The organism is Tardiphaga sp. P4_G1 (genome assembly GCF_056401215.1).
The window spans coordinates 682,404-726,968 of the sequence record NZ_JBFUJU010000002.1 but is presented as its reverse complement, the minus strand read 5'-3'; the positions used below and the strand labels follow the sequence as shown (position 1 = coordinate 726,968).

The 44,565-nt window shown below is 61.0% G+C and carries 45 protein-coding genes, 1 tRNA gene, 1 rRNA gene and 1 pseudogene (1 of these 48 cut by a window edge); 27 read left to right on the top strand and 21 right to left on the bottom strand.

Annotated elements, in window-relative coordinates; translation table 11 throughout:
* Window positions 1-71: 71 nt before the first annotated feature.
* The 5 genes from rrf to AC1DUY_RS07545 all read left to right on the top strand — a co-directional run bounded on the left by rrf (window position 72) and on the right by AC1DUY_RS07545 (window position 2,882).
* Window positions 72-186: ribosomal RNA gene (rrf, locus tag AC1DUY_RS07565) — 5S ribosomal RNA — on the top strand.
* A 295-nt stretch (window positions 187-481) separates the two neighbouring features.
* Entirely contained in the window at window positions 482-1,021 is a 540-nt protein-coding gene (locus AC1DUY_RS07560) for a hypothetical protein (protein ID WP_478113354.1), read from the top strand.
* 223 nt (window positions 1,022-1,244) lie between these two features.
* Window positions 1,245-1,853, top strand: coding sequence for a hypothetical protein (locus AC1DUY_RS07555; RefSeq protein ID WP_120288019.1), 609 nt, complete (start codon window positions 1,245-1,247; stop codon window positions 1,851-1,853).
* Window positions 1,854-2,030: 177 nt separating this feature from the next.
* Window positions 2,031-2,234, top strand: coding sequence for a hypothetical protein (locus AC1DUY_RS07550; protein WP_068729147.1), 204 nt, complete (start codon window positions 2,031-2,033; stop codon window positions 2,232-2,234).
* Window positions 2,235-2,339: 105 nt separating this feature from the next.
* Window positions 2,340-2,882 (top strand): methylated-DNA--[protein]-cysteine S-methyltransferase, encoded by a 543-nt coding sequence (locus tag AC1DUY_RS07545; protein ID WP_478113351.1) that lies wholly within the window; start codon window positions 2,340-2,342, stop codon window positions 2,880-2,882.
* Window positions 2,883-2,961: 79 nt separating this feature from the next.
* Here the strand turns inward: AC1DUY_RS07545 and AC1DUY_RS07540 are convergent, their stop codons facing one another.
* The 3 genes from AC1DUY_RS07540 to AC1DUY_RS07530 form a co-directional block, all read right to left on the bottom strand.
* Entirely contained in the window at window positions 2,962-3,579 is a 618-nt protein-coding gene (locus AC1DUY_RS07540; protein WP_478113349.1) for a glutathione S-transferase family protein, read from the bottom strand.
* A gap of 129 nt (window positions 3,580-3,708) precedes the next feature.
* Window positions 3,709-4,551 (bottom strand): fumarylacetoacetate hydrolase family protein, encoded by an 843-nt coding sequence (locus AC1DUY_RS07535; RefSeq protein WP_175367643.1) that lies wholly within the window; start codon window positions 4,549-4,551, stop codon window positions 3,709-3,711.
* A gap of 89 nt (window positions 4,552-4,640) precedes the next feature.
* Window positions 4,641-5,492 carry an MBL fold metallo-hydrolase gene (locus AC1DUY_RS07530; RefSeq protein ID WP_478113347.1) on the bottom strand — a complete coding sequence of 284 codons (852 nt, stop codon included), beginning with the start codon at window positions 5,490-5,492 and terminating at the stop codon, window positions 4,641-4,643.
* Between the two features lie 130 nt (window positions 5,493-5,622).
* On the opposite strand from AC1DUY_RS07530, the gene AC1DUY_RS07525 reads away from it, so the two are divergent.
* Entirely contained in the window at window positions 5,623-6,036 is a 414-nt protein-coding gene (locus AC1DUY_RS07525) for a DUF3775 domain-containing protein (protein WP_478113345.1), read from the top strand.
* An 86-nt stretch (window positions 6,037-6,122) separates the two neighbouring features.
* On the opposite strand, the gene AC1DUY_RS07520 is transcribed toward AC1DUY_RS07525, so the two are convergent.
* Window positions 6,123-6,905, bottom strand: a complete 783-nt coding sequence (locus AC1DUY_RS07520) for an SDR family oxidoreductase (protein ID WP_478113343.1) — start codon at window positions 6,903-6,905, stop codon at window positions 6,123-6,125.
* Window positions 6,906-6,991: 86 nt separating this feature from the next.
* Complete coding sequence (locus AC1DUY_RS07515) at window positions 6,992-7,531, bottom strand: CvpA family protein (protein WP_478113392.1); 540 nt, start codon at window positions 7,529-7,531, stop codon at window positions 6,992-6,994.
* An 86-nt stretch (window positions 7,532-7,617) separates the two neighbouring features.
* On the opposite strand from AC1DUY_RS07515, the gene AC1DUY_RS07510 reads away from it, so the two are divergent.
* Both AC1DUY_RS07510 and AC1DUY_RS07505 read left to right on the top strand, forming a co-directional pair.
* The gene (locus AC1DUY_RS07510; protein WP_441230767.1) at window positions 7,618-8,379 is read left to right on the top strand and encodes an SDR family oxidoreductase; all 762 of its coding nucleotides are present in this window, start codon (window positions 7,618-7,620) and stop codon (window positions 8,377-8,379) included.
* A gap of 285 nt (window positions 8,380-8,664) precedes the next feature.
* Window positions 8,665-8,741, top strand: a tRNA-Met gene (locus AC1DUY_RS07505).
* Between the two features lie 347 nt (window positions 8,742-9,088).
* On the opposite strand, the gene AC1DUY_RS07500 is transcribed toward AC1DUY_RS07505, so the two are convergent.
* On the bottom strand, window positions 9,089-9,361 hold the full coding sequence (locus AC1DUY_RS07500; protein ID WP_478113341.1) for a hypothetical protein: 273 nt from the start codon (window positions 9,359-9,361) through the stop codon (window positions 9,089-9,091).
* 429 nt (window positions 9,362-9,790) lie between these two features.
* Here AC1DUY_RS07500 and AC1DUY_RS07495 point away from each other — a divergent pair, with 429 nt between their 5' ends.
* From AC1DUY_RS07495 to AC1DUY_RS07460, 8 genes and pseudogenes are all read left to right on the top strand, one after another.
* Window positions 9,791-10,828 (top strand): class 1 fructose-bisphosphatase, encoded by a 1,038-nt coding sequence (locus AC1DUY_RS07495; RefSeq protein ID WP_478113339.1) that lies wholly within the window; start codon window positions 9,791-9,793, stop codon window positions 10,826-10,828.
* A gap of 17 nt (window positions 10,829-10,845) precedes the next feature.
* Entirely contained in the window at window positions 10,846-11,721 is an 876-nt protein-coding gene (locus AC1DUY_RS07490) for a phosphoribulokinase (RefSeq protein ID WP_089266048.1), read from the top strand.
* Entirely contained in the window at window positions 11,718-13,754 is a 2,037-nt protein-coding gene (tkt, locus tag AC1DUY_RS07485; protein WP_478113337.1) for a transketolase, read from the top strand. Before AC1DUY_RS07490 ends, tkt begins: the two co-directional genes overlap by 4 nt.
* A 34-nt stretch (window positions 13,755-13,788) precedes the next feature.
* A complete protein-coding gene (gene fba, locus AC1DUY_RS07480) occupies window positions 13,789-14,874 on the top strand; it encodes a class II fructose-bisphosphate aldolase (protein WP_478113335.1) in 1,086 nt (361 codons plus the stop codon).
* A gap of 49 nt (window positions 14,875-14,923) precedes the next feature.
* On the top strand, window positions 14,924-16,387 hold the full coding sequence (locus AC1DUY_RS07475) for a form I ribulose bisphosphate carboxylase large subunit (protein WP_478113333.1): 1,464 nt from the start codon (window positions 14,924-14,926) through the stop codon (window positions 16,385-16,387).
* An 11-nt stretch (window positions 16,388-16,398) separates the two neighbouring features.
* Window positions 16,399-16,824, top strand: coding sequence for a ribulose bisphosphate carboxylase small subunit (locus AC1DUY_RS07470; protein WP_115033522.1), 426 nt, complete (start codon window positions 16,399-16,401; stop codon window positions 16,822-16,824).
* Between the two features lie 5 nt (window positions 16,825-16,829).
* On the top strand, window positions 16,830-17,744 hold the full coding sequence (cbbX, locus tag AC1DUY_RS07465; protein ID WP_184519908.1) for a CbbX protein: 915 nt from the start codon (window positions 16,830-16,832) through the stop codon (window positions 17,742-17,744).
* Between the two features lie 29 nt (window positions 17,745-17,773).
* A pseudogene (locus AC1DUY_RS07460) lies at window positions 17,774-17,946 on the top strand (IS30 family transposase); the annotation flags it as partial.
* A gap of 447 nt (window positions 17,947-18,393) precedes the next feature.
* Here AC1DUY_RS07460 and AC1DUY_RS07455 read toward each other — a convergent pair.
* The 10 genes from AC1DUY_RS07455 to AC1DUY_RS07410 all read right to left on the bottom strand — a co-directional run bounded on the left by AC1DUY_RS07455 (window position 18,394) and on the right by AC1DUY_RS07410 (window position 27,372).
* Window positions 18,394-19,179: an amino acid ABC transporter ATP-binding protein gene (locus tag AC1DUY_RS07455; protein WP_199712029.1), complete on the bottom strand. Its 786-nt coding sequence runs from the start codon at window positions 19,177-19,179 to the stop codon at window positions 18,394-18,396.
* Window positions 19,176-19,952: an SDR family NAD(P)-dependent oxidoreductase gene (locus tag AC1DUY_RS07450; protein WP_478113330.1), complete on the bottom strand. Its 777-nt coding sequence runs from the start codon at window positions 19,950-19,952 to the stop codon at window positions 19,176-19,178. Before AC1DUY_RS07450 ends, AC1DUY_RS07455 begins: the two co-directional genes overlap by 4 nt.
* Window positions 19,949-20,932, bottom strand: coding sequence for an NAD-dependent epimerase/dehydratase family protein (locus AC1DUY_RS07445; protein ID WP_478113328.1), 984 nt, complete (start codon window positions 20,930-20,932; stop codon window positions 19,949-19,951). The genes AC1DUY_RS07450 and AC1DUY_RS07445 overlap by 4 nt, the downstream gene beginning before the upstream one ends.
* 1 nt (window position 20,933) lies before the next feature.
* Entirely contained in the window at window positions 20,934-21,605 is a 672-nt protein-coding gene (locus tag AC1DUY_RS07440) for an amino acid ABC transporter permease (RefSeq protein WP_439057468.1), read from the bottom strand.
* A 9-nt stretch (window positions 21,606-21,614) separates the two neighbouring features.
* Entirely contained in the window at window positions 21,615-22,286 is a 672-nt protein-coding gene (locus AC1DUY_RS07435; RefSeq protein WP_439057469.1) for an amino acid ABC transporter permease, read from the bottom strand.
* 75 nt (window positions 22,287-22,361) lie between these two features.
* Window positions 22,362-23,225, bottom strand: coding sequence for a substrate-binding periplasmic protein (locus AC1DUY_RS07430; RefSeq protein WP_478113325.1), 864 nt, complete (start codon window positions 23,223-23,225; stop codon window positions 22,362-22,364).
* A gap of 34 nt (window positions 23,226-23,259) precedes the next feature.
* On the bottom strand, window positions 23,260-24,174 hold the full coding sequence (locus AC1DUY_RS07425) for an allantoinase PuuE (protein ID WP_478113323.1): 915 nt from the start codon (window positions 24,172-24,174) through the stop codon (window positions 23,260-23,262).
* A gap of 8 nt (window positions 24,175-24,182) precedes the next feature.
* Window positions 24,183-24,692 (bottom strand): ureidoglycolate lyase, encoded by a 510-nt coding sequence (locus tag AC1DUY_RS07420; RefSeq protein WP_478113321.1) that lies wholly within the window; start codon window positions 24,690-24,692, stop codon window positions 24,183-24,185.
* Window positions 24,693-24,891: 199 nt separating this feature from the next.
* Window positions 24,892-25,512: a GntR family transcriptional regulator gene (locus tag AC1DUY_RS07415; protein WP_439062523.1), complete on the bottom strand. Its 621-nt coding sequence runs from the start codon at window positions 25,510-25,512 to the stop codon at window positions 24,892-24,894.
* A 468-nt stretch (window positions 25,513-25,980) separates the two neighbouring features.
* The gene (locus AC1DUY_RS07410; RefSeq protein WP_478113319.1) at window positions 25,981-27,372 is read right to left on the bottom strand and encodes a hypothetical protein; all 1,392 of its coding nucleotides are present in this window, start codon (window positions 27,370-27,372) and stop codon (window positions 25,981-25,983) included.
* Between the two features lie 658 nt (window positions 27,373-28,030).
* On the opposite strand from AC1DUY_RS07410, the gene AC1DUY_RS07405 reads away from it, so the two are divergent.
* The 11 genes from AC1DUY_RS07405 to AC1DUY_RS07355 all read left to right on the top strand — a co-directional run bounded on the left by AC1DUY_RS07405 (window position 28,031) and on the right by AC1DUY_RS07355 (window position 38,026).
* On the top strand, window positions 28,031-28,693 hold the full coding sequence (locus AC1DUY_RS07405; RefSeq protein WP_231078494.1) for an RNA polymerase sigma factor: 663 nt from the start codon (window positions 28,031-28,033) through the stop codon (window positions 28,691-28,693).
* Window positions 28,694-28,829: 136 nt separating this feature from the next.
* Window positions 28,830-29,654 carry a flagellin gene (locus AC1DUY_RS07400; protein ID WP_184512770.1) on the top strand — a complete coding sequence of 275 codons (825 nt, stop codon included), beginning with the start codon at window positions 28,830-28,832 and terminating at the stop codon, window positions 29,652-29,654.
* A gap of 63 nt (window positions 29,655-29,717) precedes the next feature.
* Entirely contained in the window at window positions 29,718-31,403 is a 1,686-nt protein-coding gene (gene fliD / locus AC1DUY_RS07395) for a flagellar filament capping protein FliD (protein WP_478113316.1), read from the top strand.
* 2 nt (window positions 31,404-31,405) lie between these two features.
* Window positions 31,406-31,801 carry a flagellar export chaperone FliS gene (locus tag AC1DUY_RS07390; RefSeq protein WP_478113314.1) on the top strand — a complete coding sequence of 132 codons (396 nt, stop codon included), beginning with the start codon at window positions 31,406-31,408 and terminating at the stop codon, window positions 31,799-31,801.
* A 193-nt stretch (window positions 31,802-31,994) separates the two neighbouring features.
* On the top strand, window positions 31,995-32,261 hold the full coding sequence (locus AC1DUY_RS07385; protein WP_184512774.1) for a hypothetical protein: 267 nt from the start codon (window positions 31,995-31,997) through the stop codon (window positions 32,259-32,261).
* Window positions 32,262-32,606: 345 nt separating this feature from the next.
* The gene (locus tag AC1DUY_RS07380; RefSeq protein WP_184512776.1) at window positions 32,607-33,269 is read left to right on the top strand and encodes a flagellar hook assembly protein FlgD; all 663 of its coding nucleotides are present in this window, start codon (window positions 32,607-32,609) and stop codon (window positions 33,267-33,269) included.
* A gap of 21 nt (window positions 33,270-33,290) precedes the next feature.
* Complete coding sequence (gene flgE / locus AC1DUY_RS07375) at window positions 33,291-34,559, top strand: flagellar hook protein FlgE (protein WP_439065554.1); 1,269 nt, start codon at window positions 33,291-33,293, stop codon at window positions 34,557-34,559.
* Complete coding sequence (locus AC1DUY_RS07370) at window positions 34,556-34,840, top strand: hypothetical protein (RefSeq protein WP_478113311.1); 285 nt, start codon at window positions 34,556-34,558, stop codon at window positions 34,838-34,840. Before flgE ends, AC1DUY_RS07370 begins: the two co-directional genes overlap by 4 nt.
* 4 nt (window positions 34,841-34,844) lie before the next feature.
* The gene (locus tag AC1DUY_RS07365) at window positions 34,845-35,303 is read left to right on the top strand and encodes a flagellar protein FlgN (RefSeq protein WP_441228354.1); all 459 of its coding nucleotides are present in this window, start codon (window positions 34,845-34,847) and stop codon (window positions 35,301-35,303) included.
* 27 nt (window positions 35,304-35,330) lie between these two features.
* Window positions 35,331-37,100, top strand: coding sequence for a flagellar hook-associated protein FlgK (flgK, locus tag AC1DUY_RS07360; RefSeq protein ID WP_478113309.1), 1,770 nt, complete (start codon window positions 35,331-35,333; stop codon window positions 37,098-37,100).
* Window positions 37,101-37,114: 14 nt separating this feature from the next.
* Window positions 37,115-38,026, top strand: a complete 912-nt coding sequence (locus tag AC1DUY_RS07355) for a flagellin (protein ID WP_478113307.1) — start codon at window positions 37,115-37,117, stop codon at window positions 38,024-38,026.
* Between the two features lie 202 nt (window positions 38,027-38,228).
* Here AC1DUY_RS07355 and AC1DUY_RS07350 read toward each other — a convergent pair whose 3' ends face one another.
* The 5 genes from AC1DUY_RS07350 to AC1DUY_RS07330 all read right to left on the bottom strand — a co-directional run.
* Window positions 38,229-39,947, bottom strand: coding sequence for a bifunctional protein-serine/threonine kinase/phosphatase (locus tag AC1DUY_RS07350; protein ID WP_478113305.1), 1,719 nt, complete (start codon window positions 39,945-39,947; stop codon window positions 38,229-38,231).
* Between the two features lie 68 nt (window positions 39,948-40,015).
* Window positions 40,016-40,837: a formate/nitrite transporter family protein gene (locus AC1DUY_RS07345; protein WP_175367737.1), complete on the bottom strand. Its 822-nt coding sequence runs from the start codon at window positions 40,835-40,837 to the stop codon at window positions 40,016-40,018.
* Between the two features lie 46 nt (window positions 40,838-40,883).
* A complete protein-coding gene (gene nirD, locus AC1DUY_RS07340; protein WP_478113302.1) occupies window positions 40,884-41,228 on the bottom strand; it encodes a nitrite reductase small subunit NirD in 345 nt (114 codons plus the stop codon).
* A 2-nt stretch (window positions 41,229-41,230) separates the two neighbouring features.
* Complete coding sequence (nirB, locus tag AC1DUY_RS07335; RefSeq protein WP_478113300.1) at window positions 41,231-43,708, bottom strand: nitrite reductase large subunit NirB; 2,478 nt, start codon at window positions 43,706-43,708, stop codon at window positions 41,231-41,233.
* A gap of 412 nt (window positions 43,709-44,120) precedes the next feature.
* A protein-coding gene (locus AC1DUY_RS07330) for a methyltransferase domain-containing protein (protein ID WP_478113298.1) crosses the window boundary here: on the bottom strand, window positions 44,121-44,565 show its 3' end. The gene runs 1,106 nt beyond the window's last position; the window shows 445 of its 1,551 coding nt (coding positions 1,107-1,551); its start codon lies beyond the right edge, outside the window; it ends in the stop codon at window positions 44,121-44,123.

Here is a 44,565-nt window from a genome sequence, read left to right as displayed (position 1 = left end):
ACTCAGGGACGCCCAAGCGCGTCCTACAGAAAGACCAAAACAGTTTGCTTCGTATCTTTGTCCTTCGCCGGCCTGGTGGTTCTAGCGAGGAGCTTCAACCCGATCCCATCCCGAACTCGGCCGTTAAACTCCTCAGCGCCAATGGTACTATGGCTTAAGCCCTGGGAGAGTAGGTCGCTGCCAGGCCTGCAAAGGACAAAGACTCCTCATCTACGATATCAATACAAAAACGCCGCTTCCTTCGGGAGACGGCGTTTTTTGTTGTCTGGTCCGCTGGCCAATCGGCGCAAACTCATCATCACGGATCATCGTAACCGCGGCTCCAACGCAGGTGCTCATCGCAAGAGCCGAGCGCCGAGAGAGCGCATGCGCGCGCAACTCAGAGGGGCGATAGAGGCTTCTGCAGAATATTACCGTTACCGCTGAACCTTTCTTTTCCAATGCGAGACTTAGTCGGGATATCTACCGATAGGAACTCGGCATGCATTTCGTTTTTCGTCCCGTTGTCGCGCTGACCCTGGTTGGTGCGACTTTTTGTTTTGCTATACCGGCCAGCCAGATCGCCTTGGCGCAGGCATCGAAACCAGAAGCGTCCGCCGCCAAGCAGCTAGCTCTCAGTGAAAAGCAGGTGGTGGCGTTGCTCGCAGCGCAGAAAGATCTCGACGGCTTTGTCGCCACTCCCGGAACGAACGCAGCGGTCCTTGCCCAGATCGATGGCGTCGCCAAGAAGCATGGTTTTGCAAATTACGCCGAGTATACGATCCTGTTCGACAATATCGGTCTCGCAATGGCGGGCATCGATCCGAAGACGAAGACCTATGTGGGGCCGGTTGCCGTGATCAAGCAGAAGATTGCCACCGTTCAGGCGGACAAGAGCCTCTCAGCCGAAGACAGGAAGGAGGCGATCGACGATCTCAATGCCAAGATGGCGTCGCCACCGCTAGCTGTCGAAAACAAGGGCAATATCGATCTCGCGATCAAGTATTACGACAAGCTCGCCGTCGCGCTGAAGGACGACTGATCGTCGGAATGGCGGCCTGCGTTGTTGGTCGTACATGCACCATAAGCGGGTAATGGGCGGAAGATCGGCAACCGAGCAGCCGGGGTAAGGGACGACCGGCCGCTGCGATCATTCAGCCACGATTCAGCTGCAGCGTTCCATCCTCTACCAACCGGGCTCGTTGAACCGGTTTCGCTCCGCGATCGACTTTCCCTGGTCGCTCCAATTTGCCGAGGAGATCTTCATGCGTTCCATCCTTCGCCCCGCCATCGCCGCCCTGACCATCGCAGGCCTTGCGACGATTCCCGTCACTGGCGCTGCATATGCGCAGGCGCAGAAACAGCCCGCCGCAAAACAGACGCCGCCCACGCCGGCACCCACCGCAGCTCCCGCACAAAATGCGCCGGCGCCAAAGCAGATTGCGCTGACTGACAAGCAGATCGAGCAGGTGCTGGCCGCACAGAAGGATCTTGATGCGGTGACCGCAAAGCTGCCGCAGCAGGCGCCAGACAAGCCGGATCCCAAAGTGGTCGCGCAGCTCGATGACGTCGCCAAGAAAAACGGCTTTGCGAACTACGGCGACTACAACGACGTCGTCGAAAACATCATGCTGGTGCTGGGCGGCTTCGATCCGCAGACCAAGAAATATGTCGGCCCCGAAGTGGTCTTCAAGCAGCAGATCGCGGCCGTGCAGGCCGACAAGAAGATGCCGGCCAAGGACAAGAAGGCCGCGCTCGCCGATCTCAACGCCGCGCTTAAATCGCCGCCGCCAGCAGTCGAGAACAAGGGCAATATCGACCTCGTCGGCAAATATTACGACAAGCTGGCCGCAGCGATGCAGAACGACGAGTAAGTCCGCCATTGCCATCGCACGGCTTGGACTTCTGAAGATCGGGGCCGCAGTGCGGTCCCGATTGTCGTTGGAAGGCAGGCCAACGCTACGAAATAACGCCTTGGCGTGCTCCGAATTGTTGTCTAAGCCCTCTTTATTCCGGCTTTCACGAGCCTTTCACTGACGCGGGAGACCGACATGTCGAATCCGAAAGAAGTGCCCGCCCTCCCGCTGAAGGGCTACAGCCTGTTGGACTTCCAGCCCGATCCGACCGTGGTCGGCATCTCCTTCGACACCGAGGCGGGTGTGTTCATGTTCGTGGCCACCAAGGAAATCCTCGACATGCTCGGCCAGGCTTTTATCCACAAGGCCGCCTCAATGCCGTCGCGCGAGCAGAGCTGAGACAAAGCTGTTTGCCACTCCGGAATCGGGTGGCGAATGGCTGAAGATCGTCGCAAACTCCGGACCTCACCACATCGGATGCTGATGCGATCGATGGAGGCTCATATGACCGACGTTCAGTTCACTCTCTTCGACACCGCCATCGGCCGTTGCGGCATCGCATGGGCCGATCACGGTATCGTTGCTGTGCAATTGCCGCAGCCGGACGAAAAACAGACCCGCGTGCGCATCAAGCAGCGCCATGCGGATATCGTCGAAGCTGCACCGCCGCCGGCGGTACAGGCAGCCATCGACGGTATCGTCGAACTGATGACCGGCAAGCCGGTCGATCTTCTCGATATCGATCTCGATCTCACCGACGTCCCCGAATTTAATCGCAACGTCTATGCGATTGCCCGCCAGATCCCGCCGGGCGCAACGCTGACTTATGGCGATATCGCCAAGAAGCTCGGCGGTGTCGAACTGTCACGCAATGTCGGGCAGGCGATGGGGCAAAATCCGTGTCCGGTGATCGTGCCGTGTCATCGGGTGCTGGCTGCCGGCGGTAAGCCGGGCGGATTTTCGGCCAATGGCGGCGTCGAGACCAAGCTCAAGATGCTCGCCATCGAGGGCGCGTATGTGAATCACACGCCCTCGCTGTTCGACTAGATCTGCCGCAAGATCGCCGCAGGCCTGACGCAGGATTTTCGCAAGCTGACGTGAAATTGCGTCAGGTCGCTTTTCGGTTCTAACCCTTTGGCGGAACGGAGATCTTCACCGATTCCCGTTGCAACATCTTGTTGTGGAAAGCGTCGAGTTTCGGAAACGCCTTGCGCCATCCGCAATCCGGGAAGCGGAAGTCGGCATAACCGAGCACGCAGACGAGCGCGATCTGCGCCGCATCCATCGGACGCGTCAGAATGTCCGGATGATTTTCGAAACGTGTGAGCCCCTGCCATGCGCGATCCCACTGATCGTCATACCAGGCCTGCCACAACAGCTCTTTCGGGCGCACGCCGACTTCGTAGCGGCACAGCAGCATCGCATCCGTCATGCCCTGCAGCATCGAATGCTCGCTCTTCACTTTCCAGCGCGCCGGACCCGCGGCCGGGATCAGCTTGTTGCCGCCGGCGAGCTCGTCGAGATATTCGGTGATGACATATGAATCCACGATGACATTGCCGTCATCGAGGATCAGCGCCGGCAATTTCCTGACCGGGCTGATGTCATGCGAATAGGTCTCATTCTTCTGCGTCGGTGCGACCGAGGCGGGCGTGAGTTCGATCTTGTCGATCAGTCCGAGTTCGATCGCCGCGATGCGCACCTTGCGCGCAAAGGGCGAACCCGGAGAAAAAGTCAGCTTCATTTTTGGTCCTTTACTCAGTTCTATTGGTCGTCATTGCGAGCGCAGCGAAGCAATCCAGTCCTTGCTTTGTGGCCTTCTGGATTGCTTCGTCGCTTTCGCTCCTCGCAATGACGAGGAGAGTGATGCGCCTTAAGCCGCAACCACTTTCTGCTTCTGCTCGCCGAGCTTCTCGATGCCGAGCGTCATGACGTCGCCGACTTCGAGGAATTTCGGCGGCTTCATGCCGAGGCCGACGCCGGGTGGCGTGCCCGTGGTGATGATGTCGCCGGGCATCAGCGTCATCATGCCGGACAGATACGACACGATCTGCGGCACATTGAAGATCATGGTCGCGGTCGAGCCGGTCTGGCAGCGCTTGCCATTGACGTCGAGATACATGCTGAGCTTGTGCACGTCGCCGACTTCATCTGATGTCACCAGCCACGGGCCGAGCGGGCCGAACGTGTCGTGCGACTTGCCCTTGGTCCACTGGCCGCCGCGCTCGATCTGGAAGAAGCGCTCGGAAACGTCATTGCAGACGCTGTAGCCGGCGACATGCTTCAGCGCATCGGCTTCGGTCACATATTTGGCTTTGGTGCCGATGACGATGGCGAGTTCGACTTCCCAGTCGAGCTTGGTCGAGCCGCGGGGCTTTTCCACATCGTCATTGGGGCCGCACAGGCTGTTGAGCGCCTTCATGAAGACAATGGGCTCTGACGGAATCGGCATGCCGGATTCCGCCGCATGATCTGCATAGTTCAGGCCGATGGCGATGAATTTCGGCTTGCCGCCAACGGGCGAGCCAATGCGCGGCGAGCCGCTTACGGCAGGCAGCGACGCCGGGTCGAGCGCAGCGAGCTTGGCAAGATTGGCAGGCGCAAATGCATCGTCAGCCAGATCCTTCACCTGGCCGGAGAGGTCACGCAGCTTGCCGTCCTTGTCGATCAGTCCCGGCTTTTCGCTGCCGAACGCGCCGTATCTTACGAGCTTCATTGTCGTCTCCCTTGGGGCTTGCCTGAAAGGTTGTGGAACAGGGCGCGGGGAAATTCAACCGCGCGACTGAGAGGTCAGAGCCGCAAAAATCAGTGCTGCAGCGCGGCAAATCTGAAAGCATCGCCCTCGCGCATGATGCGGCCGGCACCGAAGTGACCGCCGATCACCAGTGTCGGCGTATCCGCAAAACGCGAGAACAATGCGCGCCGCGATACGGCGGATTGCAGGGGATCGGCATCCGCCGTGGACGACCAGTCGAGATGCGCCATCTGCACCGGATGATGTGCGGCGTCGCCGGTCAGCAGCGCTTCCCCGCCTGCGGATTTGATATGCACGCTCATATGGCCGGGGCTGTGGCCCGGTGTCGGGATCAGCGTGATCTCATCCGAGAGTTGCGCATCGCTGGCAACGAGATCCATCAGCCCGGCATCGGCGATTGGCTTTACGGAATCGTTGAACACGGCGAGATGCGACGCCGTATCGCTATGCGCCGCCCAGTAGTTGTATTCGTGCTGTCCGAACACATAGCGTGCATTCGGGAATGTCGGCGTCCATTGGCCAGCGACCAGTTTCGTATTCCAGCCGACATGATCGACATGCAGATGGGTGCACAGCACCGTGTCGATGCTGTCAGGCGCGAAGCCGGCTGCTGTCATGTTCTCAAGGAACGGCGTGTGCAGGTCATTCCACGTCGGAACTGAACGGCCCTGCTTATTGTTGCCGAGACACGTATCGACGACGATGCGCTGCGTCGGTGTTTCCACGACCAGCGCATGGATCGACATTTTCAGCCGGCCTTCAGGAGTTGCAAATTCCGGCATCAGCCACGGCAGCGCATGGACCTCATCGGGGCCGACCTGCGGGAGAATGAAGCGCGTGCTGCCAATCGTCTCGCCTTCGATGATCTGCGTGATCCTGACCTTGCCGACCGTCCATTGCATCAGGCGTTCACCCCATTGTTCTTTTTAGGGCTGGAAAGATGCGGGTTTCCGGCGTGGCGCGCAATGGATCATCTCGCGGGGATGCGCGTTGTCAGAGTGGAACACCGGGCCCTGCAGCGAGGAGCGTGCGATGCCAGAACTAGCGATTTCATCCGAGAAAGTGGGCTTTCTGATCGAGAAGGCGCGGCAGTTCGATGCCAAGGATATCGCCTCGGATCCCGATTCTGGTTCGAGCGGCGCCGACGACGACATGATCGATGTGCTTGAGGACAATGGCGAGGATCCCGTGGCGCGGGAAATTGCGGGCTTCATCAGCGCGCTCACCGAGGACGAGCAGGTCGATCTCGTCGCCCTGATGCGGCTGGGACGCGGCGACGCCACTATCGAGGAATGGAGCGACTTGCGCCGCGAAGCCGCGGAGGGCCGCAACGGGCGCACAGCGCGCTATCTGCTCGGCGAGCCTTTGCTCGGCGATCTCCTCGCCGAAGGCCTGGAAGAATTCGGCGTTGATTGGTCGAACGAGCGCACCACGCCGGTTCACTGATCGCGTAATCAAACCGCGTAACTCAAAAAGAAAAGGCGATCGGCCGTGCAGCCGATCGCTTTTTTGCGTCTTGAGATGCTGTCGACTTACATCGTGCCGGGGAAAGCACCGCCGTCGAGCACGATGTTCTGGCCGGTGATGAAGCCGGACTTCGAACTGCACAGCCAGGCGCAGGCCTGACCGAATTCATCGGGATGACCGAACCGGCCCGACGGATTTTCGGCGGCGCGCTTGGCCAGGATTTCGTCGACCGAAAGACCTGTGGCCTTGACCTGTCCGGCGGCGACGCCCTTCAGGCGGTCGGTGTAGAACGGGCCGGGCAGCAGGCCGTTGATGGTGACATTCGCACGCACGGTCTTGCGCGACAGGCCGGCAATGAAGCCGGTGAGGCCGCTGCGTGCGCCGTTGGACAGGCCGAGCACATCGATTGGCGCTTTCACGGCGGCCGAGGTGATGTTGACGATGCGGCCGAACTTGCGCTCCATCATGCCGTCCACCGTCGCCTTGATCAGCTCGATCGGGGTCAGCATGTTGGCATCGATGGCCTTGAGCCAGTCGTCGCGGGTCCAGTTGCGGAAATCGCCGGGCGGCGGGCCGCCGGCATTGTTGATGAGGATGTCGATCTGGCCGGCTGCCTTCAGCGCAGCTTCGCGGCCTTCGACCGTGGTGATGTCACCGACGACTTCCGTGACCTCGACGCCCGGATAGGCCTTGCGGATATCGGCAGCGGCTGCCGCCAGCACGTCGCCGCCGCGTGCAGTCATCGTGACATGCACGCCTTCTGCGGCCAGCGCTTCGGCGCAACCACGGCCGAGGCCCTTGCTGGATGCGCAGACAAGCGCGCGGCGGCCTTTGATTCCAAGATCCACGATATCACTCCTGAAGTTGTCGAACTGGCGAAGAAAAGAGGGGGCCAGTCTAGCCCGTCGCAAGCGGCCTGATAAGGGCGCCGACGTCAGAGCCGATGCGCGCGTTTCCATTGCTCGATGGTGGCGGTCACGTCCGGCGGCAGCGATTTGACGCCCTTCTGTCCGGCCAGCGACAGCAGGGGCCGCAGCTGCGACCCGGTCATATAGGCCGGCTGCCTGTCGGCCGGCACAAGCTGGTCGAAGATCAGCACCAGCGTCACCGCGATCAGGCCGACGCGAACGGCGCCGAGCAAAGCGCCGCCGAGCCTGTCGCCGATGCCGATCTCGTGGCCGATCATGTCGTTGATCGCCATGCGCAGCAGCGAGCCGAGCACGATGCCTGACACCAGGAAGTTCGCGAAGAACAGCAATGAATTTTGCGTGGTCGAAGCGGCGGCGCTGCCGGACAGTTGCGGCGCGATCAGCCCGGTGATCCAGACGGCGATCGGCATCGCCAGCAGATAGCCCAGAATGGTCACGGCGCTGCGCAAGAGGCCGGCGCGGAAGCCGATGACCATGGCGACGATCAGGCCGACATAAACGACGACATCGAAATGTTCATCGCGGCTTCGTCCCCATGCGGCAATTCCGCGTCAAAGAAATCGGCGGAGCGCGGCGGTTTGCGATCGCGGCAAGGCCGGGTATCACTAGGGCAAAATCAAAGGGAAATGCCATGTCCGGGATATTCGACGTCAGTAAAGAAACCATCCTTATCACCGGAGCCTCGCAGGGCCTCGGCCGACAATTTGCGCGCGTGCTGTCCGCGCATGGTGCAGCTGTGGTGCTCGCAGCGCGGCAGATGGGCAAGCTAGAGAGCCTGCAGAAGGAAATCACGGACAAGGGGGGCCGCGCTGTCGCGGTGTCGATGGATGTCACCGACAATGCCTCGATCGCAAGCGCGTTCGATGCCGCTGAAGCTGCGCTCGGGCCGGTCAGCGTGCTGATCAACAATGCCGGCATCGCGGTGGAGAAGATGGCCATCGATCAGACTGAGGCGGATTGGGACGCGGTCATCGGGGCCAATCTCAAGGGCGCCTATTTCGCGGCGACCGAAGCCGCGCGCCGCATGATCGCGCATAAAGTGGAGGGCAATATCGTCAATATCGCTTCGGTCCTCGGATTCGGGCTGACCAAGGCGGTGTCGCCTTATGCAATCTCGAAAGCCGGCATCGTGCAGGCGACCAGGGCACTGGCGCTGGAACTCGCTGCGCACCGCATTCGCGTCAATGCGCTGGCGCCGGGCTATATCGATACCGACATCAACCATGCCGCCTGGGACACGCCCGTGGGCGAGAAGCTGATCAAGCGCATCGCGCAGCGCCGGGTCGGTCATGAGAGCGACCTCGACGGTGCCATTCTGCTGCTGGCCTCGCAGGCCTCGCGCTACATGACCGGCAGCACCGTGACTGTGGATGGTGGATTTCTGCTGAACTAGGCCGCCAGAGGGCGTCCAGCGGGTCTTTGAAGGCTGTTTGGCTCTGTGCGGTCCGTCACTGGGCCGGACTGTGCCGAAACAAGGCAGATTGGCGCGTTTCCGGACCGTCATAAAAGCGCAAAAAGATCGCCGCAGCCCCTTTCCAAAGCAGGCTGGCATTGGTACATACCCCTCGCACCGAGGGCTTTGCCCCGGTTGCCTTCTCAGGAAGCCTCCGGACTGGGATCGATCGACGCCTTGGCGTTGGCCGACTTCGTTTCGTCTCTGGTTTTCCGAAAGGTTTGGCGCGGGGTGGAGCAGCCCGGTAGCTCGTCAGGCTCATAACCTGAAGGTCATAGGTTCAAATCCTATCCCCGCAACCAAACCAAAAAACAAAGCCCAGCAATCTCAATGGATTGCTGGGCTTTGTTTTTTGATGCTGGAATTGGCACCAGTAACATCAATCATTAGCCTGTAGGCTCAGGTCACCCCGCAACCAATTGCGGAATGCAAAAACGCTACGCGAACGGCGATGATGGCGTAGTCCTGCGTGTCAGGGAGGCGGGCTCGAGAAATGCTTGGCCTTACGGATCGTTGACGCGCAATCCGATCATCCCTGGCGTCGAACAGCGGGGGAGGCCACCCTCTGCTGATTATCATATGCGGCTTGAATATGGTCCTATGGCTTCGTCTTCCTCCAACGGTAGCGATCGTGAAGGTCGGCAAGCAGCTAGATTTCTGTGATCCCAGCGGTCGAGCTCCTCCATGTCGATGTCGGGCGGGCGGCCCATAATCGGAAAGTCGAGATTGTCGCCGCTGAGTGCGTTGCCGATTTCCTGCTGGTTGCTGGTTGCTGGTTGCTGGTTGCTGGTTGCTGGTTGCTGGTTGACAGCTTGACGCCGACGTTCGGGTAGAGCTTCGAAAATTCGGAGATCGTGAATGGTGCAGAATATTTCGAGGTGTTGACAGCGCCGATCGAGATCCGGCCGGCGATCTTGCCCATCATCATTTCCAGTGAGGTTTTGCAGTCCGCGATCGCGGCCTGGATACGCTCGGAGAGCGACTAGCACCTCGCGCCCGGCGTCGGTCAGTATGCCGTCGCTGCGGCGCTGAAATCAGCGGCAGGCCTTCCAATGCCGGCAGATTGCGCATTTGCGGCGTGACCGCGGCGGGCTGCGTCAGATGCAGTTTTGAGCCGCAGCCGTGACCGAGCGATCGCGGTGAACGGCGGTCAGCGCGCAACTGGCGAAGGGTCAATTCCCGCAGAAACCGGCCCACCATCGTCAACACCTCTATAAGGAAAACTTTGTCCCAGCCAAAGATAAGAATATTTTACTAATTCTGCAAACTGGGATGTTGTTGGTGCGCGGACGGCCGAACGGCACGACGCTTTGAAAATGGCCCCGCAGAGGGCAGCGATGAGGGAACGGCTATGGATGAACGCGTGACATTGCGTTCGCATCTCGATCGCGCGGGGGCGAAGACGCCGAACCGGCTTGCGATCGCCGCCGTGATCGAGGGAATCGCCGCTGCATCCATCGACCTTGCCGACGTCATTGCCGACGGCCCGCTGGCCGGCATTACGGGTCGTCTCAGCGGCGTGAATTCCGACGGCGACGCGCAGAAGGACATCGATCTTGTCGCGGACAGGATGATGCGCCGCGCGCTGCTCGTGACCCCCGTCGCCGCCATTCTGTCGGAAGAGGCAGAATTGCCCGAAATCCTCGATGTCGCCGCGCCGCTCTGTGTTGCGATCGATCCGCTGGATGGCTCCGCCAATCTTGAGAACAACATCTCGGTCGGAACCATTTTCTCGATCCGTCCGCGCGGCAACGATGCGGTTTCCACCTTCTTCGAGCCCGGCACAGCCCAATGCGCCGCGGGCTTCGTGGTCTACGGTCCCCAGACCACGCTGGTGCTGGCGCACAACGGGCGTGTCGACATCTTCATCCTGGACCGCCGCGCGCGTGAATTCCTGCTCGTCGCACAAGGCGTCAGGATTGCGCCCAATACGCCGGAATTCGCCATCAACGCGTCGAACCGGCGGCACTGGCACGGTCCGGTGCGGACCTATATCGACGAATGCCTGGCCGGCATTGGTGGCGACGGCGGTGCCGATTTCAACATGCGTTGGATCGGCTCGCTGGTCGCCGAGTCACTTCGCATTCTCGTCCGCGGCGGCGTGTTCCTTTATCCGGCCGACGCGCGCCCCGGATACCGCGAAGGGCGCCTACGCCTTTTATACGAAGCACACCCGATGGCGTTGGTCATGGAGTGGGCCGGAGGCTCCGCAACCACCGGCCGTCGCCGCATCCTCGAAGTCTCGGCGCGAACACCGCACCAGCGCGTGCCGCTGATCATGGGCTCGATGCGCGGCGTTCGCGACGTCGCCGCCATTCACGAAGGAATCGAGCCGATGTTCGACAATAGCGACGCGCCGCTATTTGCGCGGCGCGGCCTGTTTCGCTGAGCCGGAGATAGAGCAAAATGTCGCGCAGCTATCCCATTATATCGATCACGGGTTCGTCGGGCGCCGGCACCACCTCGGTGAAAAAGACGTTCGAGAACATTTTCCGTCGCGAGAAGGTCGCTGCCGCCTATATCGAGGGCGATGCGTTTCATCGGTACAACCGCGTCGAGATGCGCACGAAGATGCTGGAGGAAGGCGAGAAGGGCAACAAGCACTTCAGCCACTTCAGCCCGGAAACCAACCTGTTCGAGGAGTTGGAGAAAGTCTTCCGCGACTACGGCGAATCCGGCACCGGCACCGCCCGTCATTACGTGCACGACGAGGACGAAGCCAAATTATACGGTGCGGCACCGGGGACCTTTACCGAATGGGGCCCGCTGCCGGACAAGTCCGATCTGCTATTTTACGAAGGCCTGCATGGCGCTGTGGTGACCGACAAGGTCAATATCGCCCAGCATGCTGACCTCAAGGTCGGCGTCGTTCCCGTCATCAATCTGGAGTGGATCCAGAAGCTGCATCGCGACCGCAAAGATCGCGGTTACACGCAGGAAGCCGTCACCGACACTATCCTGCGACGGATGCCGGACTATGTGAACTACATCTGCCCGCAATTCGCCGAGACCGACATCAACTTCCAGCGTGTGCCGACGGTCGACACCTCGAACCCTTTCATCGCGCGGTGGATCCCGACGCCGGATGAATCGATGGTGGTGATCCGGTTGAAGAATCCGCGCGGCATCGATTTCCCCTATTTGCTGTCGATGATCCCCAACAGCTTCATGTCGCGTGCCAACTCGATCGTGATCCACGGCTCGAAACTGGATCTGGCGATGCAGCTCATCCTCACCCCGCTGATCCTGCAATTGATGGAACGCAAAAGGCGCACGGCATGAATATTCAGAGTCCCGCTCCCCAGATGGATCACGCGACCGTTCCGCACGCGGATATGGCGAATGCGATTCGCTTTCTCGCGATCGACGCGGTGGAAAAGGCGAAGTCGGGCCATCCCGGCATGCCGATGGGTATGGCCGATGCGGCGACAGTGCTGTTCTCACGCTTCCTCAAATTCGATGCCGCCGATCCGTCCTGGCCAGACCGCGACCGCTTCATCTTGTCCGCCGGCCACGGCTCGATGCTGCTCTACGCGCTGCTGCATCTGACCGGATCGGCGGAGGTGACGCTCGATCAGTTGCAGTCGTTCCGGCAATGGGGCTCGAAGACACCGGGCCATCCCGAATACGGCCACACCGCGGGCGTCGAGACGACCACCGGCCCGCTCGGCCAGGGTTTAGCCACGGCGGTCGGCATGGCCTTGGCCGAACGCCTGATGAATGCCCGCTTCGGCGACGGTCTCGTCGATCACTACACTTACGTCATCGCCGGCGACGGCTGCTTGATGGAGGGCCTCAGCCACGAGGCGATCTCGCTGGCGGGACATCTGCGACTCAATCGTCTGATCGTGCTGTTCGACGATAACCAGATCTCGATCGACGGCGCGACCTCGCTGTCGTGTTCGGACGATCAGCTTGCGCGCTTCGCTGCATCGGGATGGTCGGCCTGCCGTGTCAACGGCCATGATCCCGAGGCCGTGGCCGCGGCCATTGCACGGGCGCGCGACAACGACCGCCCGTCGCTGATCGCGTGCCGCACGGTGATCGGCTTCGGCGCGCCAAATCGGCAAGGCAGTGAGAAGGCGCATGGCGCGCCACTGGGCGCGGACGAGATCGCGAAGACGCGCGACGCGCTGCACTGGCCGCACGCACCGTTCCACGTTCCCGATGCGGTGGCGCGACAATGGCGCGCGGTCGGCGCGCGCGGACAGACGGCGCATGCGGAATGGGCGGGGCGCGTTGCGCGTCTGGACAGCGCTGTGCGGGACTACTTTCAGGACGCGCTGAAGGGCCAGCTTTCCGGCGGATACGACGCTGTGCTGGCCAAGATTCGCGCCCATTTCTTGCTGGAGCGACCGAAGATCGCCACCCGGCAGGCCTCGCAACTCGTCATCGATGTCATCGCCGATGTCCTACCGAATCTGCTCGGCGGATCGGCTGACCTCACCCATTCGAACCTCACGCGCGCCAGGATGCAGGCGCCGATCCAGCACGATGCCTTCGACGGCAGCTATGTCCACTATGGCGTTCGCGAGCACGCCATGGCGGCAGCGATGAACGGCGTCGCTTTGCATGGCGGCCTCATTCCCTATGGTGGCACCTTCCTGTGCTTTGCCGATTACAGCCGCCCTGCGATCCGGCTGGCCGCGTTGATGGGCATCCGCGTCATTCACGTGATGACGCATGACTCGATCGGTCTCGGCGAGGACGGCCCGACCCATCAGCCGGTCGAGCACCTGGCTTCCCTGCGCGCGATTCCGAATCTGCTGGTGTTCCGTCCCGGCGACGCCGTCGAGACCGCCGAGGCCTGGGATTGCGCGTTGCGGACGCCCCATGCGCCGTCGGTGCTCTGCCTGTCGCGCCAGGCGCTGCCTGTGTTCCGCGATGGCATCGATTCCACCAATCGGGTCGCGCGCGGTGCTTATGTCGTCATCGAGCCGGAAGGTGGCCGCGACGTCACCCTGATCGCGACCGGCTCCGAAGTGTCGATTGCGATTGTTGCGGCAAAGCTGCTTGCCGATGACGGCATTCGGGCCGCGGTGGTATCGGCGCCGTGTTTCGATTTGTTCCGACAACAGCCCGGCGACTATCGGGCCGCGATTCTCGGCAGTGCTCCGCGCGTCGGTGTCGAGGCCGCGATCGAGGGCGACTGGGCGCGCTGGCTTTGCGATGGCGGTGAGTTCGTCGGCATGACCGGATTCGGGGCCTCGGCGCCTGCGGATGATCTGTATCGCGAATTCGGTATCACCGCCGCGGCGGTCGCAACGGCGGCGATGCGCTGCATTGCCCGCTCGCGCATCGCTGCCGCCGAATGAGTTGTTCGGGACAAGACAACGAAATGGAGGACCTATGGCACGCATTACCCTGAGGCAGTTGCTGGATCACGCCGCCGAACATGGCTACGGCGTACCGGCCTTCAACATCAACAACATGGAGCAGGGCCTGGCGATCATGGAGGCCGCCGCCGAGGTCGATGCGCCGGTCATCATCCAGGCGTCGCGCGGCGCACGCTCCTACGCCAACGACATCATGCTGTCGAGGATGATCGACGCGCTGGAGGAGATGCATCCGCAGATCCCGCTCTGCCTGCACCAGGACCACGGCAACGAAGAGTCCACCTGCGCCACCGCGCTACAGCACGGCTTTACCTCGGTCATGATGGACGGTTCGCTGAAGGCCGACGCCAAGACCGCCGCTGACTACGATTACAACGTCGACATCACGCGTCGCGTGGTCGATATCGCGCACTGGATCGGCGCCTCCGTCGAAGGCGAGCTCGGCGTACTCGGTTCATTGGAGCATGGCGGCGGCGAGCAGGAGGACGGCCACGGTGTCGAGGGCCAGGTCAGCCACGACCAGTTGCTCACCGATCCGGATCAGGCCGTCGATTTCGTCCGCGCCACCAAGGTCGATGCGCTGGCGATCGCGATGGGGACTTCGCACGGCGCCTATAAGTTCTCGCGCAAGCCGGACGGCGATATTCTCGCCATGACGGTCGTCGAAGAAATTCACCGCCGGCTGCCGAATACGCATCTGGTGATGCACGGCTCGTCATCGGTGCCGCAGCCGCTGCAGGACATCTTCAATCAATTCGGCGGCGAGATGCCGCAGACCTGGGGCGTACCGGTCGAGGAAATTGTGCGCGGCATCAAGCACGGCGTCCGCAAGATCAATATCGACACCGACTGCCGGCTCGCAATGACCTCCGCCATCCGGAAGGTTGCCGAGCAAACCAGAAGCGAATTCGATCCGCGAAAATTCCTGAAACCGGCGATGGATGCGATGCGCGACCTCTGCCGCGAACGCTTCGAACAATTCGGTACCGCGGGCCACGCCGCGAAGATCAAGGTGATTCCGCTGGCCGAAATGGCGAAGCGTTATCGCAGTGGCGTGCTCGACCCGAAGATCGGCAACATCGCGCAAGCTGCCGAGTGAACAGACCTTATTCCATCCGGTGACGCCGGATCCAAACGAGGAGGCCACCATGAATGAACATGCTTCGATCACGATCCGCGGCAAGGATCGCTACAAGTCCGGCGTCATGGAATACAAGAAGATGGGCTATTGGGAGCCCGATTATGTCCCCAAGGACACCGACATCATCGCATTGTTCCGGGTGACGCCGCAGGATGGCGTCGATCCGATCGAGGCTTCGGCAGCAGTGGCCGGCGAATCCTCGACCGCGACCTGGACCGTGGTGTGGACCGATCGCCTCACGGCTGCGGAAAAATACCGCGCCAAGTGTTTTCGGGTCGATCCGGTGCCGAATTCGCCCGGCCAGTACTTTGCCTATATCGCCTACGATCTCGACTTGTTCGAGAACGGCTCGATCGCCAACCTATCGGCCTCGATCATTGGCAATGTGTTCGGCTTCAAGCCGCTGAAGGCTCTGCGATTGGAAGACATGCGGCTTCCGGTCGCTTATGTGAAGACGTTCCAGGGCCCGGCCACCGGCATCGTGGTCGAGCGAGAGCGTATGGACAAGTTCGGCCGCCCACTGCTTGGCGCGACTGTGAAGCCGAAGTTGGGTCTGTCCGGTCGTAACTACGGCCGCGTCGTCTATGAGGCGCTGAAGGGCGGGCTCGACTTCACCAAGGACGACGAGAACATCAACTCGCAGCCCTTCATGCATTGGCGCGAGCGTTTTCTCTATTGCATGGAGGCGGTCAACAAGGCGCAGGCGGCGTCCGGTGAGATCAAGGGCACCTATCTTAACGTCACCGCCGGCTCCATGGAGGACATGTACGAACGCGCCGAATTCGCCAAGCAGCTTGGCTCCGTCATCATCATGATCGACCTCGTGATCGGCTACACTGCGATTCAGTCGATGGCGAAATGGGCGCGCAAGAACGACATGATCCTGCATCTGCACCGCGCGGGACACTCGACCTATACGCGGCAGCGCAATCACGGCGTCTCGTTCCGCGTCATCGCCAAATGGATGCGGCTCGCCGGCGTCGATCACATCCATGCCGGGACGGTCGTCGGCAAGCTCGAAGGCGATCCGGCGACGACGCGCGGCTATTACGACATCTGCCGCGAAGACTACAATCCGATGCGGCTCGAACACGGCGTGTTCTTCGAGCAGAACTGGGCCAGCCTCAACAAGATGATGCCGGTCGCATCGGGCGGAATCCATGCCGGCCAGATGCATCAGTTGCTCGATCACCTTGGCGAAGACGTCATCCTGCAATTCGGTGGCGGCACCATCGGCCATCCGATGGGTATCCAGGCCGGCGCCACCGCCAACCGCGTCGCGTTGGAAGCGATGATCCTCGCTCGCAACGAAGGCCGCGACTACCTGCATGAAGGCGAGGAGATTCTTGCCAAGGCGGCGATGACCTGCACACCGCTGAAGGCGGCGCTCGAGACATGGAAAAACGTCACCTTCAATTATGAATCCACTGACATGCCCGACTACGCCCCCACCGCCAGCGTCTCGCTGTAAGGAGTACGATCATGCGCATTACCCAGGGCTGCTTCTCGTTCCTGCCCGATCTCACTGATGAACAGATTTCAAAACAGGTGCAGTATTGCCTCGCCAATGGCTGGGCCGTGAACATCGAATTCACCGACGATCCGCATCCCCGCAACAATTTCTGGGAAATGTGGGGCCTGCCGATGTTCGATCTGCGCGACGCCGCTGGCGTGCTGATGGAACTGACCGAATGCCGCAAGGTGTATGGCGATCGCTACATCCGGCTGTCGGCGTTCGACTCGAGCCATGGCTGGGAATCGGTGCGGCTCTCCTTCATCGTCAACCGTCCGAAGGAAGAGCCAGGCTTCCGGCTCGAGCGGCATGAAATGGAAGGCCGCAACATCCGCTATACGACCAAATCCTATGCCGTCGATCGACCCGAAGGCCAACGCTACGGTGGGTCGTGAACACGCTGACGGTGGTTGATAGCGCCGGCGACGTGTCGCCCACGACGCAGGTCGATCTGCGCCGTGAGTTCGACGAGGTCGGCATCGGCGAGGTGCTCGATCAGCTCGATCGTGAATTGATCGGGCTGAAGCCGGTGAAAACGCGGATTCGCGAGATTGCTTCGCTGCTGCTGATCGAACGCATCCGCAAGCGCATGGACTTGGCGTCGGGCAACCCGACGCTGCACATGTCGTTCACAGGCAATCCCGGCACCGGCAAGACTACAGTGGCGCTGCGCATCGCCAGCATCCTGCATAAACTGGGTTTCGTGCGGCGAGGGCAGGTGGTGTCGGTGACGCGCGACGAACTGGTCGGGCAATACATCGGCCATACCGCGCCGAAGACGAAGGAGATCCTGAAGAAAGCGATGGGCGGCGTGTTGTTCATTGACGAGGCCTATTACCTGCATCGGCCTGATAACGAGCGCGATTACGGCCAGGAGGCGATCGAGATCCTGCTGCAAGTGATGGAATCCCAGCGCGAGGATCTGGTGGTGATCCTCGCCGGCTACGGTGACCGCATGGACAAGTTCTTCGGCAGCAATCCCGGTTTCCGCTCGCGCATCGCCCACCACATCGATTTCCCCGACTATGCCGACGACGAATTACTCGCCATTTCCGAATTGATGCTCGGGGATATGAACTACAAATTCAGCGCCGATGCGCGCGCAGCGTTCGTCCGCTACATCGCGCTGCGCAAGACCCAGCCGCTGTTCTCCAACGCCCGTTCGATCCGCAACGCGCTCGATCGCATGCGGCTGCGTCAGGCCAATCGGCTTGTCGCCGATCTCGACCGCGTGCTGAGCGTCGACGACATCATGTCACTGGAGGCTTCGGATGTGCTCGCGAGCCGGGTGTTCTCGAACGGCTCTGGCGGGTAATGGCGCCCGACCGAACACGCTGCCGACTAGTCGAGGTCTATTTTGGTGACCTTCGGTCTCTCTGGCAGCGCGGCTCAAACGAAAACACCAACAGATTTCTGCGCCAATGTCTTCCGCGTGGCACTGATCTGTCCCTGCATAGCCAGACCAGGCTCAGCGCAATAGCATGGCAGCTCAATGAAACGCCGTGAAAGAGACATAGCTCTATCAAACCCCAGCTGAGAAGTTTGCAGAATGTGTTGCAGCGATTTTCGAGGAAGGCAAGATCGACCTAAGGGAGAGCCGGCGACATTCTGAGCGACACGGTGGTGGCAACGAGCATCTCGTTTCGCGAGACCAGATCGGGAGGGGATTTCGCGCCCCACAATGCGTCGATGCAGCAGTTGGTGATTACTCTAGAGGTATGCTCGCATTCAATACTGCGACTGGCACGATCCTCACAATAATGACAGATAACGTTGTGACCGCATCAACTATTCTCCTGGCGATGTCGGCAGGACTAATCGCACCAAAAATGCTTTTCGACAGCGCGGTTAGCACGTTGCTCAAGGAGAGAAGCGGCCGGTGATTGCTGGCGCGATATCAACTGGATACTTATGCTGGCTAGAGCGCTTTAGTGACGGATTCTGGCGCAAAGCGGACGCTTCGGTCATCGATGCATAATTTGTTTGAGGAATGCACGGGTTCGATCCTGTTTCGGATCCGAAAAAAAACCGGCCGGCGGGCCTTCTTCGATGATCCGGCCGGCGTCCATGAACACCACGCGGTCGGCGACCGTGCGTGCGAAGCCCATCTCGTGGGTGACGCAGACCATGGTCATCCCTTCGCGGGCGAGGCCGACCATGACGTCGAGTACCTCCTGGATCATTTCCGGATCAAGCGCGGAGGTAGGCTCGTCGAATAGCATGATCTGCGGTTTCATGCACAGCGCACGCGCGATGGCGACGCGCTGCTGCTGGCCGCCGGAGAGCTGGCTCGGATATTTATCGGCCTGTTCGGAGATCCGTACGCGCTCAAGAAAATAGCGCGCGACCTCGTCGGCTTCCTGCCTCGTTGCGCCGCGGATCTTGCGTGGCGCGATGGTGAGGTTCTGCAGCACGGTCAGATGCGGAAACAGGTTGAACTGCTGGAATACCATGCCGACATCGCGGCGGACCACGTCGACATTGCGCGTCGAGTGATCCAGCTCGACGCCATTGACCATGATGCGGCCGTCGCGATGTTCTTCCAACCGGTTAATGCAACGGATCATGGTCGACTTGCCGGACCCCGAAGGCCCGCAGATCACGACGCGCTCGCCGCGCGCCACCGTGAAGTCGATGCCCTTGAGCACCTGGACGTCGCCATACCATTTGGTGACGCCGGACATCTGGATGATCGGCGCGGATGTATCCGCAGGCGCTTGCTCCATGGTGCTCTCCGAAACGTTACTCATGACGCCATCCAGCCGCCATCGACGAGAATGTTTTCGCCCGTCATGAAAGTTGCCTCGTCTGAGGCCAGAAATAGCGCTGTATTGGCGACGTCGTCGGGACGGCCCAGCCGCGGCATCGGCGTGCGGCTGGTGGAGTAGTCCATCCAGCGCGGCTCCGCGGCGCGGCCTGGTTTGCCGGTGACGATCTTGCCGGGCGCGACTGCATTGCAGATGATGTGATCCTTCGCGTAGTCCGCCGCGATCTGCCGCGTCATGTAGACGACCCCGGATTTGGAGGTGCCATAGGCGATGTCTTCCGGGCAGGCGATCATGCCGTGTTGCGAGGAGATGTTGACGAGGCGGCCGCGGGTCTCATTGCGAATATCCTGCGTCAGCATCTGGTTGACGGCGGCGCGCGACATCAGGAATACGCCAGTGAGATTGACCGCCAGCGTCCTGTCCCATTCGGCGAGGCTGGTGTCGGTCAGACGCTTGCCGGTGCCGATGGCGGCGTCGTTGACGAGCACGTCGAGGCGGCCGTAGCGCGCAACGGTCTGTTGGACGGCGCGGACGGTGTCGTCCTCCGAGGCGACGTCGATCTGGATGAAATCGACCTCATAACCGTCTGCACGCAGCAGCTCCAATGTCGGAGTGCCGCCTTCGCGCACGTCCATGGTGAGATCCGCGAGCATGAGCTTCGCGCCCTCGGCAGCAAACCGGCGGGCGATGGCGCGGCCGATGCCCGAGGAGGCGCCGGTGATCAGAACCGACTTTCCAGCCAGACGTTTGCTCAAGCGGGTTCTCCTGCCTGCGGCAACCAGCCGAGATAGTCGCGCGCCGCATCTTCCAGATGATACTGAGGCGTGAAGCCGGCATCCGCGGCCAGTCGCGCAATGTTCAGCGGCGCACGGTCCTTCGGCAGGCCGTAGATCACGTTGCCCTCCGCCTCGATCTCCGCCATCCGCCAGCGGAATCCGGGCATGTGCGTCGCTATGATCTCGCACCATTGTGGCAGATCGGACAGCACACCGCCGCTGACGTGATAGGTGTGGTGCTTCAGCGCGTCGGAGGCGCTCACCCTCGCGACGCCGAGGGCAGCGTCACGGGAATAGATCCAATCGCCGGCCATGCTGCGCGGGAGAATCGCTTCACGGCCGTCGAAGGCCATACGGAGCACCTGATAATGCGGGCTCAGCGCATCGCGGACACCGGTCTGCAACTCCCATGGGCCAAAGACCGGCCCGAGCCGAATCACGCGCACATCGAGCTTGTGGAGGTCGGCGATCCGCAGCGCCGCCTGTTCCGATGCAAGCTTTGTGATGCCGTAGAGCGCGGCTGGCGCCGGCGGCGACAAATCCTCCTCGAACAGGCCCGACGCGGCCGGTTGCGAGAAGCCGTACACTGCGACCGAACTGAGCACGGTGACGCGCTTGATGGCGGCCCGCAATGTTACGCGTTCGAGCAGATTGACGGTGCCGCCGATATTGACGTCGACGATCTGGCGCGCAGCGTCATGCTCGCGCTGGGCATTCGGCGTCATCGCGGCGGTGTGGATCACGCGGTCGATGCCGGCCGTGTTCAACGCGCGGTCGACGTCGTCGGCGTTTGTGACATCGCCGGTGACCAGCGTAGCGCCGGCAAGCTCGGCGCGCATCAGCATGTCGTGGCCGGGGGCTGAGAGGTCGAACAAGATAACGGTCTCGCCGTCGGCGATCAGGCGTTCGGCGAGCGCGAGCCCGATGAAACCGCTGCCGCCGGTGATCAGTGTGGCCATGTCAGCGGGCTTTCAGTGCTTGCCGCTCCAGCCGCGCCACCCAGCGCGCGAACGGATACAGGATGACGAAGAAGATCACGGCAGCGGCCATCAACGGCGTCGGGTTGTAGGTCTGCTCCTGGGCGACGCGGGCCGAGCGCAGCAGTTCAGGCAGCGCGACCAAGGCGGCAATTGGTGTCGCCTTGACGAGTTCTAGCGAATTGCTGGCGAGCGGCGCCAGCACGTTGCGGATCGCCTGCGGCAGCACGATGGAGAACACCACATGCAGCGGCTTGAAACCGAGCGCCCGGGCAGCCTCGGTCTGGCCGTGGGGCACGGACAGGATGCCGGCGCGGAAGATCTCGCCATAGTAGCCGGAATTGTTGAGAACGATGGCCAGCACCGCTGCCGTGAAGCCGCCGAGCGTCAGGCCGAGAAACGGCATGCCGTAGAAGATCAGGATCAGCAGCACGACAACGGGGAACGACCTGAACAGATCAATATAGATCAGGAGAGCGACATTCACCCAGCGGTTCTTGAAACTATAGAGCACCGCGATGGCAAGCCCGGCCAGAATGCCGAGTGGCAGCGCGACAATCGACAGCCAGATCGTGTAGATCAATCCCTGCAGCAGCAGCGGATAGACCCGCAGCAGCGAGTCCCAGTTGGCGAAGTTGTCGAGGAAATCCTGCATGAGACCCGCTCACCGCCCCGTGCTGGTACGATATTCGATCCACCGGCTGGCGATCACCAGCGGAAGAAAGAAGGTGAGATAGAAAGCGGCGGCCAGCGTCAGCGGCGAGGGATTGGCGACCAGCGCCATCACGCTCTGCGCCTGTCCGAGCGTTTCCGGCAGCGACACCGCGGTGCCGAGCGCTGTGCCCTTGCTGATGGAGATGGCGCGGTTGGTCAGAAGCGGGATCGCGAGGCGAATGGCCTGCGGCAGGATGATGGTGACCAGTGTCCGCAGCCGGCTGAAACCGAGTGCGCTGGCGGCGTCCCATTGTCCGCTCGGCAGCGCCATGATTGCCGACCAGAAGATCTCGGTGGAAAAGGCCGACAGCACCATGCCGAGGGCCAACACAGTGGTCGCGAAGGGGGACAGCGCCGGGCCCAGATAAGGCAGGCCGAAATAGATGAAAACGATCACGACCAGCTGCGGCAGCGTGCGCAGCACATCCACATAGGTTGTGATGGCAAAATTGACCGGGCGCAGGTTCGCACATCGCACCAGCGCGAGCAGCAGGCCGAACAGCGTGCCGCAGACAATGACGAGCAGCGAGACGATGACAGTCGTGCGGAAGCCCGCGAGCACCTGCGGGAAGGCAGTCGCGATGACCTGGGCGTTGAAGTAATATTCGACGATCCGATCCATTGGGTCTCCGCTCCAAGAACTGGATCGGAGCGGTGCCGATCCAGTTCTGGCAGCTATCTTGTCAGAGCAAGTGCCTTACTGGCACTTCGGAACATGCGAGGTCGGCTCGAAACCCTTGAAGCCGGGAGGGCCGTAGCCGAAATACACTGTGTCGATGGCTGAGCCGGCATCGGGCGCCGCGCCATACCATTTCTCGTGCAGCTTGCGCAGGCGGCCGTCCAACTTCATGCATTCGATGACCGCCTCGACCTTGTTGCGATACTCGGTGTCTTCCAGGCGAAACGCATAGGCGAAGTTGCGGCCGTTGAAGTCCTTGAAACCGACCTTGATTGCCTTGTTCTGGCTGGCAGCATAGACGGTTGTCGGGATCTCATTTAGTGCTGTGAAGGCGCGGCGCGTCAGCACGGCCTGCACCGTGTCGGGAAATACATCGTAACGCTGCACTTCGAAGCCGTATTTCTCGGCATTGGCCGTGGCCCAGGTGTCCGAGATGGTGCCGCGGTTGACGGCGACGGCCTTGCCCTTGAGATCCTCGAAGCCCTTCATCTCGTCGGCGGCGCGGACGATGAAGCCGTTGCCGGTGGAGAATAGCGGCTCGGTATAGAGCATGCGCTCGGAGCGTTCGGCAGTGAGGTTGAGCGGATTGACGAGGAATTCGGCGCGCTTGGCGAACAGCGCCGCGAACAGGCCGGAGAAATTGATGTCGACGATCTCGACCTTCGGGCGGCCGAGATCTTTACCGATCTCGTTGATCAGATCCGCACCGAAACCCTCGGGGCCGTTGGGGCCGCGCACCATCCACGGCGCGACGCCGAAGTCGGACGCGACCACCATCGGTTTGTCGGAGGGATGATCGGCTTCCTGCGCGCTGGCGCCGCCGGCGAATGCCGCAGTCGACAGCATCAGCGCGAACAGCCAATCCGTGGGTTTCAGTCTCATGGGGACGTCCTTTCGGGTGCGGATGTGGTGGAGATCAGGGCGTGGGGGGATGAGTGGCCTGCCAGTGACGGGCGATGTCGCCGCGCCGGCAGACCCAGGTGTTGTCGTGCTTGGCGACGTGATCGAGGAAGCGCTGCAGGCCGGCGGCGCGGCCGGGATGGCCGATCAGGCGGGTGTGCAGTCCGACCGACATCATCTTCGGCGCGGTGGCGCCTTCCGCGTAGAGCATGTCGAAGGCGTCGCGCAGATAGACGAAGAAATCATCCGCCGTTGCCATCGCGCCGCGGCTGAACTTTGCGTCGTTGTTGGCAAGACCGTAAGGCACTACGAGATGCGGCTTGCCGAGCACACATGTCCAGTACGGCAATTCGTCGTTATAGGCGTCGGAGTCGTAGAGGAAGCCGCCTTCCTCGACCACGAGGCGCCGCGTGTTCACGCTCGGCCCATAGCGGCAATACCAGCCGAGCGGACGCTCGCCGGTGGTGCGCCTGAGGCTCTCGACGGTCTTGCGAATGCGCTCGCGCTCGTCGGCCTCGGACAGCAACGGATGCCGCTCCCAGCGCCAGCCATGAGCGCAGACGTCGTAGCCGTATTCGCGAATGGCGGCGCAGGCCTCGTCGTTGCGTTCCAGCGCCAGCGCGCAGCCCATGACCGTGGCGATCATGCCGCGCTCGGACAGAAGGCGCAGCACGCGCCAGAAGCCTATGCGGCTGCCATATTCGAACATCGACTCGGCGGCGAGGTCGCGGCCCTCGAAGCCGCCACCGCCACCTTCGGTCAGGGCTGCTTCGGTGACGCCGTCGCCATCGGCGAACGACGGCTCGGAGCCTTCTTCGTAGTTGATGCAGAAGTTGAGTGCGATTCTTGCTGCGCCCGGCCATTGCGGATGCGGCGGGGTGCGGCCGTGGCCGACGAAGTCGCGGGTGAGGTGATCATCATGCGGCATCATTGCGATCCCTATGCGCTCGGCGGCATCACGGCGCGAATGTCGCCAGCGATATCGACGAACACGTCGTCGTCCTGACGGCCGGTCATGCCCATGGCGACAGCGAATTCCATGGCCGCGCCGAGAACGGTCATGGGATGATGCCAGACATTCCGGGCGAAGGTGATGCTTTGATGCGCTCCGGCGATGAAGCACCGCAGGGTGGCCACATCAGGCAGGCCATCCGGGCCGGCATCGCACACGATCGCCAGGTATTGGCTGCTGCCGAGCGGGATGAAGGTCTGGGCGGAGAACGGATGACGCTCCAGCGTCGTGATTGGCAGGGGCAGACTGCCGAGCCTGGCGGCGCTGCTGATCCAGAAGGAAAAGGTGGCGGCGTCCTCGGTGCGATCGTCCGATGTCGGAAGATAGCGCCGGCGCACGTCGATCGGTCGCTCGGCTACATCGCCGAAGGCGGCAAAGGCTGCTGGGGACAGCGATTCGGCCGCGACGGTGTGGGAAGCAATGTGGTTTGGCGTCATTCAGGCGGGACATCTGGTTGGTCGGTCTGCTGCGAAGCGGTCTGATATTCCACTGGTATACCAGTGAACCGCCCATGCTGATTTCAGTCAAGCTGCGAAGCCCGGGAAGCTGCGTCAAATTTGGACGGAGTCCGACAAAATTGCGGGCAGCTGCAGAATTTTCGGACATGCACCCGCAGGGATTCTGCCTGATCTCGACCTAGCCGTGAGGCTCGGGCAGGAAGATCCCGAACCGTTCGAGCAATCCCTGCCGCACATTAGTGAGATGCAGGATCATCGCCTGACGGGCTGCGGCGGCATCACGATCGATGATGGCATCGATAATCGCCAGATGCTCGCGGGTGGCGGGCAGCAGCCGGCCAGGCTGGCGCTCTACATTGCACATCCGGATCTTCTGCCGGATTTCTCCAATCAGCTTCTCGAGCGAGCGATTGCCGCAATGCCGCGCGATCTGGTCATGAATTTCATCGTCGAGGGTCCAGTGAACCGTCCCGGACACTGTCGACGCAGCAATGATCTTCTCCAGCGCAGCCCTGATCGGTGCAAGGATATCCAGCGCGATGCGGGTCGCCGCAATGAACGTCGCTTCGCTCTCCAGCACCATGCGGAGATGGACCAATTCGAGCAATTCCGCCATCTCGATTGTGCGAACCACCACAGTGCCGTTGGACAATTGCTCGAGCCTGCCTTCACCCAGCAACCGGCTGATGCCAGCCCGCAGCGGTGTCCGCGAGACTTTCAGCCGCAGTGCAAGCCGGCGCTCTTCAATCACCTCGCCGGGCTGCAGCTGTCGCGACTCGATCAGGTTGTGCAGCTTCAAATAGGTTGCGTCTGTTATGCTGCCATTGGTTCTTGCCGGGCGTTTGCTGGTTGATTTCTTTGCTTTGTTGACAGAGGGCACGGACGTTGCTTTCGACGATTGGATAGAAATGCCGCCATATCGGTAGACGTACGGTACGTTCTCGCCGCTGGCCGAGCCGAAGCTCTGGATGAGCCATCCATTCTCAATTGGTGTCACCTTTTATGCAAGACTTCGCGAAATTCCGCTGTCTTTGGATCTCCACATGACCGCTTCTGGCGCAAAGCGACGTCCGACTGCTGCTGCTGCGATGTCTCACAAGGATGCAAAATCCGGAGGGGCGATCTCGTTGATCCGGTGGCACGCGACGAAGTGCTCGTCATGAGCCTGTCCTCATGGAGCCCGACGATCAGGTTGCGCATACGCGGCGATATCTCCTCCTCTCGGTTCTTCAGAATCTCAGATAGTGAGGCGCGCAAGGCGCGCGAGCTAGTTCGTACGGCAGCGCCTTGTTCGGTCAGGAAGGCCCGAATCTGGCTGATGGTCGCTATCCAGCGCGAGACCAATCGGGAATGAATCCGATGACAGGCTTGATTCTGGCGCATGCAAATCATGCCTGGCGCGTCGGCGCTTGAGCGAGCTGAAGCAGTTCGGCCGCAGACGTTCCGATACGTCGGTCATCAGTGTCCACGCGTAGTCCTCGATCTGGAGAACGGACCTGACTTCGTCGTCCCAGCCGCAGAGCACAATCTCCATCTGCGAAAATCCGCCGTTGTCGGCGGCAAACGCTGCTGCTGCTGCTTCCACCGACTCGGCGATGTCCGTCGTGCTGCCTGCAAGGATGTCCCTGATCACGACTGTGATCAGCCCGCGGCCGCCGGCGGCGCCTTTCATGACGAGGTGAGCTTCCGGAGCCTGATGGCGTTCGAACCTGCGCCCCAATTGCATTTGTTCAGCGAATTGTTCCAATGGATGATCATCATTGTTACAGGCATGAGCGAGGATCGTGCCGTCGGTGCGCGGCCTCACATCATCTTTTTGCCAATAGGTGTTCGGCAGCCAGGCGGTTTCGATCTCCCGCTGCGCATTTGTGAGCGCCCATGCCTGATCCAGCAGGAAGGACTCCGGCAGATTAGGGTGGCTGCAGGTGAGGCGCCGCCAGATGTCGAGCAGCGCTTCGGCGCGCTCGGTCTGATGGAAGAACAGCGCGCCAGTATTCATCACCCCATTCGGGCGACGGTTGACTGCGAAGTCACAACCCAGTGCCTGCGGAAGCAGTGGAAGATTGGCGAGCCGCGCCTGAGCGTCGATCCAGAACACCGGGCGGCATGCCTGGCTCCACTGCTCGATGATGAAATCGACTTTCGATGTGCCTTGCCGGGCGTTGCTGCAGTTCGGTGATATCTGCGTTACGACGTGATCGAGGCCCAACCGCTTCAGATCTGCGGTAAGGCCAGCATCCTCGCCCTGAATGTCTGAACTCTCGAATGACGAGATGAAAAGCGTATCCTGCTTTCGATATAATCCGGTCGGCACCGTGAGCGGCTTGACGCCGCCCCACCACACCTGATGCGGCGCATCCGCGCCCTCGGCGCCGAGTGACCCGTGTGCGTGTAATTTCGACTTCAGGCCGTCGAAGGCTGGGCTCTCACCAACGAGCAAGATGACGATTGCATTCTCGTGCAGGAATTCGATCAGCGCCTGAACGCGCACAGCGTGCGTCGCTTCGAACACAATGACCGCAGCGCCAGGCTGAGATACGGCACTGACACCATCCCAGTCGACAATGCCATGGCACCGGCTCGTTACCTGACGCAAGCGTGCACGTTGAAGCGCGCCCAGTCGCGGGGCGCGCGCATGCTGCCGGAGGATATCGTCCAAGCTATCGTTCATCGCCGCTGTCTCGTTCGTTTGAATGCTTTGACTGATACGAACGAGCTGACGTCGTCAGGCGGATATCTCCGATGCGTCGGCACAATATGCTTCTATATGTTTCAGCTCGGTGCGGTTTGTTTCTACTGTGTGTATCTTCATTGCGCGTGCACGTTGGATGCACGCGGTCAATGTTCTGAAACAAAAAAGATCGCGATGCGCCGCAGATGAGCGCCGCATGCAAGCGTTTTTTCTTTTTCCGACGACGCAGTCCGCTATTTTCAAATTGCGATTCGGCAAGAATTTTCCAGTGAAGGTGTGACGTTGCCCACTGCCGGATCTATCGCTGCAAAGTAGCCAGCATCGGTCTTCGATTGCTGAGTGATGTCGTATCGCTGCAGGTGTTGTCGTTGTGTGCGTAAGAATTCTTTGCATCACTCGCCGCAGTCGATGCGATTTCTCGAGATGCTTTGATGAGTCGTTCCCATCAGGCCCGACGTGGCCGTAACAGCCAGCGTAGAAATTTCTGCCTAGTTCTAGGCAGCTTTTTCCCATCAAGTATTTGTAAAATAAGCAAAATTCATCGCCTGATCGTCGCGCGTCACCCGTTCAAGAGTGAGAGGTCGACCAGAACGGCCGTTTGTCGGCGGAGAAATGGGAGAAGGGCATGACGTACGCGCTCCAGATTGCAGACGCTGTCGAAACAATGCCGGTGCAGCTCGAAGCTGCGGAGGATTCTCTGATGCTCGACGCGTGCGAGCCCGCGGGCGATAGTGACGAAGAGCTGCTGGACAGATTAGCCGCAAATGACGAGATGGCATTCAGATGTCTTGTCGAGCGTCATATCGATCGTGCGTTTGGCGTTGCGCTTCGGCTTCTCGGCAGTCGCGCCGATGCCGAGGATGTGGTGCAGGACACGATGCTGAAGGTCTGGACGCATCGCGGGCAATGGGAGCACGGCCGCGCAAAATTCTCGACGTGGCTCTACCGCGTTGTCACCAATCGCTGCATCGACCTGCATCGTCGGCCACGTACCGACAATGTCGATGCCGTGCCGGAGCCAGCCGACATCAAGCCCGATGCGTTCAGTACGATGCAGCGTGATGAAGTGGCGAAATTGCTGGAGACGGCGATGCAACGTCTGCCTGAGCAGCAACGTGTCGCAGTGATCCTGTCCTACCATGAAAACATGTGCAATGGCGACATTGCCGAAGTCATGAACACGACTGTGTCCGCGGTCGAGTCGCTGCTCAAGCGCGGGCGGCAGCAGCTGCGCGAAATCTTGCGCCGCCACGAGCCGGACATCCTGCACTCGTTAAGCGATTGCTAACCATAAATATCCGGTCTCGAAATAAACCGCGCCTGAATTGTGAGGGCCATTCCGTTTAGCGAATGGACGGGGGCTGGCCTGCGTCCAGAGGCCCCCGATCGGTCCGCATCCGCGGCCACATTCAAGGAGCAATTTAATGCCCGTTATTTCAACCAACACCGCGGCCAATTCTGCAGTCCGTTATCTGAATATCAACTCGTCGCAGATGTCGAGCTCACTCTCAAAGCTGTCGAGCGGCTCGAAGATCACCCAGGCATCCGACGACGCCGCCGGTCTCGCGATTTCGACGCGCATTTCATCCGACGTCACCACGCTGCAGCAGGCCGCAACCAACGCCTCACAGGCGACCTCGATCCTGCAGACAGCGGATGGCGGCGCCTCGAACATCAGCGACATTCTCTCGCGTATGAAGTCGCTGGCATCGCAGTCCTCCTCGGCGACGGTGACCGACAGTAGTCGCGCCTATCTCAATTCGGAATTTACCGCATTGAGCGATCAGATTGACAGTATCGCGACCGGCACGCGCTATAGCGGGCAGAGCCTGCTGGATGGCACCAGCGCATTCGCCGCGGGCGCGTCCGTTCTGGTTGGCTCGACGTCGGCCGATACGATCACCGTGAAGCTCGACGACCTCACCTCTACCACGTTGGGCGTCGATACGCTCGATGTCAGCACGCAGGCCGGCGCCACTGCGGCCATCGACGCGCTCGACACTGCCATCGATACGGTCTCGGCCGCCCGCGCGACGATCGGCGCGCAGGAATCGCGCTTCAATTTCAGCGCCAGCTCGATCTCGACGCAGTCCCAGAATCTGCAGGCCGCCAATTCCGCGATCACCGACGTCGACATCGCAGCCGAGCAGGCCAAGCTGTCGTCGTCGCAGGTCAAGGTGCAGGCCGCGGTCGCCGCGGAATCGTCGGCGAACCAGATGCCGCAATATCTGCTGAAGCTGCTCGGCTAAGCTGCAGCAATCGCGGGCCGGCGGCAACGCCGGCTCGCCCCTCGTGCAGGAGAGTAACGTGGCATGACGACGGTGACGAGCTCGACTTCCGCAGCGGCAACCGCGGCCTTGGYGACGACCACCTCAGGCACGAAGACGACGACCAGCGTCGATTGGGACGCCTTGATCGAGGCGCAGGTTGCCACCAAGACGGCAGCCGCGACCACGATCCAGACCAGCATCACCGCGAATGAGGCCAAGATCTCGGCCTATCAGCAGCTGCAGACGCTGCTGACGACGCTGACGACCGACACGACCTCGCTCTCCAAGTCGATCGTCAATTCACTGTCGTCGAGTGCCTATGGAGCGCGATCGGCGACGATTACATCCACCGGCGACGTCAGCGCCAGTTCTGCCGTGTCGATGGCCATCAGCAATGGTGCGGCGACCGGCGATCACACGCTCACGGTGACCCAGATCGCCACCGCGCACAAGGTGATCGGTACCGCCGTCGCCGACAAGAGCGCGGATCTCGGTCTGACCGGCACTTTCTCGATCGGCCTGGAAGGCGGCACCAGTGCCGATATCTCGGTCACCAGCGGGATGACGCTGGAGGATCTCGTCGATACGATCAATGCACAGACGTCCACGACGAACGTCCAGGCCTCGATCATCCAGATCTCGAGCAATCAGTACGAGATGATCCTGTCTGCAACCAAGGATAATGCGGATATCACCACCAGTGTCGTGTCGGGCGACGATGTGCTCACGACCCTGGGCGTGACAGATAGTTCTGGCGCGTTCACCGACGTTCTGCAAGAATCGCAGCCCGCAATTTTCAGCGTCGACGGCATTACGCTGACGCGCGACACCAATAACATCACTGACGTACTGAGCGGCGTCTCCTTTAGTCTGCTGCAAAGCACGCCATCGGGATCGACAGTCAAGATCAGCATCGATGTCGATACAAGTTCGATCCAGACTGCATTGCAGCAATTCGTCACATCCTACAACGCTGTGCGCGACTACGTAACCACGCAGCAGACGCTGTCGTCGAGTGGAACCGCAGACACGAGTGCGGTGCTGTTCGGCGACGGCACTATGCGTAGCGTCATGACGCAGATGGAGCAGGTCCTGAACTCCATCGTCGGCGATCTGTCGATGAGCGATCTCGGCCTGTCGTTCTCGGACACGAACGATCTTGTGCTCGATACGAGCACGCTCGCCACAACCCTGGCCGACAATATTGACGGTGTCATCGCGCTCCTCGCCACCAAGACCACGAGTTCGTCGGCGGCACTCGCGGTTGTCAATACAAGTTCATCGCCGCCATCGTCCTTCGTGATGGATATTGCGGTCGATAGCTCCGGTGCATTGTCGGTCTCGGTGGGGGGAGACAGTTCGCTGTTTACCGTGTCCGGCCGGACGATCATCGGAAAGGCCGGCACGATCTATTCCGGCATGGCCTTCAGCTACAGCAGTACGTCATCGGCATCGGTGACCATCACGTCGACCATCGGGATTGCAGCGCAGATCAACGCGATCGCGAGTGCCGCATCGAACAAGACCAGCGGTTCACTGCAGGATCTGATCACCAATTTGCAATCCCAGGATGACCGGATGCAGCAGCAGATCGATGACATCAACGAGCGCGCCGCGATCTATCGTACAATGCTGACCACCCAATACGCCAAATATCAGTCGGCGATCTCGTCGGCCAATTCCACCCTGGATTATCTGTCCGCCCTTCTCAACGCGTCGAGTGATTAGTCATGCAGCATCAAGCGAATTTTCAGGCCGCCCAGGCCTATCGACAGGCGGCGGTCGCGGTGCCGCCGTTGCGGGCGGTGGTCATGATGATCGATGGAGCGATTACGGCATTGCAGAAATCGGTGACGGCGTCCGAGGAGAAGAAATTCGAGGAGAGCCACAATCTGATGATCCGGGCGACTGCCATCCTGCGCGGGCTGAGCCATAACCTGAATTTCGATCGCGGAGGCGAGGTCGCGGAGGGCCTGCACACCACCTATCATACGCTGATCATGGCCTGCCTGCGGTCGTTCGGGCAGCCGAACGCGGCGCAGTGCTATGGTCGGATCATTGCGAGCCTGACCGAGCTTCGTGACGCCTGGATTGTCGTCGCCCGGAGTGCCGCGAAGCCCGCCTGATCAGATCGACACCGGCGGGCACGGTGAATTCATTGCACCTGCAGAGTTTAGGATCGTTCGATGTCTTTTTGTGGTTGAAAAGTCGGGGCAGCATTGCCTCGCGGCCCGGTCTGCCTTAGGACGCTGGCGTGCCAGTCCGAGCGAGGGCTGACATGCAACGTACGATCAGGTGCGTGCCGGGCGAGTTTCCAGAATGGACATTCCCGAGTTTGAAGACCTGTTGGGTCGGCACGGTGAAGACGTGTCAACCTGGCCAGATAACCGACGGGACGCCGCGCTCGCATTGCTGCGGACGTCGGAACAGGCGCGTGCGGCGATGGCCGAGGCGCAATTGCTGCGCCGTGCCCTGCCATCGGGCGTCGTGCGCGCGCCGGATGGCCTGGTAGACCGGATCATGCAGAAGGCCCGGCAATCCGATGTGGTTCCTGTGAAGCCGGCAACCAAGCCCGACAACAAGTAGCTGAGGCTTCCGCTGCGGTCGCTCTAATCCCGCCAGTGCTGCGGACAATTCCGTGCGCGACTGCTTCCCGTTTCGGCCTTCTACAAACCTCCCTCGGCCGTCCCAGCGGGCAATTTTTGCCGCGCCTGAGCGCCAATAGCTCGCGCCAAAAAATTTCAGAAAACCCCCGCGGCACAGCGCTTTCTTGTAACGGGGCGTGATGGCTCGCGGGCCGGAGCAGCCTGCAAAGAATCTTTGCCTGAACGGCCGAGACCACCCGTTTCAATAAGGAACGGACTTCACGAGCACTCTTCTCACTGACGCAATTCCGCAGCGCTGCGCGCGCGGATATCGCCGGAGCGCCCCATGACTGTAGCTGCAACGATGTCAACCACGACCACGACGGCCTCGACGGCGTCGTCTTCGTCGGTGACCTCCGCCATTACGTCGCAGCAATTTCTGAACCTGCTGGTGACCGAGTTGCAGAACCAGAATCCGCTCGACCCAACCAATTCGACCGACTTCATCAACCAGCTCACATCCTACGCCAATTTCGATCAGCAGCAGACGTTGAACAGCAATATGAGCACGCTGGTGTCGTCGCTCAACAGCCTGCTCACGCTGAACTCGTCGAACTATATCGGGCAGACCGTTACCGCCAAAACCGACACCGGCACGTTGAAAGATGGCCAGATCTCGTTTGGCTATTCGCTCGAGTCCGCCGCCTCCGATGTCACGCTGAGCGTCAAGGATTCATCCGGCAACACAGTGTGGACCGGCAGTGGAACCACGACCTCGGGCACCAACAGCTTCACCTGGGACGGCACGGCGACGGACGGCACCCAGCTGACCGACGGCGGCCAGTACACGCTCAACGTCTCGGCCACCGATAGCACTGGTCAGTCTGTCTACGGCTACACGACCGTCACCGGAAAGGTGACCTCGATCGACAACTCGTCTGGCACTCCGATGCTCAATATCGGGAGCACGTCCGTGAGCACCAGCAACGTCATCGGCGTCACTTCCTGAGTTTACTTTGGAGTACTGATTATGAGTCTATCCGGCGCGCTGTCCTCAGCCATCTCCGCTCTTAACGCCCAGAGCTCGGCTCTGGCGATGATTTCCGACAATATCGCAAACTCATCGACGGTCGGCTACAAGACAAACTCGGCATCGTTCGAGTCGCTGGTGACGGGTTCGTCCAGCGCATCGGCCTATTCGTCCGGCGGCGTGACGACGCTCTCGAAGTCCAATATCACGACGCAGGGCCTGCTGACGACAACATCGACCTCTACCAATATCGCGATCCAGGGCAACGGCTTCTTTCCGGTAACGACGTCGCTGACCGGCGGCTCGACGCTCTACACGCGCAACGGCGGGTTTACGACGGATTCCGACGGCTATCTCGTCAATAACGGTGCCTATCTTCTGGGTTGGCGCACCGATGCGGCCGGCAATGTGATTGGCAGCGCCAGCAGCGGAAATCTCACGACAATCGATACGAGTGTGGCGCAGACCAGCGGCAGCGCGACGGCGACCACCACCTTCTCGGCCAATTTGCCGGCGGACGCCGCGGTCGGCGATACGTTCACCACGTCGATGTCGGTCTACGATTCGCTGGGAACGTCGAGCTCGATCCAAGTCACCTGGGCAAAGACCGCGGACAATACCTGGAGTGCGAGCTTCGGCCAGCCGACATTGTCGTCGGATTCGACGACGACAACCGCGGCAACCCCGACCAGCACCGTGTCGGTTTCTTTCAATACCGACGGTTCGCTGGCCAGCACCAATCCCAGTCCGGCAACGCTGGCGATCACTGGTTGGACCACAGGGGCGGCGGACAGCAACATTACGCTCAACCTCGGCACCGTAGGCGGCACCGATGGGCTGACGCAATATGCCTCCGGCCTATCTACTCCTGCTGTGAACATCACCCGCATCGAGTCCGACGGTCTCGCATTCGGTAAACTGAGCAACATCTCGGTTGGCGAAAACGGCATCGTCAATGCCACCTACTCGAACGGTCAGACCATTGCGATCTACAAGATCCCGGTGGCGACATTTGCCGCTGCCGATCAGTTGGAAGCCCAGAGCAACGGGCTGTATTCGGCAACGGCAGAATCGGGAACGGCTGCGTTGCAGGAATCCGGCACCAACGGCGCCGGCACCATTTTTGGCAGTGAGCTGGAATCCAGCACCACCGATACCAACGAGCAGTTCAGCAGCATGATCTCCGCGCAGCAGGCCTATTCGGCCGCGTCGCAGGTGATCACCGCCGTCAACAAGATGTTCGATACCCTGATCTCGAGCATGAGATGACCGCGATGGTGGCCGAGGCAGACGATGACGCGCTAATGCGGCGACTTGACCGGTTGCTGGCCGCCGCGCAGCGGATCGATCGTGGCGATCGGCGCATGATCCTGGCGCTGCAAGGCGATCTCAGGACGCTGCGTACCACTTTGCAGCAGCGCCGTGATGCGTTGGCGCAGAAACTCAACATCGCCGGCGCGCGTAGCAAAGCGGCGACGGCATATTCCCGGATAGCCTCGCTCGGGCGGCACGTCACGGCAGCCGCGCCCCATCCATCGATCACGGAGTGACCATATGATGACCCGAAGCCCGCCGCTGCAGCCCGCGAGCGCCGATGACGGATCCCGCCTCGAGGATCTGGTCGAGCTGATCGAACGCCTGATCGACGTCGTCGCCGAAGAGAATATCGCTCTGGCGATGGGGCTGCCGGCCTCGCAGTCGCAGCACACGGCGATCAAGTTGGAGCTTTCGGAGCTGTTCGAGGCCTGGGTCAAGGAAGTAGGTCGCAAGAACATGTTGCTTGGCACTTCCGATCGCCAGTTGCAGGGGCGGGTACTCACCCGGCTCGAACAGCTCAGCGTCGCGATGGACGAGAATGTTACCCGCCTGCGCGCCGCGATCGAGGCCAGCCAGCGCCGCATCGACGCCGTGATGGCCGCGATTCGGGAGCAGATATCCGACAGCGCGCCCTACGGCGCCAATGGTCGCATCAGTGCGCAGTCGGCATCCTACGCACGCAACGTGCGAATCTAAACCAAGCCATAATATGAGGTCGCCATCGTGTCGCTGGAGATAGCCCGCAGCATCGCCGTCAGTAGCCTGATGGCCAGTCAGGTCCAGATCAGCGTCGCCTCGTCGAATATTTCGAATGCTGACACCACCGGCTACACGGTCAAGACCGCCAATCAGGTCGCGACCACCAGTGGCGGCGCCGGGACCGGCGTGTCGATCACCGGGATCACCAGCAGCGTCGACAAATTGCTGTTCAAGTCCCTGATCTCCGCAACCTCGGAAGTCGGCGCAGCCAACACCAACAACGACTATCTCAACCGGCTGCAGGCACTGTATGGCAGCACGACCAGTACAGAAGACACCGGAACTTCGATCGCGAACACGCTGGCATCGCTCGAATCCGCCATCTCGTCGCTCGCCGGCACCACCAGCAGTGCCTCGCTGCAAGCCAATGTCGTGAGTGCGCTTGACGACCTCGCGTCGCAACTGCGCGAGACGTCGTCTGGAATTCAGCAACTGCGCGGCACTGCCGATGCTGCGATTTCCTCCGATGTCGATCAAGTCAATGCCAGCCTGCAGGCCATCGCCGGTCTAAATGCCCAGATCAAGCAGGCAGCGGCTGCGGGGCAATCGACGGGTGATCTCGAGGATCAGCGCAATGTCGCGCTGCAGACCGTCGCGTCGAAGATGAATGTCAGCTATTTCATCTCATCGACGGGGGACATGCAGGTTTATACTGCGTCAGGCCAGGCGCTCGTGGACAGCAGCGCGCATCTGCTCAGCTTCACGGCGGCATCATCCGTTACGGCCAATGCCAGCTACTCGGCCGGTTCGTCCAGCGGGCTCAGCGGCATTTCGGTCAACGGCGTCGATGTCAGTGCGCAGATCACATCTGGTGAAATCGGCTCGCTGTTCAGCCTGCGCGATAGCGTCTTGCCCGCAGCGCAGTCGCAGCTCGACCAGCTTGCCAATACGTTGGCAGACAGCCTGAATGCCGCGAGCAACCAGGGCACGTCGTTGCCGCCGCCAACGACGCTGACCGGCACCACGACGGTCACGGCGGCGACTGCGCTGGATGCGACCGGCACGGTCCGCATTGCCGTTGCCGACCAGTCGGGAAGTCTGGTGTCCTATGCCGATCTCGATCTGTCGACTTATGCGACGGTGGGCGACCTGGTCTCGGCCATCAATGGCATTTCCGGCCTGAGCGCATCGATCAATGGCAGCGGGAAGGTAGTGATTGCCAGCTCCAGCAGCAGCAACGGGGTCGCCATCAATGAGATGACAAGCGCCGTCGGCAGCAGCGGAATCGGCCTGTCCGACTATCTCGGCCTCAATGACCTCGTTACCGGAACCGGGGCATCCAACATCGCCGTGCGCAGCGACATCCTGGCCAATTCAGGTTTGTTCGCCGTCTCGACTCTCGATGCATCGGCAACGCTGATGACGGGCACCAAGGTGCTCACCGCCGGCGCGACCGACGTGGTCGATGCGATCTACGCGGCACTCACGGATTCCCGTACCTTTGGCGCGTCTGGTGGGCTCGGGTCATCGACTGGTTCGTTTGCGGATTACGCGGCCACGGTCATCGCCAATGTCGCGTCGAAGGCGACGCTCGCGGCCACGACCTATACATCCAAGTCGACGGCACAATCGTCATTTACCAATGCGCTGGCGTCGCAGTCGGGCGTCAATCTCGACGAAGAAACCGCGAAGATCAGCACATTGCAGAATCAGTATACGGCCGCGTCCCAGCTCATGCAGGTCATCAACGAGATGTTCTCATCGCTGCTGACCGCCGTGCAGAGCGCGAGCTGACGGGAACCGATTTGATGCAGATGCGCGTTGCCACCTTTGCGATTAACGACCAGATGATCGCATCCGCTTTGCGCACGCAAAGCACCATGGCCAATCAGCAGATCCAGGAGGCTTCGGGGCTGATCTCGTCGGATTTTGGCGGGTTGGGGTCATCGGCGCAGCAGGTGCTCAATCTTCAGGTCTCGGTGACCCGGGCGCAGTCCTATATCGATGCCGCCACGCAGACCAACAGCAAGATCCAGGTGATGTACTCGGCCGTCAATTCGGTGTCTGATCTGGTGACACAGTTCCGCACTCTGCTGACGGGTGCATCGAGCGCTTCGAGCGCGGATGCGGCCAGCGTCACGGAGAGCGCCAAGAACATGCTGGAGCAGATGGCGTCACTACTCAACACGCAATACAATGGCGGCTACCTGTTCGGCGGTTCTTCCACCAAGAACGCGCCGGTGAATCTCTCAAGCTCGGTCTATGCCGCTGCATCGTCTCCATCGACCACCGACACCAGCTACTATCAGGGGAACAGCCAGCTCGCGACGGTGCGTGTTTCCGATAGCCAGACGGTGTCCTACGGTGTCACCGCGGACAATACGGCGTTCGAGCAGATCATGCGGGCGATGAATCTGGCGGCCAGCAATTCACCGCTCTCGACCGACACGCTCAATGAGGCGCTCGACCTGGCGGTCGATTCCATCGACAAGCTTGGCGTGGTGCAGACGCGAATATCCAATGCATCTGCCTCGATCGAGCGGGCCAGCGCCTATCAGACCGAGTATCAATCCTATGCCCAGACGCTCGGTAGCGATCTCACCAGTGTCGACGTTGCAGCGGTCACCGCCAAACTATCGACTTATCAGGCACAGCTTACGGCATCCTACGCCGCGATTGCCAAGGTTCAGAGCCTGAACCTGGCGAGCTATCTGCGATGATTTGGACGCGAGCGCGTGCGACTTCGACAGCGAGCCTTGTGCGTTATGCAATCCGGAACATGCTCATCGAGTCATGAGTATTGGGCCGAGATGAAGTGTGGTGACTATCCGACTGGATATCGCGGAGCTGGTGTTCCAAGTGTTTTCGTGGGGAAAAAATGTGAGTCTTCCAAGAGAGGTGCGGGCCTGGCTAGCTACGCCATTAGCGCCTCGCCAGCAATACCACGACAGCTATGGCGAGCAGCAACGATAGGCCCTTCCAGACCATGTTCGGATTGCGCTCAAGTAGCGGCGCGGTCGGAGGGCTGAGAAACTCCGCCTTCGGATTGCGCAGGTCGTAAACATATTCGGAGAGTTCGTCGTAGCGCTTCGCCGGGTCGGCGTGCACGGCCTTGCGCAACACGCCGTCGATCCATTCCGGGATATCGCTGGCATCGTTGAGTAGAGATCGATAGCGCAGCTTGCGGTGCTGTGCGGCCGTCGTCGCCTTCGCGACCTCCGCTCCGTAAGGCAGTGTCCCGGACAGCATCTGATAGGTCAGAATTCCAAGCGCATAGAGGTCGGAACTCGACGTGGCGCGCTTGCCGAGAAACAGCTCGGGTGCGGTGTATTGCGGCGTGCCGAGAATGTCGCTGTGCTTGCCGGGTGAATCAGCTTCGGCGACGCCGTTGACACGGGTCGAGCCAAAATCGATGATCTTCACCGTGCCCGTCTTGTCGATCATGATATTGTCTGGCCGAATGTCCTGATGGATCATCTCCATCCGATGGAACGCCTGCAAGCCGCGTGCTATCTGCTCGGTGATGCCGCGCACGGTCTCCAAATCCGGCTTCGGATTGTCGAGCATCCACTGCTTCAGCGTCTGGCCTTCGATGAATTCGGCGACGATGTAGAGGTAGTTGCGCTTGCGCGACTGTCGGCACGGCTTCAGCACATGCGGACTGTCGATGCGCCGCGCCACCCATTCCTCGATCATGAACCGCTTGAGATAGACCGGGTCGTCGCGCAGATCGATCGACGGAATCTTGATGACAACCTGTTCGCCGCTCTCCAGATCGATCGCGAGATAGATGTGGCTACGGCTGCTGCCATGCAGTTCGCGCACGATCCTGTAGCCGTCGAACACCGCGCGAGCTTCGAGCAGTGGTGGCAGCGGCAATTGCGGCATCAGAATGTCGCTGGCCTCACCATCCGGCACCGCATCTATCCGCACGATCTGTACGGTGAGGTTGTCCGGGCTGTTCTGTGCATGGGCCTCGTCGACGATCAGCCTCGCGGCAGCGTCGAGATCGTCGGCGTGATCGGCGATCGCCGAAGTGATGAAGCGCGCGCTGACGAAATCATAGACGCCGTCGGTGGCGAGGATGAAGACATCGCCGTCGTCGATCTGCAGCACCTGATAGTCGATCTCGATTTGCGGATTTATCCCAAGCGCGCGAGCGAGGTAGCTCTGCTCGGATGAGATCACGACGCGATGGTCGGTGGTAAGTTGCTCGAGTGCGCGGTCCGATACGCGATAGATGCGGGAATCGCCGACATGAAAGATGTGCGCTGCGCGTGCGCGTATCACCATTGCACTCAGCGTGCAGACATAACCGCGATCCTTGTCGTAATGGTAGCGGCCGCGCTGCGTCTGAGATTGCAGCCATGAATTGGTCGCAGCGATGACGCGTTGTGCCGATGTCTTCACCGACCAGGATTCAGAGGTGCAGTAATAGTCGGTGAGAAACGACTTGACCGCAGATTCGCTGGCTTCGCCGCTGACCGCGCTGCTGCTGATGCCGTCGGCGATGACGACGGCAATGCCTTTGAGGCTCAACAGCGGCTCGGTCGGAATCAGGGCGCCGTGGAAATCCTGATTGGTGTCTTTGCGGCCCCTGTCCGAATGCTGGCCGATCGAAATCGTCAATTCACGCGGCATGGGTCACGCTAATAAAATGCCCCAGCTGGAGAAGCCCGGGCGTCGTGTTGCGAGGATTGCGGGGCGGCCTAGCGGGCGAGACTAGCAACGCGCTTCGGAGCTGTCTTGATGTGTGTTGCATACAGCGTCAGACCGGTGAAGGTAAGGCCGCCAATGAGGTTGCCGAGCACGGTCGGAATCTCGTTCCAGATGATGTAATCCATGATCGTGAACTTGCCGCCGAGCATCAGGCCGGCAGGGAACAGGAACATGTTGACGATCGAGTGCTCGAACGTCATCGCGAAGAAGACCATGACCGGCATCCACATCGCGATGACTTTGCCGCTGACGGTCGTTGAGATCATCGCGCCGACCACGCCGGTTGAGACCATCCAGTTGCAGAGCATGCCGCGAATGAACAGCGTTAGCATGCCGGCTGCGCCATACTGCGCATAGCCGAGCGTGCGGCCTTCGCCGATATGGCCGATCACCTGACCCACCTTGTCCGGCGGCGTCGAGAAGCCGAAGGTAAACACGATAGACATCATGATAGCGACGATGATCGCGCCCATGAAATTGCCGATGAAGACGAGCCCCCAATTGCGCAGTACGCCGCCTACAGTGACGCCGGGGCGCTTATCAAGCAATGCCAGGGGCGTCAGCACGAAGACGCCGGTGAGCAGGTCGAAGCCGAGCAGATAGAGCATACAGAAGCCGACCGGGAAGAGGATCGCGCCGATGATCGGATAGCCTGTTTGCACCGTGACGGTGACGGCGAACACCGCGGCGAGTGCCAGGATAGCGCCGGCCATGAAGGCGCGGATGATGGTGTCGCGTGTGGACATGAAGATCTTGGATTCGCCGGCATCCACCATCTTTGTCACGAATTCTGAAGGGACGAGATAGGCCATTACTTGGAAACTTTCCTTGGAGCGGGGTTGGTTGATGGGCGTGCACCTATGGGGCGGCGGCGACGCTCATATTCAGATAGATGCGGCCATTCTCGAGCTTGACCGGGAAGCTGCGCGCGCAGCCCTTGTCAGCACCCCAGGCTTCGCCATCATCGAGATTGATAATCCAGTTGTGCAGCGGGCAAGCGACCTTGCGGCCGTGTACGATGCCTTCGCTGAGTGGACCGCCCTTGTGCGGGCAGCGATTTTCCAGCGCAAACACCTCGTCGCTGGCGGTGCGGAATACCGCGATCTCGCGCCGCGGAGTCTTGACCGTGCGCGCGCCGCGTTGCGGGATCGCGCGCAGCGGGCCGACGTCGAACCAGAAGTCGTTGGATGGAACCATTGTCATGTTCATTCTGCCGGGACGGCTATAATCGAGTTGAGTGTTGCGAGCGGCGTAAATTCATGCTGTTCGCGGCCGGCGGCGCGTTCGGCCCAGGGATCCCTGCGGACCGCGCGCTGTGATTTCTCGAAGCGCGCCAGCAGCGCGCGACGGTTGTCGGCATCATCCATGATCGCCGCGCGTACCTTGTCGAGGCCGGCATTTTCGACCCACTTCCAGACGCGTTCGAGATAGCCCGCTTCCTCGCGGTACATCTGCATGAAGGCAGCGATGTATTCGATCGCCTCGTCCTCCGTATCGACATGGCCAAGCAGATCGGTCTGTCGGACGTGCAGGCCCGCCGCACCGGCGATGTGGATGTCGTAGCCGGATTCGACGCAGATCACGCCGATGTCCTTCACCGTGGATTCCGCGCAGTTGCGCGGGCAGCCGGATACGCCGAGCTTTACCTTCGCAGGCGCCCATGAGCCGCACATGAAACGTTCGAGCTTGACGCCGAGACCGGTCGAATCCTGCGTGCCGAAGCGGCACCATTCGGAGCCGACGCAGGTCTTCACCGTGCGCAGGCCCTTGGCATAGGCTGCGCCGGAGACGAGGCCCGCACTATTGAGCTGCGCCCACACCGCGGGCAGGTCTTCCTTGCGCACGCCCAGCAGATCGATGCGTTGGCCGCCGGTGACTTTCACCGTCGGAATCTTGAAGCGGTCGGCGACGTCGGCGATGGCGCGCAATTCGTCAGGAGTGGTCAGGCCGCCCCACATGCGCGGTACGACGGAGAAGGTGCCGTCTTTCTGGATGTTGGCGTGGACGCGCTCGTTGATGTAGCGCGACTGCGCATCATCGGCATATTCGCCCGGCCACGCGCAGAGTAGATAATAGTTCAGCGCCGGGCGGCAGGACGGACAGCCGCAAGAGGTTTTCCACGCCAGTTCCTGCATCACGGCGGGAACGGACTTCAACTCCTTCGAGAGAATGAAGCCACGGACTTCGCTATGGGTGAGGTCGGTGCATTTGCACATCGGCTTGCGGCCGGCGGCGGAGTAATTGTCGCCGAGCGTGGCCGTGAGCAGCGATTCCACCTTCGCCGTGCATTGGCCGCAGGAGGCCGATGCCTTGGTGCGGGCGCGCACATCGTCGAGGGTGGTGAGGCCGTGGGCGGTGATCGCCTGCGTGATCGCGCCCTTGCACACGCCGTTGCAGCCGCAGATTTCGGCATCGTCGGACAGCGCTGCGACAGCAGCGACCGGATCGAGGGCAACGCCGCCCTGATAGGCCTGGCCGAGGATCAGCGCGTTGCGCATGGCGCCGATATCGACGTTCTTTTTGAGGAGGTCGAAATACCACGAGCCGTCGGCCGTATCGCCATAGAGCACCGCGCCGATGATGCGGTCGTCGCGCAAGACGACACGCTTGTAGATGCCGCGGGCAGGATCGCGTAGCACGATCTCATCCTTGACGTCGCCTTCGGCGAAATCGCCGGCCGAGAACAGATCTACGCCGGTGACTTTCAGCTTGGTCGAGGTGGTCGAGCCGATATAGCCGTCCACGGTTTCGCCGGCGAGGGTCGCCGCGAGGGTCTTCGCCATGTCATACAGGGGCGCGACAAGGCCGTAGCACTGGCCGCGATGCTCGACGCATTCGCCGACCGCATAGATGTTGTCGTCGCTGGTCCGCAGATGATCGTCCACGACGATGCCGCGCTTGACGTTGAGGTCGGCTAGCTTGGCGAGTGCGGTGTTCGGGCGGATGCCGACCGCCATCACGACGAGATCGGCCGGTAGGGTCCGACCATCGTCGAGCCGGACTGACTCGACACATGTGTCACCGAGGATGGCTGCTGTGTTGGCTCCGGTCAGCACCTCGATGCCGCGCGCCTCGATCGCCTTTTGCAACAGATAAGCGGCATTGGGATCGAGTTGGCGCTCCATCAGTGTTGGCATTAGATGGACAACGGTTGTTGTCATGCCGCGCATGGCCAGGCCGGCTGCGGCCTCGAGGCCGAGCAAGCCGCCGCCGATGACGACAGCGTGGCAGCCCTTGCCGGCTGCATCGAGCATCAAGTTGACGTCGTCGAGATCGCGATAGGTGACGACGCCGGGCAGCTCCGCGCCGGGTACCGGAATGAGAATCGGCTTCGAGCCGGTTGCGATAATCAGCGTGTCATAAGCTTCGACCGCGCCGGACTGTGTAGTGACGGTTTTCGCAACGCGATCGATCGCGATGACGAGTTCGCCACGCCTGAGATCAACCTTGTTGGTTGCGTACCACTCATCGGTGTGGATCAGAATGTCGTCATATGCCTTCTCGCCGGAGAGCACCGGCGACAGCATGATGCGGTCGTAATTAACACGCGGCTCCGCGCCGAACACCACTACGTCGTAGCGGTCTGGTGCGCGTGCGAACAGCTCGTCCATGACGCGGCCGGCGGCCATGCCGTTGCCGAGGATGACGAGCTTCTGCTTCTTTGCGTTCGGTTGATCGAGCATGTGCAAACCTGTTTGGACCGCTGCCGATCGGAAACAGGAACTCGCTCACCAAGCCCGGTAGGGATGGAGTCACGATGACCGCTTCGCACCTGACAATCAGGAAGCGAGCTGTGTCCCTGCGCTTGAAACCAGCAGCGGTTTCAGCATCCGGCGGACGGCGGTCATCATTGACGTAGATATTATTAGCAAATGGCGTGCCAACGTATCTGTCGTCTAACATTCTGATTTTTCGAATATTTCTAAATGAGCTCGGCTGTCGCAGATCAATCGTGCCGCTAAAATGAGCGGCGTTACTGATTTTCTAGGCAGGTGATTAAATCTTGTGCGATGCGCTTCAGGTTCGAGATGGCTCCCGATCTGTGCAGACAACAGGTTCGAAGGCGGACGCGCGCTTGGCGAAGATCTCGTCAATTTATTGGTGGTTTGTTGCGGTAGTGAGCTGGCCGTTCTCGGCGCTCGGCCGGGCACGGCGACGCAGCACGTAAAGCGTGCCGAGGGCAGGGCGCCCTGCTTCGAGGCGCAGCTCGGAATTCTCCTTGCATACGATTTCGAAGTCCTTCGCGGCGCAGGTTTCGAAATATGTCTCGCTATGGGCGAACCTGCCTGACGAGAGCAGCGTGAAGTCGCCGTGACCCGCGCCCTCGATGCTTGCTGCGAAGAAGCCGCCCGCAGGGAGCGCGCACGCAATCAGGCCGATGAGTTCGTCCAGCCGGCCGAGATAGATCAGAAGATCGGCAGCGAAGACGAGATCGAAGCTGCGCGGGCTGTCCGCGAGATAGCTCACGACATCGGCCTTGATAAGGTCGTGATAGGCGTTCCGCCGTGTTGCGATGGCGAGCATCTTCTCCGACAGGTCG

Excerpts from the sequence above, each read along its gene's own strand:
- AC1DUY_RS07560 (WP_478113354.1), top strand. The coding sequence starts at position 482 with ATGCATTTCGTTTTTCGTCCCGTTGTCGCGCTGACCCTGGTTGGTGCG.
- AC1DUY_RS07555 (WP_120288019.1), top strand. The coding sequence starts at position 1,245 with ATGCGTTCCATCCTTCGCCCCGCCATCGCCGCCCTGACCATCGCAGGC.
- AC1DUY_RS07550 (WP_068729147.1), top strand. The coding sequence starts at position 2,031 with ATGTCGAATCCGAAAGAAGTGCCCGCCCTCCCGCTGAAGGGCTACAGC.
- AC1DUY_RS07545 (WP_478113351.1), top strand. The coding sequence starts at position 2,340 with ATGACCGACGTTCAGTTCACTCTCTTCGACACCGCCATCGGCCGTTGC.
- AC1DUY_RS07540 (WP_478113349.1), bottom strand. The coding sequence starts at position 3,579 with ATGAAGCTGACTTTTTCTCCGGGTTCGCCCTTTGCGCGCAAGGTGCGC.
- AC1DUY_RS07535 (WP_175367643.1), bottom strand. The coding sequence starts at position 4,551 with ATGAAGCTCGTAAGATACGGCGCGTTCGGCAGCGAAAAGCCGGGACTG.
- AC1DUY_RS07530 (WP_478113347.1), bottom strand. The coding sequence starts at position 5,492 with ATGCAATGGACGGTCGGCAAGGTCAGGATCACGCAGATCATCGAAGGC.
- AC1DUY_RS07525 (WP_478113345.1), top strand. The coding sequence starts at position 5,623 with ATGCCAGAACTAGCGATTTCATCCGAGAAAGTGGGCTTTCTGATCGAG.
- AC1DUY_RS07510 (WP_441230767.1), top strand. The coding sequence starts at position 7,618 with ATGTCCGGGATATTCGACGTCAGTAAAGAAACCATCCTTATCACCGGA.
- AC1DUY_RS07500 (WP_478113341.1), bottom strand. The coding sequence starts at position 9,361 with ATGGGCAAGATCGCCGGCCGGATCTCGATCGGCGCTGTCAACACCTCG.
- AC1DUY_RS07495 (WP_478113339.1), top strand. The coding sequence starts at position 9,791 with ATGGATGAACGCGTGACATTGCGTTCGCATCTCGATCGCGCGGGGGCG.
- AC1DUY_RS07490 (WP_089266048.1), top strand. The coding sequence starts at position 10,846 with ATGTCGCGCAGCTATCCCATTATATCGATCACGGGTTCGTCGGGCGCC.
- tkt (WP_478113337.1), top strand. The coding sequence starts at position 11,718 with ATGAATATTCAGAGTCCCGCTCCCCAGATGGATCACGCGACCGTTCCG.
- fba (WP_478113335.1), top strand. The coding sequence starts at position 13,789 with ATGGCACGCATTACCCTGAGGCAGTTGCTGGATCACGCCGCCGAACAT.
- AC1DUY_RS07475 (WP_478113333.1), top strand. The coding sequence starts at position 14,924 with ATGAATGAACATGCTTCGATCACGATCCGCGGCAAGGATCGCTACAAG.
- AC1DUY_RS07470 (WP_115033522.1), top strand. The coding sequence starts at position 16,399 with ATGCGCATTACCCAGGGCTGCTTCTCGTTCCTGCCCGATCTCACTGAT.
- AC1DUY_RS07455 (WP_199712029.1), bottom strand. The coding sequence starts at position 19,179 with ATGAGTAACGTTTCGGAGAGCACCATGGAGCAAGCGCCTGCGGATACA.
- AC1DUY_RS07445 (WP_478113328.1), bottom strand. The coding sequence starts at position 20,932 with ATGGCCACACTGATCACCGGCGGCAGCGGTTTCATCGGGCTCGCGCTC.
- AC1DUY_RS07440 (WP_439057468.1), bottom strand. The coding sequence starts at position 21,605 with ATGCAGGATTTCCTCGACAACTTCGCCAACTGGGACTCGCTGCTGCGG.
- AC1DUY_RS07435 (WP_439057469.1), bottom strand. The coding sequence starts at position 22,286 with ATGGATCGGATCGTCGAATATTACTTCAACGCCCAGGTCATCGCGACT.
- AC1DUY_RS07430 (WP_478113325.1), bottom strand. The coding sequence starts at position 23,225 with ATGAGACTGAAACCCACGGATTGGCTGTTCGCGCTGATGCTGTCGACT.
- AC1DUY_RS07425 (WP_478113323.1), bottom strand. The coding sequence starts at position 24,174 with ATGATGCCGCATGATGATCACCTCACCCGCGACTTCGTCGGCCACGGC.
- AC1DUY_RS07420 (WP_478113321.1), bottom strand. The coding sequence starts at position 24,692 with ATGACGCCAAACCACATTGCTTCCCACACCGTCGCGGCCGAATCGCTG.
- AC1DUY_RS07405 (WP_231078494.1), top strand. The coding sequence starts at position 28,031 with ATGACGTACGCGCTCCAGATTGCAGACGCTGTCGAAACAATGCCGGTG.
- AC1DUY_RS07400 (WP_184512770.1), top strand. The coding sequence starts at position 28,830 with ATGCCCGTTATTTCAACCAACACCGCGGCCAATTCTGCAGTCCGTTAT.
- AC1DUY_RS07390 (WP_478113314.1), top strand. The coding sequence starts at position 31,406 with ATGCAGCATCAAGCGAATTTTCAGGCCGCCCAGGCCTATCGACAGGCG.
- AC1DUY_RS07385 (WP_184512774.1), top strand. The coding sequence starts at position 31,995 with ATGGACATTCCCGAGTTTGAAGACCTGTTGGGTCGGCACGGTGAAGAC.
- AC1DUY_RS07380 (WP_184512776.1), top strand. The coding sequence starts at position 32,607 with ATGACTGTAGCTGCAACGATGTCAACCACGACCACGACGGCCTCGACG.
- flgE (WP_439065554.1), top strand. The coding sequence starts at position 33,291 with ATGAGTCTATCCGGCGCGCTGTCCTCAGCCATCTCCGCTCTTAACGCC.
- AC1DUY_RS07370 (WP_478113311.1), top strand. The coding sequence starts at position 34,556 with ATGACCGCGATGGTGGCCGAGGCAGACGATGACGCGCTAATGCGGCGA.
- AC1DUY_RS07365 (WP_441228354.1), top strand. The coding sequence starts at position 34,845 with ATGATGACCCGAAGCCCGCCGCTGCAGCCCGCGAGCGCCGATGACGGA.
- AC1DUY_RS07355 (WP_478113307.1), top strand. The coding sequence starts at position 37,115 with ATGCAGATGCGCGTTGCCACCTTTGCGATTAACGACCAGATGATCGCA.
- AC1DUY_RS07350 (WP_478113305.1), bottom strand. The coding sequence starts at position 39,947 with ATGCCGCGTGAATTGACGATTTCGATCGGCCAGCATTCGGACAGGGGC.
- AC1DUY_RS07345 (WP_175367737.1), bottom strand. The coding sequence starts at position 40,837 with ATGGCCTATCTCGTCCCTTCAGAATTCGTGACAAAGATGGTGGATGCC.
- nirD (WP_478113302.1), bottom strand. The coding sequence starts at position 41,228 with ATGACAATGGTTCCATCCAACGACTTCTGGTTCGACGTCGGCCCGCTG.
- nirB (WP_478113300.1), bottom strand. The coding sequence starts at position 43,708 with ATGCTCGATCAACCGAACGCAAAGAAGCAGAAGCTCGTCATCCTCGGC.